At 70.1% G+C, this 57387-nt stretch carries 48 protein-coding genes, 3 pseudogenes and 1 riboswitch (1 of these 52 only partly in view); of the genes and pseudogenes, 18 read left to right on the plus strand and 33 right to left on the minus strand.

Annotation, left to right across the window (positions count from 1 at the left end; genetic code table 11):
* Positions 1–282: 282 nt before the first annotated feature.
* Together AB0F77_RS19780 and AB0F77_RS19785 are read right to left on the minus strand one after the other, a co-directional pair.
* Complete coding sequence (locus AB0F77_RS19780; RefSeq protein WP_361949860.1) at positions 283–1314, minus strand: hypothetical protein; 1032 nt, start codon at positions 1312–1314, stop codon at positions 283–285.
* 123 nt (positions 1315–1437) lie between these two features.
* Positions 1438–2322 (minus strand): LLM class flavin-dependent oxidoreductase, encoded by an 885-nt coding sequence (locus AB0F77_RS19785; protein ID WP_361949863.1) that lies wholly within the window; start codon positions 2320–2322, stop codon positions 1438–1440.
* 179 nt (positions 2323–2501) lie between these two features.
* On the opposite strand from AB0F77_RS19785, the gene AB0F77_RS19790 reads away from it, so the two are divergent.
* A complete protein-coding gene (locus tag AB0F77_RS19790) occupies positions 2502–3689 on the plus strand; it encodes an epoxide hydrolase (protein WP_361950293.1) in 1188 nt (395 codons plus the stop codon).
* 92 nt (positions 3690–3781) lie between these two features.
* Positions 3782–4498: an alpha/beta fold hydrolase gene (locus AB0F77_RS19795; protein WP_361949866.1), complete on the plus strand. Its 717-nt coding sequence runs from the start codon at positions 3782–3784 to the stop codon at positions 4496–4498.
* 13 nt (positions 4499–4511) lie between these two features.
* On the opposite strand, the gene AB0F77_RS19800 is transcribed toward AB0F77_RS19795, so the two are convergent.
* From AB0F77_RS19800 to AB0F77_RS19840, 9 genes and pseudogenes are all read right to left on the minus strand, one after another.
* Entirely contained in the window at positions 4512–5051 is a 540-nt protein-coding gene (locus AB0F77_RS19800) for a CGNR zinc finger domain-containing protein (RefSeq protein ID WP_361949869.1), read from the minus strand.
* Between the two features lie 123 nt (positions 5052–5174).
* Positions 5175–6332 carry an ROK family transcriptional regulator gene (locus tag AB0F77_RS19805; RefSeq protein WP_361950296.1) on the minus strand — a complete coding sequence of 386 codons (1158 nt, stop codon included), beginning with the start codon at positions 6330–6332 and terminating at the stop codon, positions 5175–5177.
* 44 nt (positions 6333–6376) lie between these two features.
* Positions 6377–9493: a glycoside hydrolase family 38 C-terminal domain-containing protein gene (locus AB0F77_RS19810; protein ID WP_361949872.1), complete on the minus strand. Its 3117-nt coding sequence runs from the start codon at positions 9491–9493 to the stop codon at positions 6377–6379.
* Positions 9486–11510, minus strand: a complete 2025-nt coding sequence (locus AB0F77_RS19815) for a DUF2264 domain-containing protein (RefSeq protein ID WP_361949875.1) — start codon at positions 11508–11510, stop codon at positions 9486–9488. The genes AB0F77_RS19810 and AB0F77_RS19815 overlap by 8 nt, the downstream gene beginning before the upstream one ends.
* Entirely contained in the window at positions 11492–13126 is a 1635-nt protein-coding gene (locus AB0F77_RS19820) for a substrate-binding domain-containing protein (RefSeq protein ID WP_361949878.1), read from the minus strand. Before AB0F77_RS19820 ends, AB0F77_RS19815 begins: the two co-directional genes overlap by 19 nt.
* Entirely contained in the window at positions 13123–14064 is a 942-nt protein-coding gene (locus AB0F77_RS19825; protein WP_361949881.1) for a carbohydrate ABC transporter permease, read from the minus strand. The genes AB0F77_RS19820 and AB0F77_RS19825 overlap by 4 nt, the downstream gene beginning before the upstream one ends.
* On the minus strand, positions 14061–14939 hold the full coding sequence (locus tag AB0F77_RS19830) for an ABC transporter permease subunit (protein WP_361950299.1): 879 nt from the start codon (positions 14937–14939) through the stop codon (positions 14061–14063). Before AB0F77_RS19830 ends, AB0F77_RS19825 begins: the two co-directional genes overlap by 4 nt.
* Positions 14940–15055: 116 nt before the next feature.
* Positions 15056–15343, minus strand: a pseudogene (locus AB0F77_RS19835) (glycosyl hydrolase-related protein); the annotation flags it as partial.
* Positions 15294–15812 (minus strand): ThuA domain-containing protein, encoded by a 519-nt coding sequence (locus AB0F77_RS19840; protein ID WP_361949884.1) that lies wholly within the window; start codon positions 15810–15812, stop codon positions 15294–15296. The gene AB0F77_RS19840 and the pseudogene AB0F77_RS19835, both read right to left, overlap by 50 nt.
* A 323-nt stretch (positions 15813–16135) precedes the next feature.
* Here AB0F77_RS19840 and AB0F77_RS19845 point away from each other — a divergent pair, with 323 nt between their 5' ends.
* The 4 genes from AB0F77_RS19845 (at position 16136) to AB0F77_RS19860 (ending at position 21513) form a co-directional block, all read left to right on the plus strand.
* Entirely contained in the window at positions 16136–17968 is a 1833-nt protein-coding gene (locus tag AB0F77_RS19845; RefSeq protein WP_361949887.1) for a glycosyl hydrolase family 28-related protein, read from the plus strand.
* A gap of 65 nt (positions 17969–18033) precedes the next feature.
* Positions 18034–18783, plus strand: coding sequence for an SGNH/GDSL hydrolase family protein (locus AB0F77_RS19850; RefSeq protein WP_361949890.1), 750 nt, complete (start codon positions 18034–18036; stop codon positions 18781–18783).
* Positions 18784–19067: 284 nt separating this feature from the next.
* A complete protein-coding gene (locus AB0F77_RS19855) occupies positions 19068–19691 on the plus strand; it encodes a lasso peptide biosynthesis B2 protein (protein ID WP_361949893.1) in 624 nt (207 codons plus the stop codon).
* 79 nt (positions 19692–19770) lie between these two features.
* Entirely contained in the window at positions 19771–21513 is a 1743-nt protein-coding gene (locus tag AB0F77_RS19860) for an asparagine synthase-related protein (RefSeq protein ID WP_361949896.1), read from the plus strand.
* Here AB0F77_RS19860 and AB0F77_RS19865 read toward each other — a convergent pair.
* From AB0F77_RS19865 to AB0F77_RS19890, 6 genes are all read right to left on the minus strand, one after another.
* The gene (locus tag AB0F77_RS19865; protein ID WP_361949899.1) at positions 21497–22699 is read right to left on the minus strand and encodes a hypothetical protein; all 1203 of its coding nucleotides are present in this window, start codon (positions 22697–22699) and stop codon (positions 21497–21499) included. The genes AB0F77_RS19860 and AB0F77_RS19865 overlap by 17 nt on opposite strands.
* Positions 22700–22837: 138 nt before the next feature.
* On the minus strand, positions 22838–23914 hold the full coding sequence (locus tag AB0F77_RS19870) for a M4 family metallopeptidase (protein ID WP_361949902.1): 1077 nt from the start codon (positions 23912–23914) through the stop codon (positions 22838–22840).
* Positions 23915–24225: 311 nt separating this feature from the next.
* A complete protein-coding gene (locus AB0F77_RS19875) occupies positions 24226–25080 on the minus strand; it encodes a helix-turn-helix domain-containing protein (RefSeq protein WP_361949905.1) in 855 nt (284 codons plus the stop codon).
* Between the two features lie 62 nt (positions 25081–25142).
* Positions 25143–25985, minus strand: coding sequence for an amidohydrolase family protein (locus AB0F77_RS19880; protein ID WP_361949908.1), 843 nt, complete (start codon positions 25983–25985; stop codon positions 25143–25145).
* 19 nt (positions 25986–26004) lie between these two features.
* On the minus strand, positions 26005–26796 hold the full coding sequence (locus tag AB0F77_RS19885) for an enoyl-CoA hydratase-related protein (RefSeq protein ID WP_361949911.1): 792 nt from the start codon (positions 26794–26796) through the stop codon (positions 26005–26007).
* Positions 26797–26884: 88 nt separating this feature from the next.
* Positions 26885–27661: an SDR family oxidoreductase gene (locus AB0F77_RS19890; protein ID WP_361949914.1), complete on the minus strand. Its 777-nt coding sequence runs from the start codon at positions 27659–27661 to the stop codon at positions 26885–26887.
* Between the two features lie 86 nt (positions 27662–27747).
* Between AB0F77_RS19890 and pcaF the strand changes: the two genes are divergently transcribed.
* Positions 27748–28959, plus strand: a complete 1212-nt coding sequence (pcaF, locus tag AB0F77_RS19895; RefSeq protein WP_361949917.1) for a 3-oxoadipyl-CoA thiolase — start codon at positions 27748–27750, stop codon at positions 28957–28959.
* 77 nt (positions 28960–29036) lie between these two features.
* Here pcaF and AB0F77_RS19900 read toward each other — a convergent pair whose 3' ends face one another.
* The 15 genes and pseudogenes from AB0F77_RS19900 to AB0F77_RS19970 all read right to left on the minus strand — a co-directional run bounded on the left by AB0F77_RS19900 (position 29037) and on the right by AB0F77_RS19970 (position 45643).
* Entirely contained in the window at positions 29037–29852 is an 816-nt protein-coding gene (locus AB0F77_RS19900) for an ABC transporter ATP-binding protein (protein WP_361949920.1), read from the minus strand.
* Positions 29849–30664, minus strand: coding sequence for an ABC transporter permease (locus tag AB0F77_RS19905; protein ID WP_361949923.1), 816 nt, complete (start codon positions 30662–30664; stop codon positions 29849–29851). Before AB0F77_RS19905 ends, AB0F77_RS19900 begins: the two co-directional genes overlap by 4 nt.
* Entirely contained in the window at positions 30661–31509 is an 849-nt protein-coding gene (locus AB0F77_RS19910; RefSeq protein WP_361949925.1) for an ABC transporter permease subunit, read from the minus strand. Before AB0F77_RS19910 ends, AB0F77_RS19905 begins: the two co-directional genes overlap by 4 nt.
* Positions 31506–32474 (minus strand): ABC transporter substrate-binding protein, encoded by a 969-nt coding sequence (locus AB0F77_RS19915; RefSeq protein WP_361949928.1) that lies wholly within the window; start codon positions 32472–32474, stop codon positions 31506–31508. The genes AB0F77_RS19910 and AB0F77_RS19915 overlap by 4 nt, the downstream gene beginning before the upstream one ends.
* Before the next feature lie 195 nt (positions 32475–32669).
* Positions 32670–34823 carry a hydantoinase B/oxoprolinase family protein gene (locus AB0F77_RS19920; RefSeq protein ID WP_361949931.1) on the minus strand — a complete coding sequence of 718 codons (2154 nt, stop codon included), beginning with the start codon at positions 34821–34823 and terminating at the stop codon, positions 32670–32672.
* Positions 34820–36925, minus strand: coding sequence for a hydantoinase/oxoprolinase family protein (locus tag AB0F77_RS19925; RefSeq protein ID WP_361949934.1), 2106 nt, complete (start codon positions 36923–36925; stop codon positions 34820–34822). The genes AB0F77_RS19920 and AB0F77_RS19925 overlap by 4 nt, the downstream gene beginning before the upstream one ends.
* Positions 36922–37512 (minus strand): helix-turn-helix transcriptional regulator, encoded by a 591-nt coding sequence (locus AB0F77_RS19930; protein ID WP_361949937.1) that lies wholly within the window; start codon positions 37510–37512, stop codon positions 36922–36924. The genes AB0F77_RS19925 and AB0F77_RS19930 overlap by 4 nt, the downstream gene beginning before the upstream one ends.
* Positions 37513–37516: 4 nt before the next feature.
* Positions 37517–38431 carry a 3-keto-5-aminohexanoate cleavage protein gene (locus tag AB0F77_RS19935; RefSeq protein WP_361949940.1) on the minus strand — a complete coding sequence of 305 codons (915 nt, stop codon included), beginning with the start codon at positions 38429–38431 and terminating at the stop codon, positions 37517–37519.
* Between the two features lie 188 nt (positions 38432–38619).
* Positions 38620–39477, minus strand: coding sequence for a helix-turn-helix domain-containing protein (locus tag AB0F77_RS19940; protein WP_361949943.1), 858 nt, complete (start codon positions 39475–39477; stop codon positions 38620–38622).
* A gap of 69 nt (positions 39478–39546) precedes the next feature.
* Positions 39547–39933, minus strand: coding sequence for a peptidoglycan-binding domain-containing protein (locus AB0F77_RS19945; protein ID WP_361950302.1), 387 nt, complete (start codon positions 39931–39933; stop codon positions 39547–39549).
* Positions 39934–40128: 195 nt separating this feature from the next.
* Positions 40129–40335: pseudogene (locus tag AB0F77_RS19950) on the minus strand (helix-turn-helix transcriptional regulator); the annotation flags it as partial.
* An 895-nt stretch (positions 40336–41230) separates the two neighbouring features.
* Complete coding sequence (locus tag AB0F77_RS19955) at positions 41231–42055, minus strand: DUF1684 domain-containing protein (RefSeq protein ID WP_361949946.1); 825 nt, start codon at positions 42053–42055, stop codon at positions 41231–41233.
* Between the two features lie 54 nt (positions 42056–42109).
* Positions 42110–43032: pseudogene (locus AB0F77_RS19960) on the minus strand (TIGR03564 family F420-dependent LLM class oxidoreductase).
* A 107-nt stretch (positions 43033–43139) separates the two neighbouring features.
* Positions 43140–44540, minus strand: coding sequence for an NtaA/DmoA family FMN-dependent monooxygenase (locus AB0F77_RS19965; protein WP_361949949.1), 1401 nt, complete (start codon positions 44538–44540; stop codon positions 43140–43142).
* Positions 44537–45643 (minus strand): LLM class flavin-dependent oxidoreductase, encoded by a 1107-nt coding sequence (locus AB0F77_RS19970; protein WP_361949952.1) that lies wholly within the window; start codon positions 45641–45643, stop codon positions 44537–44539. Before AB0F77_RS19970 ends, AB0F77_RS19965 begins: the two co-directional genes overlap by 4 nt.
* Before the next feature lie 448 nt (positions 45644–46091).
* Between AB0F77_RS19970 and AB0F77_RS19975 the strand changes: the two genes are divergently transcribed.
* From AB0F77_RS19975 to AB0F77_RS20020, 10 genes are all read left to right on the plus strand, one after another.
* Positions 46092–46202 (plus strand): putative leader peptide, encoded by a 111-nt coding sequence (locus tag AB0F77_RS19975; RefSeq protein WP_361949955.1) that lies wholly within the window; start codon positions 46092–46094, stop codon positions 46200–46202.
* 130 nt (positions 46203–46332) lie between these two features.
* Positions 46333–47196: a glutathione S-transferase C-terminal domain-containing protein gene (locus AB0F77_RS19980; RefSeq protein ID WP_361949957.1), complete on the plus strand. Its 864-nt coding sequence runs from the start codon at positions 46333–46335 to the stop codon at positions 47194–47196.
* Positions 47197–47260: 64 nt separating this feature from the next.
* A riboswitch (SAM riboswitch) is annotated at positions 47261–47370 on the plus strand.
* Positions 47371–47692: 322 nt separating this feature from the next.
* The gene (locus tag AB0F77_RS19985) at positions 47693–48673 is read left to right on the plus strand and encodes an amino acid ABC transporter permease (protein WP_361949960.1); all 981 of its coding nucleotides are present in this window, start codon (positions 47693–47695) and stop codon (positions 48671–48673) included.
* On the plus strand, positions 48670–49467 hold the full coding sequence (locus AB0F77_RS19990) for an amino acid ABC transporter ATP-binding protein (RefSeq protein ID WP_361949963.1): 798 nt from the start codon (positions 48670–48672) through the stop codon (positions 49465–49467). The genes AB0F77_RS19985 and AB0F77_RS19990 overlap by 4 nt, the downstream gene beginning before the upstream one ends.
* A gap of 75 nt (positions 49468–49542) precedes the next feature.
* Positions 49543–50571, plus strand: coding sequence for an ABC transporter substrate-binding protein (locus AB0F77_RS19995; protein WP_361949966.1), 1029 nt, complete (start codon positions 49543–49545; stop codon positions 50569–50571).
* A gap of 86 nt (positions 50572–50657) precedes the next feature.
* On the plus strand, positions 50658–51488 hold the full coding sequence (locus tag AB0F77_RS20000; RefSeq protein ID WP_361949969.1) for a GNAT family N-acetyltransferase: 831 nt from the start codon (positions 50658–50660) through the stop codon (positions 51486–51488).
* Entirely contained in the window at positions 51485–52576 is a 1092-nt protein-coding gene (locus tag AB0F77_RS20005; protein ID WP_361949972.1) for an LLM class flavin-dependent oxidoreductase, read from the plus strand. Before AB0F77_RS20000 ends, AB0F77_RS20005 begins: the two co-directional genes overlap by 4 nt.
* A 356-nt stretch (positions 52577–52932) precedes the next feature.
* Positions 52933–54156 (plus strand): acyl-CoA dehydrogenase family protein, encoded by a 1224-nt coding sequence (locus AB0F77_RS20010; protein WP_361949975.1) that lies wholly within the window; start codon positions 52933–52935, stop codon positions 54154–54156.
* A gap of 48 nt (positions 54157–54204) precedes the next feature.
* Positions 54205–54663 (plus strand): Rrf2 family transcriptional regulator, encoded by a 459-nt coding sequence (locus tag AB0F77_RS20015; protein WP_361949978.1) that lies wholly within the window; start codon positions 54205–54207, stop codon positions 54661–54663.
* A 110-nt stretch (positions 54664–54773) separates the two neighbouring features.
* Complete coding sequence (locus AB0F77_RS20020; RefSeq protein WP_361949981.1) at positions 54774–55580, plus strand: nucleotidyltransferase domain-containing protein; 807 nt, start codon at positions 54774–54776, stop codon at positions 55578–55580.
* Here the strand turns inward: AB0F77_RS20020 and phoU are convergent.
* Positions 55529–56194 carry a phosphate signaling complex protein PhoU gene (gene phoU / locus AB0F77_RS20025; protein WP_361949984.1) on the minus strand — a complete coding sequence of 222 codons (666 nt, stop codon included), beginning with the start codon at positions 56192–56194 and terminating at the stop codon, positions 55529–55531. The two genes, AB0F77_RS20020 and phoU, sit on opposite strands and share 52 nt — an antisense overlap.
* 140 nt (positions 56195–56334) lie before the next feature.
* On the opposite strand from phoU, the gene AB0F77_RS20030 reads away from it, so the two are divergent.
* Positions 56335–57387: the 5' portion of a hypothetical protein gene (locus AB0F77_RS20030; RefSeq protein ID WP_361949987.1), read on the plus strand. 18 nt of this gene lie beyond the right edge of the window; the window shows 1053 of its 1071 coding nt (coding positions 1–1053); it begins with the start codon at positions 56335–56337; its stop codon lies beyond the right edge, outside the window.

A 57387-nucleotide genomic window follows, 5' to 3' on the forward strand; every position in this document is an offset into this window, starting at 1 on the left:
CGTGCGGTGAAGATTCGACACCTCCACCACACACGGAGGCCTTCGCCATGATCAAGCCCGGCGGCGTTAACAACGCTCGTGATCAATACACCTAGCCCCCGACGACAACTCGACGGCCCCCGGCGGCACTTCCCCCGCACGGGGCCGAACGTCCCTGGGACACACGGACGTCGTTCGCGTCACGGCGTGCGCCGGACCCGACGGCAACCGCGCGGTGCTTCCCCGCGCGGGGGCGGACTTCCGCCCCCGCACAGGGTCCGGTAGCGCGGCGAGCGTGTCGGATCAGTGCTCGATCGCCCGGCGGGCCATCGTGAGGAGCGTGTCGTCGTCCACGAGGGTGCCGTCCCAGACGGCGGTCAACCGGGTGATCCGGCCGTGGACATCGAGTTCGAGGGCGTTGAGGCCGCGCGGAACCGGTCCCGCGGCGGCCCACTCGTAGCCGCCGCCGAGGGCGCCGCCCACCACGTGCCGTACCCGGGTGCCCCGGCCGGCGTAGGGCAGGACGTCGGCGGCGGCGGTGAGGAAGGCGCCGATGCTGCGCGGGCCCAGGATCTGGAGGTGCGCGGTCATGTCCTCGAACACGGCGTCCGAGGCGAACAGCGCCGCCGCCCCCTCGCCGTCGCCGGCCTGGAGCGCCGCCGCGAGCCGCGCGGAGACCTGCCGGATCACCGGGGCGGCACCTTCACCGACCGTGGACTCCATCCAGTCCTGCGGGAACTCGTCGGCCGGCAGACGCGACGCGTCGAGGTTGGCGGTCCCGAAGTGACGGCCGTCCCAGTAGTCGACCCAGCGCGCGATCTTGCCCCGCTGGAAGTCGACCACACCGGCGGCGCGCATCTCCGACGGGCCGAACAGGTCCGCCGTGTTGGTGAAGAACACCACAGCGCTGGTCGCGTCCCCCAGGATGCGGACGGGGGAGGACGTGCCGTCCTTCGGCCAGCGGGGCATGTACCGGGCGAACAGGTCGTGGATGGCCTGCCAGCCGTAGAAGGGCCAACCGAGTATCGCGTCGAGGTAGTTGGCGTTCCGCTTCGAGAAGAACGTGCTGATGCCCTCGTAGTCCTTGGCGCTCTTGGTGCGGAAGTACGCGCTGAAGATCCGTGCGACCTCGTCGGTGGCGTGCGAGGTGTCGATGACGGTGTCCACCCCGGGCACCTGCGGTACGAGTCCGCCGCCGGCCGGGTGCCGGTCCTGGGCGGAAGCGACGCCCGTGGGCAGGAGGACGGCGGCCGTGACCGCGCCGCCGCCGAGGGCGGCGCCCCGTAGGACTCCGCGCCGCGAGACGGTGCCCGCAGACTTGCTGTTGCTGTTCATCTTCGGCTCTTTCTGTTGTGTATGCGGAGCCGCTGCGGCTCCATGGGCCCGGACCAGTTCCGGGCCGGGTCGGATGTCCCTGAGCAGAGGGGCGGAGGTGGCCGCCGGGGTGAGGTGCCCCGCTCACCCCTCGTTCTCCACCAGGTACTGGAGGGGATCCAGGTCGTCGGGCTCGTCGGAGGTCGGCAGCAGGATCATCTCGTCGAACCCCGCCGCCACCAGCTCGTCCCGCGCCTTCATGAGACCCGCGTGGTCCGTCAGGACGTGCCCGGCGAGTTCGTCCGCCTCGGCGGTGCCTAGGAAGCTGTAGTAGTGCCGGATGCACTCCCTGGCCCGGGAGCGCGGGTCCGGGCCGCCCGCGGCATAGACGGTGGCGACCATGCGCGGGTGCCCGGGGCGTCCCGCCTTCTCCCAGGTCTCCCGCACCCGCTCGGCGAAGGCGAGTGCGCCGGTCCAGCCGCCCAGCCCCGCGGCCGCGATCCAGCCCTCGCCGTGTTTCTCCAGCCTGCGCAGCGTGGCCTCGGACTGGCCGCCGATCAGCACGCGCGGCCCCCGCGCGCGGTCGTACGGCGCCGGGCCGACGGCGCCCGGAGTGCCGGCGCCGGACTCCCGCCACACCTGCCCGAGGGTGTCCAACTGCGCGTCGAGGACCGCGCCCCGTCGGCGGAAGTCGGCCCCGGACAGCTCGTAGTCGTCCGGCCGGCGGCCGACGCCAAGGCCGAGCGTCAGCCGGCCCTCGCTCAGGACGTCCACGGTGGCCGCCTGCTTCGCCAGCAGCGGCGTATTGGTGCGCAGTGGCGCCACGAGGACACCGGCGAGAAGACCGACCCGTTCGGTCACGGCGGCCGCCGCGGCGAGCGTCGTCATCGTCTCCCAGCTCGGGTAGACCAGCCGGTCGACGCAGGCCACGGTGCTCGCGCCCAACTCCTCGGCCCGGACGGCCCGTTCCAGTAACCGGCCCCGTGTCACTCCCGCGACGGCGTTCGGCAGTCCGACACCAAAACGCATCCCTGCCACCCTCTCTGAAATTGGTAAAGCCACCTTGCCAATGATGGTAACTCAGGCGAGATGTGACGGCGGTTCATCCGGCAGAGCTGCCCGGGTCGCCCGCGCCCTCCTCGCTCGTTGACGACCTCGCGACACCATCTATAGGGTTTACTGGTGTCGATCTCGGAAGGGACTCACTGATGGACATTCATCCTTTTGTCGAGCGGGCCGAGCCCGCGGTGCTTGACGATCTGCGGACGCGGCTGCGGGCGACGCGCTGGCCTGACGTGCCGGAGGAGGCCGGCTGGTCGGCCGGGACCGACGTGGACTGGCTGCGTGAGCTGGTGTCCTACTGGGCGGACGAGTTCGACTGGCCGGCCCAGGAGGCGGCGCTTGCCCGACTGCCGCGGTTCCGGACGCGGTTGGGCGGCCTGGGCATCCATTTCGTGCACGCCCGGGCGGTCCGTCCGACAGGTCCCGTGCTGCCGCTCGTGCTCGGTCACGGCTGGCCCGATTCGTTCTGGCGCTACACGAAGGTCATTCCGCTGCTGACCGATCCGGGCGGACACGGGGCCGACCCGGCGGACGCGTTCGACGTGGTCGTGCCCGACATGCCGGGGTACGGACACTCCGACCGGCCGACCGGTCCGTCACCCGACGTCATGGCGGTGGCCGGCATGTGGGCGGAGCTGATGACGCGTCTGGGGTATGACCAATTCGGTGCCGCGGGCGGGGACATCGGCACTCAGGTGAGCCGCTTTCTCGCGCTCGACCACCCCGACCGGGTCGTGGCCGTGCACCGGATGGACGGGGGCCTGCCGCCGGTCTTCACCGGTGACCCGGCCGCGCTCACACCGGAGGAGCGCTCCTACTTCGCGGACGTCGCCGCCTGGGGCGCGAGCGAGGGCGCCTTTGCCGCGATGCACCGATCGAGGCCACAGACCGCCGCCGTCGGACTCATGGACTCACCGGCCGGGCTCGCCGCGTGGATCGTCGAAAAGCTCAGGGCGTGGAGTGATTGTGGCGGCGATGTCGAACGCAGTTTCTCCCGGGACGAGATCCTCACCAATGTCACGCTGTACTGGCTCACCGGGACGATCGGCTCGTCGATGCGGATGTACCAGGCGAATTCCGCCCTTCCGCGTGCCGAACTGACCCGGCGCGTCGAGGTGCCGTCCGGCTTCTCCCTCTTCCCCGGCGACATCCTGCGCCCGCCGCGCGCCTGGCTGGAGCGCACCGCGAACACCGTGTACGTGAACGAGCCTGTCCGCGGCGGACACTTCGCACCCTTCGAGGAGCCCGAGCTCTACGCGCAGGAACTACGCGACTTCTTCCGCCCCTACCGCAAAGCGGTGGCCGCGGACAGCCGGCCGGTGCGGGCAACCTGACCCCCGGCCGACCGCCGCCGGTGCCGCGCCGCGCTGTGCGGAACCGGCGGTATTCAGTGCGGACACATTTCAGACGAACAGTGGAGATCGATATGAGCGGAATGAATTCGACCTATGTCATGGTGCCGGGTGCGTGGCACGGTGGGTGGGCATGGCGTCCGGTCGCCGAGCGGCTGCGTGCCGCGGGTCACCGGGCGGTCTGTCTCACCCTGCCCGGCCTGGGCGACGGGGACGATCCCACGGGGCTCGGGCTCGACGACGCGGTGCAGTACGTGGTGTCCCAGGTCGAGGCACCGGATCTGACCGCCGTGACCCTGGTGTGTCACAGCTGGGGTGGTTATCCGGTGGCCGGCGCGGTGCACCGGCTGGGGGACAGGGTCTCCAAGGTCGTGCATTACGCCGCGCAGGTCCCCGTGCGGGGGAGGTCGATGCTGGACGACAATCCGCCCGAGGCCGCGGCGATGCTGCGGGGGCTGATCGACGCGTCCCCGGCGCGGGCGATTCCCCCGACGCTGCAGTTCGTTCAGGGCATCTTCATGCAGGGCGCGGAGGAGGGGCTTCAGCGGCTGACGGCGGAGTTGCTGACACCGCAGCCCGGCGGCTACTTCCTGGACGCGCTCGACGTGCCCGGTGTGGCCGAGCTCGGGATCCCCGCGGCCTACATACTCGGTGAGGACGACCGTGCGCTTCCCCGCCCCGGCGCCGAGTTCGCCGCGCGCCTGGGCCTGGAACCCGTCATGGTCCCCGGTACGCACGAGGGCATGCTGACCCACCCGGACGACATCGCCGAGGCGATCCTGAACAGCTGATACCGCGGGACCGTCAACCGGCTTGGCGGCGTCGGTAGGCGCGCGTCTTGTTCCGGTTGCCGCACGCTTCCATCCGGCACCAGCGCCCTGACCCGTTGCGTGAAGTGTCGTAGAAGGCCCGACGGCAGTCCTCCGACGCGCACAGCTTCATACGGTCCCAGGCACCGCCGGCGACGCTGACCGCCACCGTCTCGACGATGGCGTCCAGGCCGGCCACGCCATCGGCGGACGCGATGCGCAGCCTGCCGGACCCATCGGGTTCCAGCCGCAGGGGGAAACGCACGAGTGCCCGCGCGGCACCGGCACTGTCGGCGCCCGGGGTGAGCGCTTCGCGCAGGGCGCCCCGCAGTGCGATGGCGGCGGCCAGGTCGGACGGTCCCAGCTGTTGCCCGGCAGGGACGAGACCGTGCGTCTCCATCCAGGCGGTCAGCGCCTCGACCGAAACCAGCTCATCTCCCGGAACGAAGTGGTTCCCGTGCCAGCTGAAGGTTCTCTCGTCGAGCGTGTTGAGGAACTCCTCGACCACCGTGAGATGTTCGATCGCACCAGTCATGACACCACTGTAATCCAGAGCCGGTGTTGACAGCCGTCGGCACCGCGTGGACTCGGACGCCCGTGCGGGTGCCCGAGTGCGTCACCCGGCTCGGGGCGGCACGTCCCGGCGCTCCCGGACCGTTCAGGCCAGCAGCAGTGACCTCGGCTGAGCGGACAGCGTCTGGTCCAGGACCAGGGCGGCCGCGCCGATCGCCGCCACGTTCTCGCCCAGGGTGGTCGAGGTGACCGTCGTCGGGTGGGTCGGTCTGACGAACGGGCTGCGCGCCACCATCAACTCGATCGTGGGCAGGAGGCGATCGGACAGCAACTGCCACACCGGGCCGCCGAACACGAGCGTGTCCACGTCCAGGAGCGTCGCCGCCGCGCAGACACCGCGGCCGATGCGGATGGCCAGGCGCTCGATGACGCCGTCCGCCAGTACGTCCCCCGCGGCGGCCAGCACCGCCAGGCGTTCCAGCCCGCGCTGGGCGTCCGCCGGGTCGAGGCAGGTGAACTCGGCACCGAGCGCGCCCAGGGCGATGGCCTCCTCGACGAACGTACGGGCCGAGAAGGACGCGCCGAGGCCACCGACCTCACCGGCGTTGCCCGACACGCCGCGCAGCACCGTGTCCTCCACCGCGAGGCCCATGCCGGAGCCGGTGCCGAGATAGAAGAAGAGCAGGTTACGGCTGTCCGTGGCCGCGCCTGCCCAGCGCTCGGCCACCACCGCCGCGGTCACGTCCTTGTCGAGCAGCGCCGGGAAACCCGTGGCCTCGCTCAGGCGATCGCGCAGCGGGTAGCGGCCCCAGGCCGGCAGCTCCGGCGGATCCACCACCCAGCCCGCTTCCGCGTCGATGGGGCCGGGAGCGGCGATGCCCAGGCCCAGCACCCGGGCGTCGTCGATGCCGGACTCGGCCACCAGCGCCGACACCGACGCCGCCATGTCGGCGCTGGTCCGGTCGGTGTCGCCACCACTGGGCGTCTGCCGACTGCGCTGGGCCACGACGGTGCCCGCCAGGTCCACCAGGACCGTCGTGATCACTGCGGGGTCGAGGTGCACACCCACGGCGTAGCGCGAACTCGGCACCACCTCCACCAGGGTGCGGGGCTTGCCGCTGCCGGTGTGCTGCTTGCCCGACTCGCGCGCCACGCCCTTGTCGAGCAGACGGCGCGTGATGTTCGAAACGGTCTGCGCCGACAGACCGGTGGCCTGGGCGAGTTCGACCCGGCTGAGTCCGTCGGCGTGGCGGCGGATGGCGTCCAGGATCACGGACTCGTTGAAGTCCCCCAGGCGCGGCATGTTGGTGCCCCGCCGGATGGCCGGCTTCTCGGGCTTCGCGCTCGTCAACGTGCCTCCCCCTGGTCCGGGGGCATCGTAGGCCGCAGCCGCAGCGTTCGGATCTGGAACGGGCGGAAATCCAGGACCACCGCCCCGTCACCGGATTCGGGCAGCCGCGCGACCGGCTGCTCCAGCAGGTCGCAGTCGAACGCGGCGGCGAGCTCGAAGCCCGCAGTGATCCGCGCCGCCCGGACCGCCCCGCCGCACGCCTCGTACAGCCGCACCACGACATCGCCACCGCGGTCGTCGGCGAGCTTCACCGACTCCACCACGACGTCGGTGGTGTCCACGGACACCAGGGCCGTGGCCGACGCGGGGGACGGGCGCAGCGGCAGGTTCAGGGCGTACCCGCCGGCGATGGCCTCCTCGATGCCGGCTCCGGCCACCAGCGCGTAACCGAAGCCGTGCCGCCCGCGATCGGCCTGCGGGTCGGGGCTGTGCGGGGAGCGGAGCAACGAGAGCCGCACCGTGGTCGTGGTGCCGCCGTCCGCGCGGGTGTCACGGCGGACGTCGTGCCCGTACGTGGAGTCGGTCAGCAGTGCCGTGCCCCAGCGCCGTTCCCCGACGTGCACCCAGCGGTGTGCCCACAGCTCGAAGCGGGCCGCGTCCCAACTGGTGTTCTCGTGCGTGGGCCGCTGCACGTACCCGAACTGGATCTCGGCGCTCTCGCGCTCCGCGTGCACATCAAGGGGCCAGGCCGCCTTCAGAACGGTGTCGCGCTCCTGCCAGTCGATGTCGGTGCGGATCGTCACCTGGCGGGACTCGGCGGTGAGTTCGACGTGCTGGACGATCCGGGAGGCGCCGAAGGCGCGCTCCACCCGCACCGACGCGAGCAGCGGGCCCTCGTCGACGAGCGTCACCGACTCGGCGCCGTCGAGGTCGCGGACGGTGTCGCGGTAGTAGGAGTCGATGTTCCAGGCCGACCACAGATTGGGGTTGTCGGGGTGCAGTTGGAGGAGGTTGCCGACGCCGTTGGGGGCGATCGACTCCCGGTCGGCGGCGTGGTCGTGGACCGAGGTGATCAGGCCACGCCCGTCGACCACGACCCTCACCACGCCGTTGTCGAGGACGAAGCCCCTGCTCTCGGAAGCGGCCGTGACCTCCTGCCGGGGCGCCGTCACCGTGCCGCCGGAGGCAAGCGCGTCCACCTCGGCGAGGACGGCGCAGCGGCCGTCCGACAGCCGTTGCGCACCCGGGAACCGGGCGCCGCCGGACACGACGGTAACCTCACGACGCGCGTACGGCCCGGCGTTGAGCAGCGCCCCGGCAGCACCCGGCAGTCGGCCCGCGGCATCGGCGATCAGCGTCTCCAACTCGTCCCGGATCTCCCCGTACTCCCGTTCCGCCTGCTCGTGGACCCATGCGATGGAGGTGCCCGGCAGTATGTCGTGGAACTGGTGCAGCAGCACCCGCTTCCACAGCGCTTCGAGACGCGCGTACGGGTACGGGGCGCCCGCCCGTACCGCCGCTGTCGCCGCCCACAACTCGGCCTCGCGTAGCAGTGCTTCGCTGCGCCGGTTGCCGCGCTTGGTGCGGGCCTGGCTGGTGTAGGTGCCGCGGTGGTTCTCCAGGTACAGCTCGCCGCGCCACACCGGAAGCTCGGCGCGCTCGGCGCGCGCGGCCGCGAAGAAGGCGTCCGGTGCCTCGACGGTGACCCTGGGGGAGCCTTCCAGATCGCGCAGCCGGCGGGCCTTCTCCAGCATGGAGCGGGACGGACCGCCACCGCCGTCGCCGTAGCCGAACGGGACGAGGGAGCGGGTGGAGACGCCCTTGTCCTCGAAGTTGCCCTCGGCGTGGGCGAGTTCGGCCGCCGTGAGGGACGCGCTGTAGCTGTCGACGGGCGGCAGGTGGGTGAAGACGCGGGAGCCGTCGATGCCCTCCCAGTGGAAGGTGTGGTGCGGCAGCTTGTTCGTCTCGTTCCAGGAGAGCTTCTGGGTCAGGAACCACTCCGCACCGGCGAGCTTGGCCAGTTGGGGGTAGGCCGCGGTGTAGCCGAAGGAATCCGGCAGCCACACACCTTTCTGCTCCACACCGAACTCCTCGGCGAAGAAACGCCGTCCGTGCACCAGTTGACGGGCCAGGGCTTCGCCGCCGGGGAGGTTGCCGTCGGCCTCGACCCACATACCGCCCACCGGTACCCAGTTGCCCTCCTCGGCCGCCTTCTTCACCCGGGCGAAGATCTCGGGGCGCTGCTCGCGCATCCACGCGTACTGCTGCGCCGACGAGCAGGCGAAGACCAGCTCAGGGTACTCCTGGGCGAGGGTCGTCATGTTGGTGAAGGTGCGCGCGCACTTGCGTACGGTCTCCCGCACCGGCCACAGCCAGGCCGAGTCGATGTGGGCGTGCCCGACGGCGCTGAGGGTGTGGGCGGAGGCGTGTGCCGGCCGGGCGAGCACATCGGCGAGGCGGTCGCGTGCCGCGGCGGCGGTGCCCGCCACGTCGGCCGGGTCGACGGTGTCGGCCGTGCGGCGCAGGGCGTACAGGATCTCGTGCCGCCGCGTGGAGCCCGGCGGGAGCACACGCATCAGCTCGTCGAGGACCTCGATGTCGTGGACGAGGTGCCAGACGTCGTCCTCGCGTACGGCGATCTCGGCCTGCTTGAGGCGGTAGAGGTGATCGGGGCCGGCCGTCTCCCGCGAACCGTAATGGGTGTTGATCCCCGCGCTGCCGATGATGGGCGGATTGGCGGCGAGTTCGACGAGGAGGTCGACGCGGTCGCCGCCCTTGGCGGAGTCGGCGAGGAGCACGCTGCGGTGGTACGGGTGCAGGCCCTGGATCGGAGTGCCGTGGACGTCGTGGACGAAGCCCTCGGCCTGGCCGCCCGGCCCCTTGGTGAGGTCGAAGTCCAGGTCGAAGACGGCCTCGACGCGGCGTCCTGCCCAGTCGCCGGGGATCTCGGCGCTCGCGCGCATCCAGGTGGTGCACCAGGGCGCGCCCCATGTGGAGCCGAGCCGGAAGGGCTCGTACGCGGCGGTCAGCGCGTCGGCCACGGGTACGGGCTCTCCGTCCACGAACCAGGCGCTGAGCGAGAGCGGCCGCGCGGCGCCGTACAGGGCGGGGCGGACGACGTGGTCGAGCAGTTTGCGGATCCGGTCCTCGATGATCCGGCGGTCGTCATGCACGGTACTGGTCCTTCCAGGGGTCGTGGGCGTCCGGATCGGGGGCGGGGAGCCGGATCGTGTCCCGGGTGCCGTCCGCCCAGGTCACGTCGGCGAGCAGGGTGGTGCCGTCGGCACGGGTGGTGACCTGGGGCAGGACGGTGGGGTCCGTGCCGCCGAGGTGTATCAGGGCGATGTGGAGGCTGCCGTGGGCCACGGGGCCCTCGGTCTCCACGACGGGCGTGGCGGAGGCGGGGCCGAGGGCGTTGCTGTCGAAGCCCGGGACCACCGCGCTGCCGGGCAGCCCTTGCACGCCCACGACGAGGGAAATGAGGCCGTTGGCGCCTTCGACCCGGGCGGAGGCGACGGCCGGGGACGGGAGGGCGTCGGCGACTTGGACGGTGTCGGTGGCCGCGTGCGTGTCGCCCACGGCCAGGGCCCAGCCGCCGACCCGCAGCACATGACCGGGACCGGGGGCGCCGTCGACGCGTACGGCGCGGACCTCGACGGAGCCGCGCAGCGCGGAGCCGACGGTGATCCAGGGGCCGAGGGTGTAGTCGGTGACGGGACCGCCGAACACGTCCCATGTCGTGTCGTCGAGCCAGTGCGCGCGCGAGCGCGAGACGGCGGTGGCGCCGTCGACGGAGACACGGGTGGCGGGGCGCCGGTGCGAGGCGCGCCCGGCCGCGTCGAGCAGCACGACCGCGTTGTCGAGCGGATCGGCGTCCGCGCTGCCCCCGGGCACGGTCGGGTCGCCGGGGGTCTCCGGCGCGGTGTGCGTGGAGTAGGCGAAGCGCGCGTAGGAAGGGTCGTCGGCGTGCGGGCGGCCCGGGTCGGTGTGGTCGCCGCCGTGGTTGACGACGCGTACGACACCATCCGCGGCGGTGCCGGAGACGAGCCAGCCCGGCGTGGCCAACGTCCGCGTGAAGTCGCCTACTTCGACTGCCAGGGGCGCCTCTTCTTCCGTCCACACGGGGTGGTCCGGTGGCAGGGCGAGACCGATGAAGCCCTTGCTCGCCCAGTAGGGGGAGGCAGGGCCGGAGTAGCTCTGGAGGATGCCGCGGAAGGGCCGGTGCCAGCCGAGCGTGAGCAGCCCCCGTGCGTCCAGCGCCCCGTGCCCGTCGAAGTGGTCGAGCACGCGGGTCGCGAGCGACCGGGTCTCTCCCGGCGCCAGTGGTGTGGCGTCGAAGAGGGCGCCGGTCCACACGGAGGCCAGCGCCGCGTGCCGGTACGTGAGCGAGCGGCCCTGGATCAGCGGTGAGCCGTTGGCCCCGACCAGCAGCCGCTGATCCGTCAGGAACCGACGCAGCCGCTCCCGGTAGCGGTCCAGCAGCCCGGCGGGTGCCTCGTCGCCGAGGACGCGGCAGAACCACAGAGGGTACAAGTGCATTGCCCACCCGTTGTAGTGGTCGAAGTTGCGGTGTCCCGCGCCGGTGAGGCCGTCCGAGTACCAGCCGTCGCCCGCGTACCAGCCGTCGGTCAGCGCGATGGTCCGGTCGAGGTCCTGCTGGAGCCATGCGCCGCCGGCCGTGCGGGCGAAGGCCTCGGTGACGCCCTGGAACCAGATCCAGTTGTTGCCGGGCATCGGGTCGCCGACCATCGGCGCGAGCCAGTCGAGGACCCGCTGCCGGACGACGTGGTCGAGCCGGTCCCAGATCCACGGCCGGGTCTCGTGCAGCGCCAGTGCGATGGACGCCGCCTCGACCTTCGCCTGGTTGCACTCGGTGAAGGCCGGCCAGCGGTCGGGGTTCCCCGGATCGGTGCCGGCGGCGAGACCGGCCGCGTACCATCCGGCGAGGTCGTGCGGGTCCGCGCCCGCCGCCCCCGCCAGCCGGAAAGCGGCCAGCAGGAACGTGCGGGCGAACCCTTCGAGGCCGTCGCTGTGCGCGCCGTTGTGGCTCGCCGTACCGGGCAGGTGGATCAGGTCGTGCCCTGTGGTGGCGTACGGACGGACGGCGAGCAGCATGGCGTCCGCGGTCCGCTCCCAGTGGCCCCGCTCCTCGGTGGGGGTGCGGTGGTGCATCAGTGGCGGCTCTCCCATGCTTTCTCGAACTCGTCCCGGATCCGGTCGCCCGCCTCCTCGCGCCAGTGCTTCATGACGCCGTCCCACTCCTTGAGGGGGACGCGGCCCTGCATGACTCCCTTGCGCGTGTCGTCCAGGGTCTTCTGGAGCAGTGCGGATTTCCTGGCGTTGGTGGGGGAGTAGAGGGCCTCGGTGGGGTTGCGGACCAATCGACCCACGGCGTCCTTCTGGAACGCGTACTGCGTTTCGACGATCTCCGGCCTCGACGGGTAGTAGAGCGTGAAGGGCGCGTCCGTGGCGAACATCGTCGGCAGGGTGACCTCGGCCGTGCCCTTCGGCGTGAGGATCGGGTCGGTGCCCCTGAGCGTGTGGTCGGGGCCCCGGACACCGTACTTGCGCAGCAGATAGCCGTCCGTGCCGAACGGCGCGGCGAGGGCGTTCATCGCCCGCAGGATCTGCCGGATCCGCGCCCTGGGCGCCTTCTTGACGATGAGGATGCCGTAGTAGGACTGGCCCGCCCAGTAGATGCCCCGGCCGCCGTCCCAGCCGGGCGGCATCAGGTAGCCGAGCTCGAAGCCCTCCACGGTCGGGCCGTACGTGGTGTAGTAGTCGTTCCACGCGGCGGCCCCGTCCGGGTTGATGACGGTCCGGCCGGTGCCGAACCACTCCTTGACGCTGCCGGTGACGGTGTAGGCGTCCGGGTGCATGACACCTGCCTTCGTCATCCGGCGAACCGCGTCCATGGCCTGCCTGGCCTCCTCGGTCTCCAGCCAGAACGTGAACTTCCCCCCTTCCTCACGCCACTTGTTGGGTCCCCCCAGCATCTGCATGGTCGTGTCGAACGCGGTGATGGGGTCGCCCATGGCGTACTGGTTGTGCTTGCGATCGGTGACGTCCTTGCACAGCTGGAAGTACTCCTGCCAATTGCCCGGGTTCGGGTCGACGTCCAGCTTCTTGATCAGGTCGAGGCGGGTGAAGACCGGACCGCCGGAGACCGGCCGGGGCATCGGGATCCCGTAGATGCCCCCGTTGAGCACACAGGGACCCCAGGACGCCGAAGGGATGTTCGCGAGGTACGGGTAGTCCCGGATACCGTCACCGGACAGATGCGGGGTGAGGTCCTCGAAGAGGGCGTCCAGCATGCCCGGTGTCGCCGCGGCGTTGTCCTTCGGTGGCAGCATCAGCATCGCGTCCGGCAGATCACCGCCCGCGAGCGTCACGGCGAACTTGCTCGGGTAGTCGGCGACCGGCGTGATCTCGAAGTCGAGGTCGCAGCCGATGTGCTCGTTGAGCGCCTGCCACATGACGTTGCGGTTCACCGGGGGCGGCACCGGGTTGAAGATCAGTGTCATGATGGTGATGGCCGGGCCCTTCGCGGGCGGGCCGTCGGGCAGCGCCTCGACCGGGTCGACGGGGTAGTGCTCGTGGCCGACCGATACGCCGTCCGCCGTCGCGGGCATCGACGTCCGCACACCCTGGTAGGGAAGGTACGCGGGCAGCGCCGCCTTCGCGTTGGCCGCCCCCGCCGAGACCGGCTCGTAGTCACCGCATCCGGCCAGGGCGAGCCCGGTCGTGACACCCGCGGCCGAGGCGAGGAAGCCGCGGCGGTTCATGGATGGCTTCGACACGGTCATCCCTTCACCGCTCCGACCATCACGCCCTTGTTCATGTGCCGTTGCAGGAAGGGGTAGACGATCACGATGGGCACGATCGAGAGGACGAGGATGGCCGCCTGCAGCGACTGCGCCGGCGGCAGCGGGGCGCCGGCCGCGACGTCGACCTGGCCGCCGCTGAGCGCCGCGTTGTTGACGACGTACGTGCGCAGCACCATCTGTATCGGCCACTTGGCGGCGTCGTTGATGTAGAGCAGCGCGTTGAAGAAGGCGTTCCAGTACGTCACCGCGTAGAACAGGCCGATGACCGCGACCGACGCCCTGGACAGCGGGAGCACGATCCTGGTCAGGATCGACAGCTCGGAGGCGCCGTCGATGCGCGCCGAGTCGATGAGCTCCTTGGGGATGCCCATGAAGAAGGAGCGCAGCACGATCACGTTAAACGCGTTGATCATGGTCGGCAGGATCAGCGACCAGTAGCTGTTGATCAGTCCGAGCTGCTTGACCATCAGATAGCTGGGGATGACGCCCGGCGCGAACAGCATCGACATCAGCAGCAGCATCAGGACGGGCTTGTGCCCGAAGGAACCCGGCCGGCTGAGCCCGTAGGCCAGCGAGACGGAACCGAGCAGCGACAGGGCCGTACCGACGACGGTGACGCCGACGCTCACGAGCATGGCCTTGGAGACCAGCCCGCCGGACAGCAGCGCCGCATAGGCGGAGAGGCTCGGGTCGTCGGGCCACAGGACGTATCCGCCTGCCCTGGTGACCTGCGCGGTGCCAGCGAGCGAGGTCGAGACGATCGCCAGGAACGGCAGCAGCACCAGGACCACGCAGATCAGCAGGATCAACGACTTCAGGACGCGCCAGGGCGGAGTGCCGGGGGTCTCGCCGGGGATGGCGCTGTAGGTCCGGCGCGGCCCGCGGCGCACCGAGTGGGTCGATGACAGTGTCGTCATGACTTGTAGACACCTTCCTCGCCGAAGAGATGGGCGATCTTGTTGGCGCCCAGGACGAGTACGACACCGACAAGCCCTTTGACGAGGCCGACGGCGGCGCTGATGCCCCAGTCACCGCCGATGAGGCCGTGGTTGTAGACGTAGGTGTCCATGACTTCGCTGTTCTCCAGGCCGACGCCGCCCTGCTGGAGCAGGATCTGCTCGAAGCCGACCGACAGGGCGTCACCGAGGCGGAGGATGAGCAGCAGGATCACCAGACCGCGCAGCGCGGGCAGGGTGACGTGCCAGGTCTGTCGCAGGCGGCCGGCGCCGTCCATCGCGGCGGCCTCGTAGAGGTCGTTGCCGACGCGGGAGAGCGCGGCCAGGAAGAGGATGGTGCCCCAGCCGGTGTCCTTCCAGATGACCTGGGAGGTGAGCAGGGCCTTGAACAGCTCCGGGCTGCCGATGATGTTCCAGGTGCCCAAGTCGTGTGCTCGCAGGAACAGGTTGAGCATGCCGGTGTTGCCCAGCATCTGCTGGAAGAGGGCGACGACGACCACCCAGGACAGGAAGTGCGGCAGGTACAGGACGTTCTGCACCCACTTCTTGACGCGTTCGCTGACCAGGCTGTTGAGCGCGAGGGCGAGCAGGATGGGCGCGGGGAAGACGAAGACGACCTGGATCAGCGTCAGTTGGAGCGTGTTGACCAGTGCCCGCAGGAACTGCTCGTCGCCGTTGAAGAGGACGTCGAAGTTGTCCAGCCCGCTCCAGGGGCTGTGCAGGATACCGATGTACGGCTGGTAGTCCTGGAACGCGATGACGTTGCCGAGCAGCGGAACGTAGTGGAACAGCAGCAGCACCGTCAGTCCTGGAACCGCGAACCAGAACAGGGCCATGTTGCGGCGGCCGGCCCGGCGCGGACGCCGGGGTCGGCGAACGTCCGTCCCTCTGCCCTCCTCGGCCGCCGCGGCGACCGGTCGGTGAACCGTTGTCATGAGGTGGGGCCCTTTCGTCATCGAAAGAAGGCGTTCCGCGCCACTGCCCGGTCCGCGCGCGGAATCCGCAGGGTCACCATCTGGAACGGCCGGAGGGCGAGCGCCACACGTCCGTCGGCCACCGCCGGCCGCGCGGCGTCGTGGAGTGGGCGTTCCAGCAGGTCCGTGAGGACCGCCCGCTCCGCGGCGAAGCCGTCGACGCGGACGGTGGCGCGGGCGCGGCCGCCGTGCGCCTCGTACAGCCGGACGACCAGGTCACCGCCCCGGTCGTCGGCCAGCTTGACCGCGCTCACCACGACGGCGTTGTTGCTCGGAGGGGAGGGTGAAGTCGTCGAGCCCGGCGACGACGGGGTGGCCGGCGCGCTCGGGCACGATCTCGTAGCCGTGGTCGAGGTGACCGGGCGGGTGCATCACGAACTTGCCGCCGGTCAGCAGGTGGTAGCCGTGGTCGTGGAAACAGTCGACGATGCCGCCGTGCCAGCCCGCGAGTCCGGTGCCGGCGCGTACCGCCGCGGCGAGGTTGTCGCGCTGCCGGGGGGTGATGGTCCCCATGGTCCAGCACTGCACGACGAGATCGGTGGCGGCCAGTCGCTCCGCGTCCTCGTACACCGTGAGGTCCTCGGAGGTCTCGACGACGAAGCCCTGTTCCTTGAGGAACCGGACGAATCCGTCGCTGATCGCCACGGGTTGGTGCCCGTCCCAGCCGCCGCGGACGACGAGCGCCCGCCGGGTGTTGATGGTCAAGGTGGATGCACGCTCCCATCGGTTCCGCATGTGCGAGGTGCGGTGGTAGCGGTGGCTCGGGTCGCGCTCGGCAGGTCTGGCCGAAGTGGGGGAGGCGCCGCCGGTCGGCGGCACCGGGCGCGAGATGGCGAACGTATGAACCGCCTCGACTCTTTGTCAATACGTTGTACTAACTTGCTCGTCCGCGAGGGGCGCGCGACTCCTGCCGGTGGGTCAACTCTCCCGCACACGACGCAAATTGGGCCTGTTCACCGCATTGACATAAGTCAAGCAGATGGACTTTCATGTCCGCCCAGTGACGCCTTGAGAGCCTGCCATCCCCCCACCGCCGCCCAGGCGAACGGAGGTCTCACATGCATCACCGCAGAACCCTGCGAATCTCCCTCTGGGTCACCGCTGCCGCATTGCTCGGCGCCGGCACGCTCACCGCCGTCTCCGAGGCCGAAGCACACGCGGAGACCGCGACCGCAACCGACATCGAAGCCGAAGGCACCGCCGCGGTCGGTGCCCGTACCCCCTTCGTGACCATCGAGGCGGAGTCCGGGACGCTCGGCGGTGGCGCCACGGTCCATGCCATCAAGCCCGGCGATCCCGCACCCACCAGGGCCACTCCGGAGACCGAGGCATCCGGCTACGCCTACGCCAAGCTGGAGCGGACCGGCCAGTCGGTGGCCGTGGTGAACAGGACCGGCAAGCAGGCCAACACGCTCGTCGTGCGCGCCTCCGTACCCGACGCACCACAAGGCGGCGGCATCAGAGCGCCGCTCAACCTCTACGTCGACGGCACGTTCCGCCAGGCGATCACGATCAGCTCCGAGCAGGCGTGGAACTACCGTCACGCCGTAACGAATCCGGACGACCCGAACGCCGGTGGGGCGGCCTACCGCTTCTACAACGAGTTCCCCGTCTGGGTCGGGGGCGCCCCGATCCCCGCCGGCGCCACCGTCACGCTCAAGAAGGACGCCGACAGCACCGCCGCCCACTACGACGTGGACTCCATCGACTTGGAGAACGTCGGAGCCGCGCGCACCCGCCCCCAGGGTTCGCTCTCCGTCGTCGACTTCGGCGCCGACCCGACGTTCAGGAAGGACTCGACGGTCGCCGTCCAGGAGACCGTCGACACCGCCCGCGAACAGGGCAGGACGGTCTGGATCCCGCAGGGCAAGTACCTCACCAACAGCCTTGACGGTGCCGCGCCGTTGGACTTCACCGGCGTGACCGTGCGGGGTGCCGGCATGTGGTACACGACGATCTACCGCAAGCCGCCGCTGCCGGCCAAGCAGCGCTCCCAGATCCTCGTCGGTTCCGGCACCCGGCTGAGCGACATCCAGATCGACGCCAACGCCGTCTACCGGGACGTCCGCGGCCCCGGCGGCTCCGACTACGGCATCAACGCCAGCGGTGCGGAGGGCTGGCTGGTGGAGCGGATCTGGACCCGGCACACGGACGCCAACTGGCTGTCCGGCACCGGCGGTACCATCCGCGACAGCCGCACCGCGGACTCGTACGGTGACGGCTTCAACATCAACAACAGCAACATGCCGAACCCGGACAAGCGCGGCGACCACATCACCGTCCAGAACAACTTCGCCCGCAACACCGGCGACGACTCCTTCGCCGTCTACTCGGACTCCGGAATCAACGGCGACAGCCCCCAGCTGACCGGTGCCCGGGTGCTGGACAACACCGCGATCGCGCCCTGGTGGGCCAACGGCCTCCGGATCGCCGGCGGCAGGGACGTCCAGTTCAGGAACAACCTGGTGGTCAGCGTCTCCTCGAACAGCACGCTGGAGGTGGGTGTCTTCGGGGACTCGGGCCACCCCTTGGAGTCAGCCACGATCAGCGGGAACGTGCTGCTCGGTGGCGGCGGCTGGAACGGTGTCCGGCACGGTGTGCAGATCGGCTCGCCGTCACCGACGTCGAACTTCCCCGACGCCTTCACGCACGTCACCATGACGGACAACGTCATGCGTGGCGCACTGCGCGCGGGTCTGCTCATCACCAGGAAGAACGTCGAGGTGACCCTGCGGAACAACACGATCGACGGCCCGGCGAACCAGGGCGTCTGGGTCACGTCGGGAGTCACCGGGAGCGGGACGTTCTCCGGCAACACGGTACGGAACCTGCTGCCCGGCCAGGTCGAGCTCCAGAACGACTCGACGGACACGTTCAGGATCACGGACTGACGTGCTGTCCGGATCGTGGCCGAGAGGGCCGCGCCGTATCCCCACACCCCTACGCAGGAGTTCCCATGAAAACCACCCACACCACGCACACCGCCATGTCCAGACGAGCAGCCCTTCTCGGCGGCGCCTTCGTGGCCGCGGACGTCGTGCTGGGATCGTCCCCCGCGTCGGCGGACACCACGAAAGCGCCCCAGGCCGGTGTGCGCATCATGCCCCTGGGAGATTCCATCACGGACGGGTTCACCCCGTACCCCGGCGGGTACCGGGTCGGCCTCTGGCAGCGTCTGGTCGCCGACGGCCACACCGTGGACTTCGTCGGCTCCCTGTCCAACGGCCCCGCCGAGCTGGGCGATCACGACCACGAGGGCCACTCCGGCTGGCGCATAGACCAACTGGACGCGAACATCAACTCCTGGCTACAGCAGAGCGATCCCCGCACCGTCCTGCTGCTCATCGGCACCAACGACCTCAACCAGAACCACGACATCACCCGCGCGCCCGCACGCCTGTCCCAACTGCTCGACCACATCAGGGCGGTCGAGCCCCGGTGCGAACTGTTCGTCGCGACGATCCCGCCGCAGTCCAACGCCACCCTGGAGAGCAGGGTCAGGGCGTACAACGCGGCGCTTCCAGAGATCGTGGCCTCCAAGGGATCGCGCACACATCTGGTGAGGATCTACGACGCGCTGACCCCCGCGGACCTCGCCGACGGCATCCACCCGACCCAGGCCGGCCACGCGAAGATGGCCGCTGTCTGGCACGAGGCACTGCGCGCGGTCCCCAGCTCCCTCGTGCCACTGGCGCGCCGACCGTGAACTCGACCGCCCGGGGGTCGAGTCCGGCAGCCCAGTTGCGTGGCATTTCGGGCAGGGTAGCCTGAATTTGACCGGTATCGCATGGCCTGGAGGTGGGCGATGTTTCTCCGACTGCTGCGGCGTCGTTTGCCGCGTGGGCTTGTCCTTCTCGGCAACGGGAGTCTGATCCGAGGTTTCAGTGGCAGCCACTACGACGGTCACGGATACCAGGGCTGATGCCGTCTCCAAGCTGAAGGGGCCCCGCCGCGGTGTCGCTGCGGCGGGCCGATCTCGGAGGATGTGCGATGGCGGAGGACACGGACGCGCTGTTGGCCATGAGGCGGCTCCTGTCACCGCATTGCAGCGTCACCCGGATGTCCGGCGGAGCACTGATCGTGGACTGGAGGCGGACGCGCTTCCTCGGAATGGCGACAGCGGACGTCCAGAAGCTGGCGGACGGAAACGGTGAGGAACGCGCCGAACTCGTCACCGGTCTCATTCGTGCCGGTTGTGCGACGGGCCGCCGAAAGGAGCACTCGGACGTCGAAGTCGGCCTCTGGCTGCGTGGAGTGCGCCTGCTGATCCTGACCATGGGGTTCGGACGCGTCCTCCGGCTCCTGTCCTTGGCGGCCCCGGCCTACGTCCGTGCAGACCCCGTCTCCGCGGAAAGCGCCGCACAGTTGAAGCAGGCAGTGCAATCACATGGCCGCAGAAGCTGGTTCGTCAACGACGACTGCAAGGCCGAGGCCGTGACGGCCTTCGTCCTACTGCGGCGGCGCGGTGCGAATGCCGTGCTCCACGTCGGTGCGCGCGAGCACCCGTTCGCTTTGCACGCCTGGACGGCTTCAGCCGGCCTGTGCATCCCGGATGCCGACCCGCGCGGACACGCGTTCACTACGGTCCTCACGATCAACGGCGGAGAGCAGTGAAGTGGAAGCACTTCGCCTTGAATGGGCCGGCGGCGCTCCGAAGCTCTCGGCAGCCGGACCCATGGCGCGGCAAGGGCTCGTGACGACGGTCTCCTCACGGGCCGGAACCGCGGTGGTCGTCGGCTGGGTCGGTTCGGTCCGCGACCGCGTGGCGGGCGCGCGGGGACTCCTCGACGACTTCGGTCGGCCGGGAGCCGCACCGCGTCTGCCCACCGGCGACTACGCCGCTGTCCTGCTGTGCCGCGACCGCATCCTGCTGATGCGGGACGAGCACGCACGCATCCCCCTGTTCTTCAGGGAGTCCGGTGGCCGGGTGACCGCGGTGAGCACCTCGGCGCGCCACCTGGCCGACGGAGCGGAGCTGGAACGTCGCTACTTCTGCCGATACCTGACCGGGAACATGGCGCAACCTCACTCGGAACTCACCCCCTTTGCCGGGGTGCACCGCGTACTGGGGGGTGAGGTGGTGGAACTCTCGATCACCGGGCAGATGCGCGGTCGTGTGCTGCGATACGCGCGTCAGGCCCACGCCCCGTCGACGCCGTCAGCCGACTGCCCACGTCCCAGCGATGCCGCGAAGGACCTGCGTTTCGCGCTGAAGAACGCCATCGGACGACGCATGGGCAGGATGACGGCGTGTCACGTCTCCGGCGGCACTGACTCCACCAGCATCGCCCTGCTCGCGGCACGACTGCTGGCCGCGCGAGAAGGCCACTCGGGCGGCCTCGTCCTGCTCGCCGGACGCTTCGGCAGGGGAGAACTGGCCGGGGAGCAGCCCTACCTCGACGAGGCGGTGGAGGAGATCCGCCGTCACGCGCCCGCGGCCCACTCGCTGATCGTCGATGTTGATGACGTGGCCGACTTCGACGACTTCCTGCACCACGCGGGAGACGCGGACGAGCCTCACGCGCACGCCTTCCGCGCCCCGTTCTGGAGCAGACTCCACAGTGCGGCGGCAGAGCTGGGTTGCGACACCCTCATGACCGGCTGCGGGGCCGATCCGATCGCGGACGCCAACCCGCTCCACCTGCACAGACTGGCCCGCACAGGGCAGCTCCGGCAGATGACGAAGCAGGCACGCGCCTGGGCCATGGGCAGCGAGAGGGGCTTGCGGGACGTCGTCTCCGCCTACGTGGTGCGGCCGACTCTCCCGCTGGCGGCCGAGCGGATGACGGCGCTCGTCCGCCGCCGCGGAACGGTGCTCGGCGGCCTCGGCAACTTCGCCCGCCCCCGATGGCTGCGATCCGGATTCGCGCGGGCCCACGGCTATCGTGAGGCCGGCATCGAGGAGAGCCGCTTCGTCTTCGGGCGTAAGCCGGAACAGTCCCTCTACGACGCGGCCAACTACATCGCCGCTCCCGACCCGCTGTCCTGGCGCCGCGCACCGCAGGACGGATTCTTCCTTTCGCACCCCTTCCTCGACCCCGAGGTCATCGCCACGATGCGCCGCCTTCCTGCCGAAGCCGTGTTCCGTCCGGGCCGTCCGAAGGCCGTTCTGCGCGAGGCCATGGCAGATCTCCTCCCACCCCTGATCCACGGCCGAACGGTCAAGATCCCCTTCGACGAGCTCTACGCCTGCGGCCTGCGCACACACGGCGACGCCCTCATCGACCTCTGCCGCTCCGCGAAGCATCCGTTGATCGCGGAGATGTTCGACGTCGAGACGCTGTGCCGGGCGGTGCGAGAGGCACAACTCGGCATGGGGGACTCATACTCCTGGGATCGCATGAACAGCTCTCTCGCCCTGGTGGCGTGGCTGGAGCGACTGGACCGGCACTCCCACGCGCCCGGCGCGACCGCGCCGGTCAGCGCCGGCTCTTGACGTCCCACAGCGTCAGTTCGACCGGACCTGTATCGGCGTTGATAATGCCGTACCGACTCACCGACTCCGTTTTGGTGCCTTCCTCGCCGTCCCGCGCGATGACTGCCGACACGTCTGCGCCATGCTGGCCGAATCTCCAATAGACGGTCACATAACGTGCGTCCCTTGTACGCTTGTCGATCGCGTTGTTCTCTTCCACCCTGCCGCGATAGACGATGGCGTCGGACTCCTCGCTCTTCACCCACTGGGGCACCTTGCCGCCACCCCAGGTGTACCCCTTGAACGCGATCGACTCCAGGCCGAGCCGGTCCTTCCGAGCGAAGCTGGCCGAGGCGTAGAACGCCACCTGGTCGTACGGCGTATCCATGGGCATTTGCACGACGACTCGGGTGGCAAAGGCGTCGTGAGCCTCGAGCCATCCTCCGTAGGGCATCATCGGTTGCGCGCCCACCAGCTCGCCCGGCTCGTAGATCTCCCTGCGGGAGAGCGGGTTGTCCTCCTCGAAGTTCTTCCACTGCTCGGCATCAGTTCGCCATTGCTGGCGGAGCCGGTCCTTCGCACTCAGCGACACTCGTTCCCCCATGGCATGGATTTCGGTGCCGAGCACGTAGAAACCCATACCGCTCTGGTTCTCCAGCCTGATGTCGACCGGCACGGCGAATGCCCGGCGGTCCTCACTCAGCACAGGTTCTCCCACGGTCAGTTTGATGAGGGGCTTGGCCCCCATCTGGGACGGCTGGTAGAGGTTCTGGTAGCCGAAATTGGCTATCGCGATGGCCGAGGAGACGATCACTGCTGTGGCCACCCGCTTCGGGGCGGGGATCAGGACGGATGTCCGCCATACGACGACGGCAGCCCAAGCCGAGCCTGCCGTGAGCAGGCCGAATACCGCTAGGTAGGCCGAGTAGTCGCCGTTGCTCCATGTCTTGGCCAAGAGGAGGGCGTTGGCCACGAATGCTGCGATCGCGCTGATCAGAGCGGCCAGTCCGGAGTAGGCGAAGCTGCTCCGGAACCAGTGGTCCATGACTGCGAGAGCACCCAACAACGTGGTGGCCGCGACCGCGATGAGGATGGCACCGGTGATGCGACCCGGGAAGGTCAGGGCACTCTGGAAGTCGGTGAGGCCGAACTGACCCAGCACCAGCGTCGTCAGGAGGAAGACCAGCACGATCGCTACCGCGGCCACCTGTGACCATCTGGTTCTCGTCGGTATCCGTCGCGTACGCGGGTGCGAGCCGGCGCCCCGCCTGGGCGGAGGCTTCACGTGATCACCTCCTGACGTCGGAAGCCGTACGCGAGGTGCTGGGGGTGTCTGTCCGCTTCCTCAGTCCGTGGGTACGCCGACCGCATTCCATCCCTGGAGCACCGCGTCCTGTTCCTGCGACCCGTAGGCGCCGGAGGCGTCCGCTGTCAGCCGTGCGAAGGACGGGAAGTCGGCGTTGTCGGCGAGCATGCCGCTGGTGAGCACGTCGTACCAGATACGGCCGACGTGATCCCAGGCGTGGCCGCCGAGCTGAGTCGCGGCGAGGTAGAAAGCGTGGTTGGGGATGCCCGAGTTGATGTGTACTCCGCCGTTGTCGGCGAAGGTCCGCACGTAGTCGTCCATGTGGGCGGGCTGTGGATCCTTGCCGAGCTCATCGTCGTCGTACGCGGTGCCGGGCGCTTGCATGGAGCGCAGAGCGACACCCTGCACACCGGGGCGCAGCAGTTCCTCCCCGATCAGCCAGTTCGCTTCCTCGGTCGTCTCGTCCCTGGCGTACTGCTCGACCAGGGACCCGAATACGTCGGACAGGTGCTCGTTCAGGGCTCCGGACTGGCCTACGTATGTCAGGTTGGCGGTGTACTGGGTGACGCCGTGGGTGAGCTCGTGGCCGATGACGTCGGGGGACTGGGTGAAGTCGCCGAAGATGCGCCCGTCCCCGTCGCCGAACACCATCTGCTCGCCGTCCCAGAAGGCGTTGTCGTAGTCCCGGCGGAAGTGAACGCTGGCATCCAGCGGCAGCCCGGCCCCGTCGATGGACAAGCGGGACAGCGCCTGGAGATAGAAGTCGAAGGTGGTTCCGAGACCGTCGTAGGCGTGATTGACCGAGGTGTCCGGAACATCGGCTTCGCCCTCTCCGCGGATGCGTCTGCCGGGCAACTCCTGTCGGTGCTCGACGTCGCAGACGGTGCGGTCGGGGTGGTCGGGGGCGTGCGTCGGAGGAACGGCGGTCGCGCCGAACTCGGCCGTCAGCCTCCGCTGGACGCGTTGTGACGCGTCGAGCGCAAGGGTGCGGCGGGCGGGGTTGTGCACGGCCGGGTCCTCGGCTCGGGCCAGCCGGTTGAGCAGATGCGGTGGCACGATCGCACACGGCGTCGTGACCGCGGACCTGAGCGAGGCGCCTCGGATGTCATGGGTCATGAGATGTGCTCCGATCGGTGCGAGTGGCGGCAGCGGACCTCATTTCCTGGCGCTCGCACTATGCGCGGACGGTGATATGCGTGCCGCGATCACGGACGTGACGTGAAGGGGTTGCTGAACAGCGTCACCGTTGTCTGGTCGGGCATCCGTCAGATGCTGCTTCAAGCCGAGCGGACCCCCGAGGCACTGCAAAGTTCAACGAGCGACCCGTGCCTATACGTGCTATACCACCAGTTTCCGACCGCCGTCTGGGGCCTGCAACTCCGTCCCCCGGACGCCGGCGCTCTCCTGCCTCCCCTTGCGCGCGATCGTCAGGCGCTTTTGGCGTCCCGGTCCGCGGCGGTCGGGGAAGGGGTGTTCGGTCGGACCAGGCCCTGCAGGCCGGGTCCGTACCGGGCCCGCAACTCGTCGCCGAAGTCGCCGTAGATCTGCTGGACGTACAGGTCGTGGCGGATGTAACCCTTGACCAACGCGGTCAACAGGGGGTTTGCCGCTGCCGCGGCGCTCCAGTCGTCGCCGTCGGCGGCCAGGGCCCACAGGGTGTCGCGATTGTCGACGACAAGCGCCAGGTGCCGGGCCTGGTGGTGGCGGTACAGGCTGCCCTCGGTGCTGGTGTGCTGCACGGCGCGGCCGTGCCGGATCGCCACCGGAACCGCACCGAAGCACACGATGTCGAAGCGCACCCCGCGGTCCTGTGCCGCGGTGATCTCCGTCTCGAACCGGGCGAGTTGAGCGGCATGGGCGGACAGGTAGACATGCTCACGCGCTTCTGTCAGGGCCTCCGCCGCCCGGGAGGCGATGGACGCCCAGTCGGAAAGCGCGGGCAGGACATGCGCGCTGAGGCTCTCCCGCGGCTGAACGATGTCGGCGAGGCTCTTGCGTGTTTCCATGACGCGTGCGCGGAACCCCGCGTCGACCTCGGACAACAGCTGGTCCGCGGGGACGGCCACGAAGCGCGCCGGACTGTCGCCGACACGGGCCACGGCCTTCTTCTCCTCCAGCCGGCGCAGCGTCTCGTACACCTTCGGCTGGGGGATGCCGGTGTGGTTGGCCAGGGCGTAGCCCGTCATCGGCTCGGACTCGAGCAGGCCGACGTAGGCCCGTGCCTCGTACTGGGAGAAGCCGAGTTCGGCCAGTTGCTCGGCAGCCCTGCTCCGGGTGTCCACAAGGCCTCCATGGCTCATCACTACTGGGGTAGTACTGAGCCTAGCGGGTCGGAGCGACGGGGTCACAGGCCCAGCACCCGTTCCGCATTGCGGTGGAAGACATCGGCGAGGACCTCCTCGGAGTGGCCGAGTTCGTCCCACTCCCGGAAGATCCGCTCGTACGGGATGCTGGGGTGGTCACTGCCGAACATGATCTTGTCGCGCAGGCGGCCGCGGATGTCCTTCTTAAGCTGCTCGGGAAAGTACTTGGGTGCCCAACCGGACAGTTCCCAGTACACGTTGCCCTTGTGGAGGGCCACCGCGGTCATCTCGTCGGCCCAGGGCCAGCCGGGGTGCGCGGCGATGATGGTCATGTCGGGGAAGTCGGCCGCGAGATGGTCCACGGCCATCGGGTGGGCATGGTCGATGCGCGCACCGAGGCCCCCGGGCGTCCCGGCCCCCATGCCGGTGGTGCCGACGTCGATCATCACGGGGACGCCGAGCGCGGAGATCGTCTCGAACAGGGGGCGGAGCTTCTCGTCGTCCACGCGGTAGCGCCCCATGATCGGATGGAAGTGGAAGCCGAGGACGCCGAGTTCGGTGACGGCACGCTCGGCCTCGTTGATGGCCGCCTCGCCCTTGAACGGGTCGACCGCGCCCCATGTGTGCAGGATGCGGTCGGGGTACTCGGCACGCAGCGCGGTCACGTAGTCGTTGCTGCACGGTGGTGCGCCGGTGACGGTCTCGATGTCGAAGGCGACCAGGACCACTTCGGCGCCGGCCGCGGTGAACTTGTGGATGACCTCTTCCTCGGACTCGGGTGTCCACTCGCGCCCCCAGTAGGTGCCGAGGGCTTCGGCGAAGGGACCCTGAGAGGCTATCCAGGGCTGGGTGCCGGGGTAGGCGTGCAGGTCGATGCGGCGCACGGGTTCTCCTTCAGTGATTTCAGCGGTGGGGTTCCGGGCGCCGGCGCTCACGGGCTCGCTCCAGCGCCGTCCGGAATGACGGCTGGTGCAGGGAGTGGACCTGGCGGTCGAACTCGGTGTCGACCATCGCCGAGAAGTCGGTCTCCGCGCCGCTCTCGGACAGGCTCTGCTTGATGGTGCGCAGCAGGGTGGGGTCGACGTCCGTGGCCCGTCTCCCGAGGGCCACGGCCTCGTCCACGAGTTCCGGTCCGGGTACGCAGCGCAACGCCAGCCCGGCATCGGCGGCCTGAGAACCGGTCAGGGGCTGTGACAGCAGGAGCATGGCGGCGGCCCGTTGGTGGCCGACCGCCCGGGTCAGCATCCAGGTGTGACCGCCGCCCGGGTGCAGGCCGAGTCGGGCGAACCGGCAGTCGAACAGGGCCGTGGGCGCGGCGAGCCGGATGTCGCAGGCCAGGGCGAGGTTGAAACCGGCGCCGATCGCGGGACCGTTGACCGCCGCGATGGTCGGAAGGCGGCATGCGGCGACGCGCAGGAATCCTTCGTACACCTCGCGCAGCCGATGTTCCTCTCCGTGCGCCGCGGCCAGCAGGTTGCCGAGTTCCGCACCGGCGCAGAAAGCGGTCCCCTCACCGGTGAGGACGAGCGCGCCGATCGTTTCGTCGCGCTCGCACGTCTCGACGGCCTCGACGAGGCAGCGCACCAAACGCGGTGAGAGGACGTTGCGGCGTCCGGCGTCGGCAAGGCGGAGCACGGCCACGCCGTCCCGGACCTCCCGGGTGACCAGGGCGTGGGGTGATGGTGCGTCGCTCATGCGGCAGTCCTTCCTTGCTGGGCGCGGACGACGGAGCCCGGGAGAGCCGTGTGCGTGATCGCCCGCCCGGCCGGGCGGCCTTTGTCGGTCAGGTCGTCGCCGTGTAGCCGCCGTCGATCACGACGGTCTCGCCATTGACGAACGGGTTGCCCGTGGCGAGGCTCAGGATGGTGGCGGCCACCTCGTCGGAGGTGACGCACCGGCGCAGCGGGGTGTGTCGTGCCCGCCGTGCCATCAGGCCCTCGTAGTTGTCCCCGAGTGCCTGTTCCATCCACTCGCCCTCCATCCAGCCGGGTGCGACGGCGTTGACCCGGATCTCCGGGCCGAGGGCTCCGGCGAGCGTCCGGGTCAGGTTCACCACGGCCGCCTTGCTCGCGGCGTACGGGAACGGCTGCGGTCCCGGACGCAGGCCCACGACACTGGCGAGGTTCACCACGGCGGCCGGGGCGGAGCGTCGTAGCAGAGGCACGCAGGCCCTGGTGGTCTGGAAGGTGCCGCGTACGTTGACCGCGAAGACACGGTCCCAGTCCGCCATGGAGAGGCCGTCGAGATCGGACGGCGGGGTGTCGGTCGTCGTGCCGGCGTTGTTGATCAGTGTGTCGAGGCGTCCGAAGTGCGCCTCCACCGCGTCGGCCATCTCCCGCACGGCGGATTCGTCGGCCACGTCCGCCTTGTGCAGCAGTGTCTTGGCTCCGGCCTTCTCGGCTTCGTCCGCGGCCGTCCGGGCGGCGTCCTCGCTGCGGCTGTAGTTCACGACGACGTCGAAACCGGCCCGGGCGAAAGCGAGCACGGAACTACGGCCGATACCGCGCCCGCCTCCCGTGATCAGTGCGACTCGGCGCACCGGGGTGTCCTCGACTGTCATACACACCTCCTCGGGTGCTACCTACCGTAGTAGGTAGTAATCTCTTCGGGCAAGGGACCACAGCCAGCGGATCCGAGGAGACCGGTATGTGGGAAACGACACGGCAGGCGTTCGTGGTCGACGGAGTACGCACTCCCATCGGCCGGTTCGGGGGCGCTCTGGCCGGGGTTCGCACGGACGATCTCGCCGCGGAGGCCATCGCCGCGCTGATGAAACGCGTACCGGCCGTCGCGGCCGAAGCCCTCGACGACGTGGTGCTCGGGTGCGTGAACCAAGCAGGTGAGGACAACCGGAACGTGGCCCGCATGGCCGCCCTGCTCGCCGGTCTGCCCGACACGGTGCCGGGAACGACGGTCAACCGGTTGTGCGCGTCCGGCCTCGACGCCGTGGCAGTCGCCGCCCGGACGATCCGCAACGGCGAGGCGGACCTGGTGATCGCCGGGGGAGTGGAGAGCATGAGCCGGGCGCCGTACGTCATGGCCAAGCCGGACGTCGCGTTCTCCCGGAGCCCCGAGGTGCACGACTCCACGATCGGCTGGCGGTTCGTCAATCCGCGTATGGCCGAGCTGCACGGCATCGACCCGATGCCGCAGACCGCCGAGAACGTGGCCCGGCAGTACGGCATTTCCCGCGAAGACCAGGACGCCTTCGCGCTGCGCTCCCAGCAGCGGGCGGCCCGGGCGGCAGGCGCAGGCCGGTTCCGGACCGAGATCGTGGCCGTCGGCGTGCGACGTGAGCGCGCACGGTCCGTGGAGGTCGATCGCGACGAGCATCCTCGGGCCACCTCCGCCGAGGCCCTCGCCGCGCTGCGGCCGATCGTGGCCGCGGACGGGACCGTCACGGCCGGCAACTCCTCCGGTATCAACGACGGCTCCGCAGCGCTCCTGCTCGCGTCCGAGAAGGCCGTCGAGCGGTTCGGCCTCACTCCGCTGGCGCGGGTGAGCGGCGCGGCCGTGGCCGGTGTGGCCCCGCGGGTGATGGGACTCGGCCCGGTCCCCGCCACCCGCACCTTGCTCGACCGGTGCGGTCTGGCGGTCACGGACCTGGACCTGGTGGAGCTCAACGAGGCATTCGCCGCCCAGGCCCTGGCCTGCCTGCGGCAACTCGGACTGCCGGACGACGCCGAGCACGTCAACCCCCATGGCGGGGCCATCGCCCTCGGCCATCCGCTGGGCATGACCGGGGCCCGACTGGTCCTGACCGCGGCACGGGAACTGGCCATCCGCCGGGCGCGCCGGGCGTTGTGCACCATGTGCGTCGGCGTGGGCCAGGGCATGAGCCTGCTCCTTGAGGCGTGATCCGACCACGAAAGGGGGACTGTCCCGACCGCGGTCGGGACAGTCCCCCTTTCGCAGACACCGGGCACCGGCGCATGTCACACCCGCGGCGCCCCCCGAGCGCCGATGAGATCGTGGACGCGTCGGCGCAGTGCCGAGAACTCCGGCAGCGCCTTGACCGTCAGTTCCTCGCGTGGCCGGGCGAAGCCGACCGGCACCTCCGCGATCACCCGGCTCGGGCGGGCGGACAGCACCACCACCCGGTCCGCCATGAATATCGCCTCGTCGATGTCATGAGTGATCAGCAGTGTGGTCAGGCCCAGTTCGGCGCTGATGGCCACGGTCATCTCCTCCAGGGCCGAGCGCGTCTGGGCGTCCACCGAGGCGAAGGGCTCGTCCATCAACAGCAGCCGGGGACGCCGGGCGATGGCGCGTGCGATGGCGACCCGCTGCTGCATACCGCCGGACAGCTGCCACGGATGATGCTTGCCGAAGGCTTGCAGACCGACCAGGTCCAGGGCCTGGTCCGCCCGCTCGCGGCGGGCCGCGCGCGGCAGGTCCGTCAGCCCGAACTCCACGTTGCGCTGCACCGTCAGCCAGGGGAAGAGGCTGCGGTTGTACTCCTGGAAGACGACCGCCAGATCCGGGGGAACGCGATCCACCGGCCGTCCCTCGTAGCGCACTTCACCCGTGTCGGGCCGCAACAGCCCCGACAGGCACCGCAGCAGGGTCGTCTTGCCGCAGCCGGAGGGCCCCACCACGGTGAGGAACTCCCCGTCCCGCACGGTGATCGACACGTCCTCGATCGCCTGCGTCACCGCTCCCGTGCGCAGGACGAACCGCTTGCCCACACCGCGAACGTCGAGCAGCACCCGATCCGTACGGCTCGGCATGTCCACCGCCTGTTCCGTCATCGCTCATGTCCCTTCATGCCGTAGAACCAGGCCAGGGCCCGGTGCTCGATCGCCGAGAACAACAGGGTGAGCAACCAGCCCAGCACTCCGAGCAGGAGGACACCGGCGTACATCTGGTCCAGCGCGTACAGGCGCTGGGCCCGCAGGATCAGGTTCCCCAGCCCCGAGGAGGAGGCGACCATCTCGCTGATCACCATCATGACCAGGGAGATCGCCAGCCCCACCCGCAGTCCGGCCATGATCTGAGGTGTGGCGGCGGGCAGGACGACCCGCCTCAGCAACGCGGTACGGCCCGCCGGAACGTAGACACGGGCACTGTCGAGGAAGCCCTCCTCCACCCGGCGGACCCCGTCCACGGTGTTGAGGAGGACCGGCCAGAACGCGCCGAGCGCGATCACCCCGACACGCGTGGCGTCCGTCGCGCCGAACGACAGGATCGCCAGGGGCAGCAGGGCCGGTGCCGGTACGGCGCGCAGGAACTCCAGGGCCGCGCGACACCACGGTTCGAGCCGCCGGTACCAGCCCAGCAGCACTCCCAGCAGCACGCCGCCCGCCGTCCCCAGCAGGAACCCCGTGAGTGTCCGCGCCAGTGAGGGCAGGACGTCGTCCGTCAGCGAGTCGCCGGTCAGCATGTCCCCCAGAGTCACCACGACGGTGCTGAACGGCGGGAGGAGCGCCGTGGTGTCCGCCCGCCCGGCCAGTTCCCACAGCCCGAGCAGGAGGGCGACAAAACCCCAGCCGAGAGCCAGGCGTACGAGCCCGGGGCCCAGCGTGCGTGATGTGCGTGCCTTGGTCGTCCTCGTGGTCGTCATCGCCTGTCCTCCGTGATGTGCCGCTGCCAGCCGGCCAAGCGGTTCTCCGCCGTCCGTGCGACGACGTCGACCGCCAGACCGAGGAGTCCGGCCAGCAGGACGGCCGCGAAAGCCTCCGGCACCTGGCCCGCCTGCTCCGCGGCATTCAGGTAGAAGCCGAGCCCCGGACTCCCCGAGACGATCTCCACGGCGACCGCGACGACGACACCGATGCCCGCCGCGGTCCGCAGCCCGGTCATGAGCGCCGGCAGAGCGGCGGGCAGGACCACCCGGTACAGGACACGAGTACGTGACTGGCCCAAGGCCCGCGCGGAGTCCAGGAACAACGGGTCGACGGCCTGGACGCCGTGCCGGCTGCCGGTGAGCAGCGGCCACACGGTGGCGAAGGCCACGAGGAACACCTGAAGACCGGTCTCAAGGCCGAACATCAGGATGCCCACGGGTACGAGCGCCACCGCCGGTACGGGCCGCAGGAATTCGACGGCCGGTCCGGTCACCGCGTTCGCCCAGCGGGACATGCCCGTCGCGGCGCCCAGCGGGACACCGATCGCCACGGCCGACAGCAGGCCGAGCGCCCATGCCACGACCGTGTCTTCCAACGGGCCTGTCAGCGAACCGTCGGACAGGCCCGAGACCAGCGTCGACACCATGGACCACGTCGCGGGGGTGCTGTCCCGCGGCAGTACCCCCACCTGCCGCAGGAACTCGTATCCACCGGCGAGAACCACGAGCCCGATCGCGCCCCGGCCCGTGCGCAGGGTCCGGGTGACCGCTGAGGATGCTCGCGCCCGGACCTGCGACTTCGGGCCGTCGGACTTCACCTGTGGTACGGGGACACTGGTCATGGGGCGTAGAACCCTTCAGCCGCGTTGATCTTCCCCTTGCCGAGTTTTTCGGCGGCGAGCTCGTCCGCCCACTCCTGCCAGCCCTCGGCGTCGAACTTCGAGGTGAACACCGGCAGCAGCATCTGCCGCGCGGCCTGCGCGGGGACCTGGGTGAACTCGGGCACCAGGGCGCGAACCCGGTCGGGGTTGCTCTGCGCATAGGCGTCGGCCTTGGCCATGGCGCGGGCGAAGCGGTCCACGACGTCCCGGTTGCCTCCCAGGAACCGCTCCGAGGTGAGCAGGACCGTGTGCGGCCAGTTCTGGTCCTGCCCGGACAGAGAGGACAGCAGGGTGCGGGAACCGGCGGCCAGGGCCGGCGTCACGAACGGCTCGGAGGCGTTGACCGCGTCGACCCTCCCCTCCTTGAGAGCAGCCGCCATCTGCGGAAACGGGATCTCCACGAACTTGACCTTCGCCACGTCGACACCCGCCTGGCGCAGGGCGTGCCGCATCGACAGGTCGGGCAGCTGGTACAGGGTGTCCACGGCGACCGTGCGGCCCTCCAGGTCGGCCGGGGCACGCAGCGCGCTGTTCCCGCGGACCAGGAGCTGGATGTACGACTTCTTCGGATCCGGGTCGGCGGCACTGACCCCCGCGACGGCCTTGACCGGGACCCCGTTGCCGCGTGCCGCCAGGACGGCCGGCGCGTTGAGCATCGCGAACTGTGACGTTCCGCTCACCACGGCGGGGACCATGGCGGCAGGCGCCGCCCAGGTGACCTTCGCGTCGATTCCCTCGTCGGCGAAGTAGCCCTCCCGTACGGCTATTTCGATCGGTGCGGCGGCGGCCACGGCGATCGCGGAGACCGACACGTGGACCGTGCCCGACGCGTCCGCCGTCGCCGTGGCGCTGCTTTTCGCGCCCGCTCCGCAGGCACTGAGAGTGAGAACAGCCGCAGTCAGGACGGCTGCCAAGGGTCGCTTCATCGGGACCTCCTGGAAGTGACTCACCGGGAGACCCATCGGCCCCCGGAAGAGGAAGGGAGAGGGAACGCGTGCGCTGCGTCAGCGCTGTCCCGCGGCCCCACCCTTTACGGGCGGACCACGCCCTTGCGCAGCATGGCCCGCGACTGAATCGGGTGCCGTCGGTCCTGCCCTTCCACCAGGGAGGCTGCGGCACGGTCAGCTGGTCAGGAGGAGTTCCTCCACCGGTTCCTCGTCCGAGCGGTGGACGTCGACGGAGAGCAGCTCGCCGGAGAGCGGGCAGTAGTGCGCTGTCATGGCGAGGTCGTCGTGCAGATGGATGTGGTGGGCGGCCGGGTCGACGCGACGGCTGACCGCGCCCGCACGCCAGCGTGTCGACCCGCGGGACAGCACCGCCCCGGCGGTGGTGCGCACTTCCGGCTCACCGTTCACGCCGCGTACCAGTCTGAGGGCCGGTCCGAGGGGCAGGCCCTCGGCGCCGGGGTCGGGCTCGCCCGAGGGTGGCCGGCCGAGCCGCTCGGTGCGCACCGTGAGCCTGCGTTCGCGAGTGCGTTCCGTGTCGACGCCGTCGGCGGCCGAGCCGGACACGACGACGCCGTACACCTGCTCGGCATGCGTGGCAGTGACCACTCCGCAGGCCACGTCGGCGGCCACGTCCCGGGGGTCGCGGGACAGCGGATCGCCCCAGCCGCCACCGCCCTGCCAGGACACGGCGAAGAAATCACCGGGTCGCATGGGAATCTCCCCCGGCTTGGGCCCCAACTCCCGCCATGGGTGTTCGGCACCGGCCATGTGGTTCCGGAGCAGGTCCTCCTCGGAGCGGCCCTCGCCCGGGGCGAACAGCTGACGCACCGTGGATCCGGGCCAACCCCCGAAGAGGCCCACCGAGTTGGGTACTTCGGCACCGTGGGTCATGACCAGCGCGGTCGCCCCGGTCACACCGCGCAGGGTGAGCCCCATCTCCGCGGAGTGTCCACCGCGCCGGGTGCCGGCCCCACCGGTGTCCGGGCGCAGCCGCCGGTAGAGGTACAGCAGGGGAGAGACCTGTTCGTTGGTCTCCACATCGGCGATGGCGGGTACCGGGACGGCGACCGGCCCGCCCGCGTTCATGCCGTCCCCGCTCGCGAACGCGCCCGATCCGCCGGCCAGCGGGTCCAGGGAGTGGAGACCGAAGCGTTCGCCGAACTGGTTGACCCCGCCCAGGTTGAACGTGGCCATGGTCCCCGAACTGACCGCCTGTCCGCGCTCCGCGTATGCGGGCGAGCAGGCCATCAGGAGATTGAGTGCCCGCTGGACGACGTTGGTGACGGTCCAGATCGTCTCCACCGTGGCGCTGCCCACCGGGGCAGGATGACGGGCCGTGCACACCAGCCCGTCCGGGGCGACGATGTCCAGCGGCTTCAGCAGACCCTCGTTCCAGGCCAGACCGAAACCGAGGGTGGGGATGAGCGCCCCGGTGACGCCGCCCCGCAGCCCTGCCCGCGTGGCATTGATGAAGCCCGGCGCCTGAGCGCTGGACCCGCTGAAGTCCAGGGTCAGCGTGTCCCCGGCCTTCGTGGCGACCAGGTCGACGGCGTACAGACGGTTGGTGTGGCCGTCGTGTTCCAGGAAGTCGCGCACATGCACCTGGCCGTCGGGCAGTTCGGCGAGCCGGGCCCGGGTCCCGCGCTCCGTGCCGGCGATCATCCGGCGCATCGCGTCCACGACCGTCGACGGCCCGTACTGCTCGAACAGGCGGTGCAGACGTTCAGCGGCCACGTTCAGGGTGGCGATGAACGCGCGGATGTCGAGGCCCAGCGCGGCCGGCAGCCTGCTCGCCGAGACGATCATCTCCAGGACGTCCTCACGGATCTCGCCGCCGTCCACGAGCTTCACGGCCGGGATGCGCAGGCCCTCCTGGTAGACCTCGGTGGCCGTCGGACACCAGGAGGCGAAGTTCATGCCGCCCACGTCCGTCTCGTGCGCCATCACCCCGGCCCAGGCGACCAGCCGGTCCCCGGCGAAGATCGGTCCGGCCATCTGGACGTCGTTCTGGTGCAGCGCCCCGACGTACGGGTCGTTGCCGATGTACATGTCTCCGGGACGTGGCGCCCTGCGGTGCTCGTTGATGTGCCGGATCAGCGCACCCACCGGCGGAGCCTCGTGAGCGACCTGGAAGCCCATCGTCGCGAACTCCCCGTCGGGCAGGTACAGCCCGGTGAAGAAGTCGGATGCCTCGGTGACCGTCGGTGAGCCGGACACGCTCTGCAGTGCGATGCGCATTTCCTCGGTCACCGCGAGCAGCCGGTTGCGGATGATCTCGTACTGGATGGGGTCCGGTGCGGACCCCCGCGGCTGACCGGACGCGCTCATCGGATCGCTCCTTCCTCGTCGAAGGTCACCACGAAGTTTCCCGAGCGGTCGGTCACGGCCGAGGCCCCGGGCGGCACGACGAGCGTCTGACCGGGAAACGTCACCAGACAGGGGCCGGTGACGTGCTGGCCGGGTGCGGGGATCACGGTCCGGTACACCGGGCACTCCACGGGGGCGGACGGATCGTCGAAGACGACGCGGCGGCTGCCCGCCGCCACCAGTTCGTCGCCGGCTCCGGGAACGATGCCGTCGCCGAGGCGTCGCGAGGCAATGACCCGCAGCCCGGTCAGTTCGAAACCCGCCTCGCGGAAGCCGGCCCCGGCGCCGTAGAGGGCTTCGTACTGCTCTTCGAAGCGTCGCAGCACCTTGCCGAGGGCCGAGGGCGAGGACAGCTCCTCGGTGAGGGGAACATCGAGGTGGTGGGCCTGTCCCCGGTAGCGGACGGCGGCGGTCCGGCGGATGTGCAGGTCCCCGCCCGCGGGGCCGAGCGAGGACGCCGTTTCGGCTTCGGCGGTCATGCCGGCGAGTGCGTCGGCGAGCGCGCGGACATCGTCCTCGCGAGGGCTCCCGTCACCGGCCAGACGCAGGTAGTGAGGTCGGCTCACGGTGCGTTTGAGTTCGCAGGTACCGGTGCCGAACGCGGATTGCCCGGTTGCCATCGGGGAGACGACGAATGTGCGCAGCCCCAGTTCGCGACAGAGCGCCCAGGCGTGTGACGGGCCCTGGCCGCCGCCCGCGAACATCACGAACTCCCGTGGGTCGTGGCCCTTCTCGACGGTGACGCTGCGCAGCAGATCGGCCATCCTGCTGTCGAGGATCCTGCGGACTCCCCACGCGGCCTCGGTGACGCCCAGTCCCAGTGGTTCGGCCACGTGCTCCCTGACCGCCCTCTCGGCCGCGGTCGGGTCCAACTGCACGGTGCCGCCCGCGAATCCGTCCGGATCGAGGACCCCGAGCAGCAAGTCGGCATCGGTGGCGGTCGGTTGGGTGCCGCCCCTTCCGTAGCAGGCGGGCCCCGGCCGGGCACCCGCGCTGAAGGGCCCCACCGTCAGGGCGCCGTCCTGCACGCGAGCGATACTGCCCCCGCCCGCGCCGATGGTCGCCACGTCGATCGCCGGGCGCTGGATGTCGGCACCACCGATGGTGAGCCGATCACGCAACAGGGGCTCGCCCCGGACAACGGTACCCACGTCGAAGCTGGTTCCGCCGATGTCGACGCTGAGGATGCTCTGGTGGCCCAGTCGGGCGCCGATGTCCCGGCAGGCGATGACGCCCGCGGCCGGTCCCGACATGAGCACCGACACCGGTTGGCCGCTGACGACGTCGCCGGAGACGATCCCGCCCTCGCTCGTCATCACCACTACCGGCACGGTGAGTCCGCGCCCGCGCAGGGCCTCGTCCAGGCGGTTCAGATACGCGCTCATCACGGGGCCGAGCGCCGCGTTGACCGCGGTCGTCGACATGCGTGCGTACTCGCCGACCGCGGGGGCCGTCTCATGGGACAGACTCACGAAAAGGTCGGGGAAGCGTGACCGCACGGCGGCGCCGATCCTGCGTTCGTGGTCGGGGTTCGCCACCGACCACAATGTGGCCACGGCGACGGCCTCCACGCCGGCGTCCGCGATCCGTCCCGCGATTCGGTCGAGTTCGGACTCGTCCAGGGGGACGACGATCTCGCCTGCCGAGTCGATGCGTTCGCGGACTTCGAACACCAGCTGCCGGGGCACTACGGCAGGCCACCGGCCGCGGTTGCGGTAGTCACCGATCTCCAGCTCGGACAGGCCCGCGAGTTGACGCTTGAGCCGGCCGATCTCCAAGGTGTCACGGAAACCGGCGGTGGTGATCAGAGCGGTGCGGGCGGCCGAGAAGGTGAGCAGGGCATTGAGCCCGGCGGTCGTCCCGTGGCCGAAACGAGTGATCGACGCGCAGAACCGCTCGACGGGCAACCGGAAGTGTGCGGCGGCCAGTTCGACCGCCCGGAGGATGCCCCCGATGATGTCTGCGGTACTGGGTGTCTTGAGGACGGTCTGGCGGCCGTCGTCCGCGTACACCCACAGGTCGGTGAAGGTCCCTCCGACATCGGTCCCGACATGGAATCTCATGTGTGCTCCCCCTCCATGCCGCCGAGCCAGCTCAACGCGTCCTCGGCCCAGTGGATCTCGGTCCGCACGCGTGCGATGTTTCCCTGCATGGCGATCACCTTGAGCCCGGTGATCATCTCCGGCGAGCCGGCCGGCTGCGAGGCCAGACGTTTGACCAGCCGGGGGAAGGTACCCCTGTGGAGCTCGTCGAGCTGCTGGGTGTAGGCGGCGAGCAGGTCCTCGTAGTGTTTCTTGTGGCCTTCCAGGTGACGGCGGATCACCTCGACGGGGGCCTTGTCCAGGAAGAGGAGCTTGACTCGTTCGACATCGCGGATGGGTGCGTAGTCGGTGGGCTGTTCCAGCCATTCCCGCAGCTGTTCCTCGCCCTGATCGGTGAGGTGGTAGATCCGTTTCTCGCGTCCGGGCCTTCCCGGCTCGGGCGTGCTGGTCACCAGTCCCTGCGCTTCCAGCCTCCGTAGTTCCGGATAGATCTGGCTGTGCGAGGCGTACCAGAACCACCCCATCGACTCGCCGAACTCGCGCGCGAGGTCGAAGCCGGAGGCCGGTTCGGTGCTGAGGAACCCCAGGAGGGCGTACTTCAGTGACATCTGTTCATCCCAGGGGAGCGGCCAGGCCGGTGACGGCCGGCTGGGACAGGCCGAGCATCTCGCGTGCCTCGGCCGGGGTGGCAGGTTCCAGGTTCAGCTCGTGCAGGATGCGCACCATCCGCTCCACCAGTTCGACGTTGGTCGCCAGACGGCCGCGGGAGTAGTAGATGTTGTCCTCCAGGCCGACCCGTGCCTGGCCGCCGAGGATCAGGCTGTGCACGGACGAGGGCAGTTGGGCCGGGCCGATACCGCTCACACAGAAGAGGGAGTCCGCCGGCAGGTCCTCGACGAAGCGCTGTAGGTCCCTGGGGGTGTACGGGGTGGCGCCCGACATCAGTTTGTGCGTGCCGAGGACGATGTTGACGTAGTGCGGCGGCTCGTCGTACCCGAGGGCGATGAGGTCTTTCACCCAGACCAGGTCCGAGAGGGACATCACTTCCCACTCGGGCTTGATGCCTCGGTCCTTCATGGCCTGCGCGAGTTCGAGGCACCGGCTCCAGGACGTGTCCATCAGCAGTTCGAGGTCGCCCCGGTGCATGCACTGCATCTGCGGGTCGAACGTGCACATCTCGGCGCCGGCGAGCGTGCCCTTGATGCGCTGCTCGAAGGAGATCTCCCGGCGGCCGTCGGGGAGCGTGGAGATCATGTCGCCGCTGATCCCACCGCCCGTGCTGTTGTTGATGACGATGTCGCACCGCGACCGAACCAGGTCGTTGATCCGCCGGTAGATCTCCGGGTCGCAGGTGGCGCCGTCGTCGGGGCGACGAGCGTGCAGTGCCACGATGCTCGCCCCGGCCTCCCAGCACCGTGCCACGTCGTCGGCGATTTCTTCCGGCTGGGTCGGCAGATGCGGACTGATCGACTTGTCCGCCATCCCTCCGGTCGGAGCGATCGTGAGAATCACTTTTCGGTCAGCCATTGGCACACCCTCCCCTGAAGGGGGTTCATGTCCGTTTTGACGCAGCGCACGCTACGATCGCCTCGCCATAAATGTCAATACTTTCATTTCAAGTGATAGCGGCTAGCCCTGTATGGACAAGGGCCATGGGTCGGCATGGGTCGGCACGCTGCGTGACGGGTATGTCAGGTCATGCATTTGGGTGTTGATCAGGAACCCGCGCTGAAGCACTCCCGCCCAGGTCGGCTCGCTGAGGGGTAGTAGCAGCACCGCAACCCCGTGGCGTGCGCGGCGGCGATCATGGTGGTCGTGACCATTTCTCCGGCCGTCGGCAGGGCAGTTGGAGCGGTGGCGGCCCGCGCCTGCCCGTCAGGGCTGGTGACGTCGATACGGAAACCGCGGTGTGTGGGCCAGCCGCGTACCCACCCGGCCTGGCAGCTCGGGCTGAGGCGGATTTCCAGCCGGGTGCCATCGGCCGCCGTGCGCGAACCCACCGTGACGGGATCTTCGCATGCCGTGGTCAGCGGATCACGGCCCTGGCACGAGCGCAGCCGGCAGATGGGCGGGCGCGCGGCTGCCGTCGGGCCGGTTCCATAGGAGGCGTGGATGATCGCGGCGGGTGCGAGCATCGCCGTACACAGGAGAAGGACCCCCGCCGTGGTGACCCGAGGCCGTGCGGTGATCAGAGCGGATGCGGCGAGCAGCGCTCGATGAACGGCGCTGCGGGGGGTTCTGGACTCCCTGCCGTCGACGGCACCGTCGCTGAGAGTGGTGGTCCGGTCCGGCTCGTTCCCGGCCGGGGACGAGGTGTGCTCGCGCCGGTTCCACGCCGCGTCCGCACGTTCCCACCGGGACAGTACGGTTTCCTCGTTCACCTGAGCCGCCCGGCACAGGGCCTGTACGGCATGCCGCGGAGGGAACTGTTTGGCGTTGAGATAGCGCTCCCAGGACGACTTGCTGATGGCGGTCGTTCGCCCCAGCTCCGCCAGGCTCAGACGGCTGCGGTCCTTGAGCTGACGCAGGTCGCCGACGAGATCCCGGTACGCGGCGGGCAAGGTCTGTGGCAAGGTCCTCCAACGGAGTCTCGCGGGCAGGTTCCTCATCGCTCGGCCTTCCCTTCTCGCCTCTGTGGACGCTCACTTCACGTGGCGCAGCAAGGACCACGTTCGCTCGCCGACGATTCCGTCGGGGGACACCCGGTCCTGTTGTTGCAGCGTCTTCACCTGTGCTTCCGTCCTCTTGCCGAAGTAGCCGTCCACGTCGCCCGGTGACAGGTGATGGCGGCGCAGGAGGCATTGGACTTCCGCCACGTCGGGACCCGTGCTGTTCAGCGCGACGAGGGCGGAGTCGGTGGTGCTGTTGCCGGCGAGCAACAGATCTCCGTGCCGGACGTAGGCGCAGCCGTACCTGCCAACTCCAGTGGCACCGCCCGGAGGACGGCCGGCGTTCGGGCGGTCGGCGATCAGCCATCCGGAGGCGACGGCGGAGAGCAGCAGGGCGCATCCGATGAGGGACAGGGCCACCCGGTGCACCCTCTCCTGCTCCTGGTCGTGCTCTCGGCCTTTACCCGGACCCACGGAAGAGGCAGGGGGAGAACCGGAGGGGGCGAGAATCTGTCGGGGGTCCGTCTCCGGGACACGATCACGATGAGGGCGTTCCGTCGCGGCGCCAGATCTCCGTACTGCTTCCCGAAGGGCCAGCAACGGTGAGGAGTCGGCGTCGCTCAGGTCGGCCAGGGCCTCGACCGCCGCCGCAGGCGGCAGCGCTTTGCCGTTGAGGTACCGTTCCCACGACGAACCGCTGAAAGGCGTCTTGGCCTGGAGCATCTGCAGCGTGAGACCGCTGTGGTCCTTCAAACGCCGCAGCTCCTGCACGAGTTGCCGACCATTGGGATCCAAGGTCCCGGGCAGTTCCCGCCATCTCATGACATCCCCCTGAGTATGAGCCTCCTGGACACCGGGTCCGCTCCGCGACCCGCCTGGACGACGCAGCGGGATTTCCCGAGAAGCCGTCTCCGTACGTACATCGCCGCACGTCACGGGCTGGGGTGTCCCGGGACATCACGAGACGCCCGTTACGTATGGCGATCGGCACAGTTGCTCCGAGAAGCTGGCTGGGGCCGTACCACGTCGAGGCCCCCGGTTCCCGGCGCACCACGCCCAGCCGGCCACGCTGCCTCAACACAACCGGGCGACCTCAACACATGGGGAGCAATTGACCAGATGCTTACGCGGCACCCTGGTCGAAGAGAGGGGAATCATGCGTCTCAGGAGGAAGCTCGCCACCCTTGCGGTGGTGACCGCGGCGTTCAGCGGTCTCGCGATCTCGACAACGCCCGCGTCGGCGGACACGAGCAGCGGGTACGTCTCGGGAAGCGGAGACTGGACGAACGATTGGGCTGACGAGGGCCCGATCTCCACGTCCTCGCACGCCCACAGCAACGCCGCCGCGACCACCGGGTATCCAGCGATGGCGCGGTCGGCCCACAGACCTTCACCGCGGCGGCGCGCTACCTCACCGGTCCAAGCCCCAGCACCACCGGCTACCTCACACTCACCTACATCGGCCACGCCCTGGGAGGGAGCAGCAGCAGCGACAGGACGGGCAGGTACGTGACGTTCACTCGGAACACGAGTGGGCAGTGGGGCATGTACGTCGGCAACGACCACCATCTGCTGTCGTACACGTACGCGAACTTCAATCAGTGCTGAGCCATTTGCCGAGCCATTGGCGCCCCGCTGACTGCCGGGCAGCGGAGGCAGCCGGGTGCCAATGGCGATCCGGAGATCCGATCGAGCCGCGTCGGCGTGTGCGTCCGGTTCAGGAGCCGCCGCGCTCCCGGGGGATCTTCTGACCGGCCGTGATCGCCACCGGCAGCCGGTTCTCGGCCGGAGGCAGGGGGCAGGTGGCCAGGTCCGTGTAGGCGCACGGCAGGTTCGTGGCGCGGTTGAAGTCGAGGGCGATCGTGCCGTCGGCGGCGGGCGGCTCCAGGGCCAGGGACCGGTTGGCGGCGTAGGTGGTGACCCCCGAGGTCGCGTCGGTGAACAGCACCATCAGCCGGCCCTCACCGTGGCCGGGGAACGCGGTCAGCGACAGCGGGCGCCCGTCCAGCTCGAACTCGACCCGGCCCGGAGCCTCGTAGACATGTTCGAGGCCCTCGACCGCGGCGCCCACGGTGGTCGGCCGTGGAGTGTCGAAGGGGACGTAGCGGCCCGTCACCGCCCAGCGCGGATCGGGGGCGTAGGCGGGTGTTCCGGTGAAGGCCGTGCGGAGCGGCGCGTCCGGGTGCCGCGGGCGCACGATGTCCTGGCCGCCGCGCTTGGCGACCTCGATGACGGCGTCCTTCCAGACGGCGTCGACGCCGCCGCGCTCGGGAAGCACGCCGAAGCGGTGCTCGCCGCGCACAGGCGTCCCGTCGACGACCAGTTCCTCGCCCTCGTCCAGGTCTACGACGACGCCTTCGGGGCCGGTGCGCCACGCACCGGGGGCGTCCGGGAAGCGCTGCGGCCGGTCGTCGAGCCAGTGCAGGCCGGTGATCGCCAGGAATCCGTGCGGGGCGGCGAGCCGGGCCTCCTGGGCGCGGTACCAGTCCAGCCAGGTCTCGGTGAAGGCATGGAGGTCCGTTGCGGTGGCCTCGGTGGTCATGGGGAGTCTCCTTCGTGCCGGGGGAGGGGGCTGTCGGGCCGACGACGGGTGTGCTCAGTCGGCCAGTTCTCCGAGGAGTCGCCAGGTGCGTCGGCGGTCGGCTTCTCCCGCGATCTCGGTGCCGGTGAACACGACCTCGGTGGTGCCGGCGTCGCGGTAGCGCCTGACCTCGGCCTCGATGGTTCCCTCGTCGCCGATCAGGGCCAGGTCGGCGGCCCGCCGGCCGCCGGAGAGGTTGATGACCCGTGCGTAGGACGGGATCTGTTCGTAGAACGCGAGGTTCTCGGTGGCCCTGGCCCGCACCGCGTCGACGTCGTCCGTGACCACGCCGGCACCAGGGCCACGATCCTGGGCGCGGGGCGGCCGGCGGCCTCGGCCGCGGCGGTGAGGGCGGGCACGATGTGGTCCGCCAGGGCGCGCGGTCCCGCCAGATAGGGCAGGATCCCGTCGGCCAGTTCACCGCTGACCCGCAGCGACTGCGGCCCCATCGCGGCGACCAGCAGGGGGACTCCGCCCTCCGCCCCCGGAACCCGCGCCGGGACCGGGGTGGTGGCCGTGAGCAGTTCGCCGTGGAAGTCGGCCGTTCCGGTCTCGGTCAACTGCCGCAGCGCGGTGAGGAATTCGCGCAGCCGGGCGATGGGGCGTTCGAAGGGCAGGCCGAAGCCGGTCTCCGTCAGCAATTTCGTGCCCAGAGCCAGACCGAGGTGATAGCGACCGTGGGTGGCGGTCTGGGCGGTCTGGGCCTGGCTGGAGACCAGCAGCGGGTGGCGGCCGAAGACGGGGATCGCCGAGGTGCCGACCTGAAGTCCGGGCACCGCGCGCCCGACGATCGCCGCGAGCTGGGGCGAATCCGCGCCGAAGGTCTGCCCGAACCAGGCCGACCTGATGCCGTACTCCGCGGCTTCCTGGGCCAGTTGCACGGTGGTGTCGACCTGGTTCGGAGCCTCGGACGCGTTGAGTGCTACTCCCATAGTCATGTCGGTTCAGAACGGGCGTCGGTCGCACCCGCATTCCGGTCCGCGTGTGACAGCTTCTTGTCAGTCATGTGTACGAGGGCCATGTGTACGAGGGCCGGCCCGGGGGCTCAGCCCGCCTGCCGTCGGGGCGGTGCGGACCGGTGGGTGAGGGGTGCGCGCAGGCCGAGGTGGTCGCGGAGCGTCGTACCGGTGTAGTCGGTGCGGTAGATCCCGCGTTCCTGCAGTTCCGGGACGAGCAGGTCGACGATGTCGTCGAGACCGTCGGGGACGAGGTACGGCGTGACGTTGAAGCCGTCGACCGCGCCGTGCCGTACGAAGTGGGCGAACCTGTCGGCCAGGCCGGACGGGGTGCCGACGTGCCCGCGTTGCGGACCGAGTGCGATGACGGTCTCGCGCAGCGACCACCCGTGCGCCTCCGCCTTCGCCCGCCATTCGGCCACGACGGCGCGTGGATCGGCGGTGCGCCGGGCGCCGAAGGAGCCGTCGTTCTCGCTGACGACCGGATCCTCCTTCGGCAGCGGCCCGTCGGCGTCGCGGTCGGACAGATCGAGGCCCCACAGCAGTCCGGCGATCCCCAGGGCCGTGGCCGGGGTGACCTGTTGGAGCCGGACCCAGCGCTTCTTCTCCTGGGCCTCCTCCTCGGTGGCGCCGAGGATGATCTCGGTGCCGGGCAGGATCCGCAGATCGTCGTCGGGCCGCCCGACCGCGCGCAGTCGGCGCCGGATGTCGTCGGCGAAGGCCAGCGCGTCGTCGAAGTCGTTGCCGTGCGCGGAGAAGATGACGTCGGCGTTGCGGGCGGCGAAGTCGCGTCCCTCTCCGGAGTCACCGGCCTGGAAGATCACGGGGTGGCCTTGGGCGCTGCGCGGCAGCGTCGGAGCGAGGTCGACGTCGAACTGCGGTCCCTTGTGGCGCACTTGGCGCACGGCCCCGGGCGACGACCAGGCGGGCGCGCCGGCGGAGTCGGAGACGGCTCCGTCCTCCCAGCCGTCCCAGAGGGCGCGGGCCACGGTGAGGAACTCCTCGGCACGCCGGTAGCGGTCGGTGTGGTCGAGGTAGCCGCCGCGACGGAAGTTGGCCCCGGTCCAGGCGTTGTCCGTGGTCACCACGTTCCAGCCGGCGCGGCCCTCGGAGAGCAGGTCCAGGCCGGAGAGACGGCGGGCCCGGTCGGCCGGCTCGTTGAAGGTGGAGTTGGAGGTGGAGACCAGGCCGATGCGGCGGGTGACCGCGGCGAGCGCCGCGAGCTGGGTGATGGCGTCCGGCCGTCCGGCCACGTCGAGATCGTGGATCCTGCCGTCGACCTCGCGCAGCCGCAGTCCCTCGCCGAGGAAGAACGCGTCGAACAGGCCGCGTTCGGCAGTCCGGGCGACCCGGCGGAAGGAGGCGGGGTCGATCTGGGAGCCGCTCTCCGGGGCGGACCAGACGGTCCAGTGGTTGACGCCCTGGAAGAACACCCCGAAGTGGAGTCGGGCGTGCGGCCGGGGGACGTCGAGGGGATCGGTACGGGTCATCGGACGTCCTCCTGGCCGGCCGGGGCGGCGGTGGCGAAGCGATTGGCGGGGCGCTCCAGACCCAGGGTCGAGCGCAGGGACGTACCGGGCAGCGGACGGGCGACGAGGCGCCGTTCGGACAGTGCCGGCAGGATGAGACCGGAGAGGACGGGCAGGTCCTCGTCCAGCACCAGCGGATGCAGCCGTACGCCGTCGACGTGACGGCTCAACTCGGCGAGGAGGACGATCAGTTGGTCCGCGGAACCGATGTGCCGGAGCCTTCCCTGGTCCCTCCACGGCGCGTGGCGTTCCAGGTCGGCGACGCGTTCGGCGGCCCTGGCCCGCGGGGTGTCGAGCGCCACCTCGACCTCGGCGAAGACACGTGGGGTACCGGCGCCGATGGCGGCCGTGGCGACCGATGCGAGGTCGTGGCCCTCGACGAGGGCGACGTCGAGCTGTGCGGCGGGAACCCGGTCGGGCCGGCCCAGGACGACGAGCTGCCCCTGCGGCGGGCGCGGCACGATCGCCGGTCCCTTGACGGCGTACGTGTCGCCGGTGAAGTCGATGTAGTGCAGCCGTTCGCGGTCGAGGTAGCGGCTGGTGGCCACGGACCGGATGACCGCGTCGTCCTCCCACGAGTCCCACAGGGCGCGGGCCACCTCCACCCCGTCCCGGGACTCCCGGGCCCGCGCGTCGGCGTCGGGGACCAGGGGCCGCCCCCAGGCACGGGCCGCCTCGGGCCGCTCCTCCTCCGTCACCACCCACCCGGCGCGACCGGCGGAGATGTGGTCAAGGGACGCCAACTGGCTGGAGACGTGGAAGGGTTCGGCGTACGTCACCGGAACGACGGGAGCGATCCCGATGGTGCTCGTGGAGGCCGCGACGAAGGCGGCCCGCTCGACCGCGCCGATACGGCCCACGTGATCCGGTGCGGCGCCGGGCGGCAGCACACCGTCGTCCAGGGTGATCAGGGTGAACCCGGCGTGCTCGGCGATGGCGGCGACCCGGGCCACACGGCGAGGGGTGAGCAGTTGACCGGGGGAGTGGGCGGCGCGGCGCCAGGCCGCGGGATGGGCGCCGTCGCCGTCGATCTCGACGGCGACGTGCAGGGCGGGGCCGGACATGGGGTTCCTTCCGGGAAACACGGTGACTCGCGGCCACGGGGCCACGACGGGACGGCCGGTGGACGGCCGGCGTGGGTCAGGCGTGTACGGAAGGACAGACGGCGGAGGAGGTGCGGCAGTAGTCGACGTGCCGCCGGGTGATCAGCCGCGCACCAGTGCACGCACCCCGCGGCGACGTGCCCAGTACGTGCATCAAAGCCTCCACCCGTCAGTGACTTTCGCGTTCAACGTACGTCGACCGCCCCTGCGAATGTCAAGGTCGGCAATGCGCGCGGGCGCGTCCCACCCACTGGCGCGGGCACACCACGCGGTGCCGCAGCGCACCGGGCGACCGTGCCGAGCGGCGCGCCGTCCATCGGAGTGTCCGCGATCCGGGACGGCCCCCTTGACGCCGGTGCCGGTCGGATCGACACTCGCTGAAGGAATCCTAGTGAATAGGTAGGGAAACATGAGGCGCCTGGAGCCGGTCACTGTCCGCGTGCTCCGTTCGCCTCTTCTGACCTCCCGCCGTCACATCGATCTGCTGCGTGTCTGCAGCGCGATCAGGTCCCAGGGCTGAGCCTCGCCCGTCCCGTGCCGGCAGGACCCTTCGCCGGGGGCCCGTGTGTCCGGCGCGCGGACGGGCCCCGATCCCTCGCCCGACGTCGCTTCCGCCGCGCGTACGTCCGCGCCCGCTCCCGGGGAGAGTCATGACCGTCACACCGCTGGCCACCCACGCCTCCGACCGGCCCGCACCCGCCTTCCGGGGCAGGATCGGCAGGGACGCGCGCAGCGGCCACTACGCCGTTCCGGGCCGTTACCGCCTCCACCTCACGACCGCCTGTCCCGACGGCCTGCGCATCGCCGTCACCCACGGCCTGCTCGGCCTGGACGCCATCTGTCCGGCCACCTTCCTGCCGGCCGTCCCCGACTGTCCCGAGGGCGGCCACTCGGCCCTGCGGCCGCTGTACGAGGCCAGTGCCCACCGCTACTCCGGTCCCGCCGTCGCTCCGGTGCTCAGCGACGACTGGTCCGGACGGATCGTCAGCACCCACGCCCCGGACATCATGCGTGACCTCGACCGCCGGTTCGGCGGTGACCGTCTCTCGCTCTACCCGTGCGGCGCCGAGTCGGAGATCGAGGCGGTCGAGCGCATGTGCGCACAGGGCATCGAACAGGCCGCGCAGCGCGCCGGATCGGCCGGTGGCGACCCGGCGGAACGCGACACGGCACTGACCACGCTGTTGGAGACGCTCGGCGCCCTGGAACGCTGGCTCGAAGGACGCACGTATGTGATCCGCGACGAAATCACCGCCGCCGACGTCGAGTTGTGGGTCGCCCTGGTCCAGCTGGACACCGTGCACCGCAACCACCTCGACGCCTCCGCCGTCCAGCGCATCGCCGACCACCCGACCCTGTGGGCCTACGCCCGTCGCCTCGCCGCCCACCCCTGCTTCGGCACCCACCTCGACCTCGACGGCATCGAACGCCGTCACCACGCCCGCTGCCACGGCCTGGAGGCCGCCGGAGCAGCCGTCCAGATCCTCGACTGGGCGGCACACTCGACCCATTAGCCGTTCCACCAAGTGGACCGGCGTTGACATCCGTTCTGCCGATTGTCTTGACTACCGCCAGAACGGTCATGAGCGTCAGCGACAAGCCCTGGCTGGCTGACCGGCAACCCTCGCACCGCGGTGGGGTGCCCCAGGTGACGACCGGACCGGATGACGTTTCGGTAAGCGCGAGGCCCCCAGGGCCGGAACAGTGACGGTGACGCCATGTACGCAGCTCCCAGGACGGCCGCAGGCCGTTCCCAGGGCTGCGTACAGCCGTACCCGAACCTCCTCGTCGCCGATCGCGCCGTCGATCTGCTCCGCGTGAACAGCGCACTGTGTACCGCACCGGGCCGCGCCCGCTGTCGGGGCTGACACCTCACCGCAGCCCCCGCAGTCCCTGACGAACACCGCCCGTGCGGTGTGCCGTTGTCCTCACCGCCCCCGGTACCTCGCCGTCGTGTGCGCCCCCGCATGCCACCGCGCTTCCGGGGTTCCCACCCAGCCGGAGCCCACCATGAGCGAACCCCCTGGCGCCACCGTCACCCTCCCCGACGCGCCTGCCACCGACGAGACGTCAAAGACCCTCACCGCTCAGCGAGTTCTGCCGCTGAGACGGCCAGGACGCTGGATCGCCACCGCGGTCGTCCTGGTCCTGGTCGCCCAGTTCGTGCACGGACTGGTCTCCAACCCCTTCTACCAGTGGGGCCGCTGGAGCTACTGGTTCCTGCGCCCCACCATCCTCGACGGCCTGCTGATCACCGTCGAAGTCGCCGCCTGCAGCGCGGTGTTGGGTCTCCTCGGCGGTATCGTGCTCGCCCTGGCCCGGCTCTCGAGGAGCCCGGTGCTGCGCGCGGTCAGCTGGACCTACGTCTGGGCGCTGCGCTCCATTCCGCTCATCGTGGTGCTGATCTTCCTCTACAACTTCAGCGCCCTGTACCAGACGCTCAGCGTCGGTGTGCCCTTCGGCCCCGCCTTCTTCTCCTTCGACGAGTCCAAGCTCGCCACCGACATGGTCATCGCCGTGATCGGCCTCAGCCTCAACGAGGCGGCCTACGCGGCAGAGGTCGTCCGCGGCGGCATCCTCTCCGTCGACCAGGGCCAGCACGAGGCCGCCGCCGCACTCGGCCTTCCCAAGGGCTACCAGTTCCGGAAGATCGTCTTCCCGCAGGCACTGCGCTCGATCGTCCCGAACTACGTCAACCAGCTCATCGGCCTGGTCAAGGGCACCTCGCTGGTCTTCTACGTCTCGCTGCTCGACCTGTTCGGCTCCGTGCAGACCATGGGCTCCACCTACCCGGGCGACATCGTGCCGCTGCTGCTCGTCGCCACCGTCTGGTACCTGATCCTGACCAGCGTCGTCTCCGTCGTCCAGTTCTACGTCGAACGGCACTACGCCCGCGGTGCCACCCGCAGCCTGCCGCCGACACCGCTGCGGAGGCTCCGCACCGGTCTCACCGACCTGCGGGCCCGCATTCGCCGGGAGGCCGCCGTATGACCGCCGACACGCTCGAAGCGCTGACGGGCGTCGAAGCCGCCACCATCGAGGTCCACAACGTGCACAAATGGTACGGCACCCACCGGGTACTGGACGGCGTCGACCTGACCGTCCGGCCCGGCGAGGTCACCGTGATCCTCGGCCCCTCAGGCTCCGGCAAGTCCACGCTGCTGCGGGTGATCAACCACCTGGAGAAGCCCGACATCGGCCACGTCAGCGTCAACGGCGAACTGATCGGCGTGAGGAGACAGGGCGAGCGGCTCAAGGAGCTGAGTGAGCGGGCCATCCTCGCCCAGCGCGGGCGGATCGGCTTCGTCTTCCAGAACTTCAACCTCTTCCCGCACCTGACCGTCCTGGACAACGTGGCCGCCGCCCCGGTCGCCACCGGCAGGCTGGGCAAACCCGAAGCCCAGGGTCTCGCCCGCGACCTGCTCGGCCGGGTCGGCCTCGCCGAAAAGGCCGGCTCCTACCCCCGGCAGCTGTCCGGCGGCCAGCAGCAGCGGGTCGCCATAGCCCGCGCTCTCGCCCTGCGCCCCGGCGTCATCCTCTTCGACGAGCCCACCTCCGCCCTGGACCCGGAACTGGTCGGCGAAGTCCTCGCCGTCATCAAGGATCTGGCGACCGGCGGCACCACCCTCGTCATCGTCACCCACGAGATCGGCTTCGCCCGCGAGATCGTCGACCGGGTCGTCTTCATCGACGGCGGCAAGATCATCGAGCAGGGTCCCCCCTCCGAGGTCCTCGACAAGCCCCAGCGCGAGCGCACCAGGGACTTCCTCGGCAAGGTCCTCTGACCCGCCGCGCCCCTCGACTCCCCCCGCCCACCCTCATCACCTCCAGCGACAAGGAATGGTCGACAAGGAATGGTCATGTCCACCCACTTCACCCGACGCAGCCTGATACGCGGCATCACCGCGGCGACCGCCGTCGCCTCCCTGGCCACCGGGCTCGCCGCCTGCGGTGGCGACAGCGACGCGGCCACCTCCACCGACACCGCCGCCAAGTCCGGCGAGGTCGTCATCGGCCAGGTCTCCAACGGCGCCGCCAGACAGACCACCATCAAGGTCTCCGAGGCCAAGTCCATCAGCGCCCAACTGCCGGCCGCCCTCAGGAAGAGCGGCAAGCTGGAGATCGGCATCGGCGCCCTGCCGGCCGGATTCCCGCCGCTGGCCTACGTGGGCAGCGACCAGAAGACCCTCACCGGAGCCGAACCCGACCTCGGCCGCCTGGTCGCCACGGTCCTCGGCCTCAAGCCCGAGGTGAAGAACTCCACGTGGGAGAACCTCTTCGTCGGCATCGACAGCGGCAAGGTCGACGTGGCCTTCTCCAACGTCACCGACACCGAGGAACGCAAGAAGAAGTACGAGTTCGCCTCCTACCGACAGGACAACCTCGCCTTCACCGTGCCGAAGAAGAGCACCTGGAACTTCGACGGCGACTACGAGAACCTCGCCGGCAAGACGGTCTCCGTGAGCTCCGGCACCAACCAGGAGAAGATCCTCCTGGAGTGGAAGGCGAAGCTGGCCAAGGAGGGCAAGAAGCTCACCGTCAAGTACTTCCAGGACAACAACAGCGTCTACCTGGCCCTCTCCAGCGGCAAGATCGACGCCTACTTCGGCCCCAACCCGGGCATCGCCTACCACAACCGCCAGGTCGCGAACACACCCAACGCCACCCGCACCGCCGGCACCTACTCGGGCGCCGGCGCGAGCCTGCAGGGACTGATCGCGGCCACCGCGAAGAAGGACAGCGGCCTGGCCAAGCCGCTTGCCGACGCCATCAACCACCTGATCGAGAACGGCCAGTACGCCGAGTGGCTCAAGACCTACGACCTCTCCAACGAGGCCGTCACCAAGTCCGAGATCAACCCGCCCGGCCTGCCGCTCGACAACTCCTGACCCATCGGCGCCGGGACTCCACCACCGCACCACAGTGGGGTCCCCGCGCCGGACACCCCGAGCCGCACCCCGGAGACCGCCACACCATGTCCGTCACCGACCTCGACGCCAGCTCCTCGTACATCCTGGACAACCCCGCCTGGGCCGCGCTCACCGGCCCCCATGCCCACTTCGCCGAACGCGTCGGCCACGCAGCCCGCTACCACCAGGACGTGGCCCCCTTCCACGCCGTCTCCGACGGGAACGACCCGCGCGCCTGGGCCGACCTGGCCACGCTCGTCGGCCAGGGCGGCACCGCCTCGGTGCGGGGCGTGACCGAGGCACCGGAGGGATGGGAGGTCGTGCGCACCGGCCAGGGCGTCCAACTCGTGGACACCGGACTGCGCGCGGAGCCCGACCCCGAAGCCGTACGGCTCGGCCCCGACGACGTGCCCGAGATCCTCGGCCTGATCGCCCGCACCGAGCCGGGCCCCTATCTGCCGCGCACCGTGGAGATGGGCACCTACCTCGGCATCCGCCACCGCGGCCGGCTGATCGCCCTGGCCGGTGAACGGCTGCACCCGCCCGGCTGGACGGAGATCAGCGCCGTGTGCACCGACCCCGGCCACCGCGGCCGGGGCCTGGCCACCCGTCTGGTCCGCGCGGTCGCCGCCGGCATCAAGGAGCGCGGCGAACACCCCTTCCTGCACGCCGCGGCCACGAACACGAACGCGATCCGGCTGTACGAGTCGATCGGCTTCACCCTGCGCAGCCGTACGGCCTTCTCCCTCGTCCGGTCCACCTGGAACCCAGGAAGGCGCTCGTCCATGGCCTCATCTTCGCCCGCTTCCCCCGCACCCCTGCCCAAGGCGCTCGCCCCCCACACGCCGGGCGCCCACCCCGACGACCCGCGGGGCGACGAGCGGGCCGCGTCATGAAATTCCTCGCCATCACACTCGTCGTGCACCGCCCGGACCCCTTCACCGGGATACAGAAATCGACCCACGACCGCTTCCGCGAGGTACTCGACAACGCCCTGTTGGCCGAGGAACTGGGCTTCGACGGCTTCGGCGTGGGGGAGCGGCACGAGCGGCCGTTCATCTCCTCCTCACCGACCGTCGTCCTCAGCCACGTGGCCGCCCTCACGAAGCGGATCCGTCTGTTCACGGCCGTCACGACACTCAGCCTCCTGGACCCGGTCCGGGCGTACGAGGACTACGCCACCCTCGACCATCTGTCCGACGGGCGCCTCGACCTGATCATCGGCAAGGGCAACGGCGCCGCCCAGCGCGACCTGTTCCACGTCACCCCCGAGGACCAGTGGGACCGCAACGCCGAGAGCTACGACGTCTTCCGGAAGATCTGGCGCCAGGACAAGGTCACCGCCGACACCCGTTTCCGTCCCCCACTGACCGATGCCGAGGTGTGGCCGCGGCCGTACCAGAGGCCGATCCGGGTCTGGCACGGCAGCGCCACCAGCAAGGAGTCGGTCGACCTGGCCGCCCGCCACGGCGATCCACTGTTCTCGGCGAACGTCACCAATCCTATCGAGCCGTATGCCGAGTTGATCCGCCACTACCGCGAACGCTGGGAACACCACGGCCATGACCCGGCGCGGATCACCGTCGGGGCCGGCACCGCGGGCATCTGCGTCGCCCCCACCTCGCAGGAGGCACTGGCCGAGTACCGGCCCGTCTTCGAGTCCAACCTGGCCCTCTTCAAGAAGGCCGACCTGCCGGTCGTCTTCGAGACCCTGGAGGACTTCGCCGAACGCAGCTCCGCTCTGATCGGCAGCCCGCAGCAGGTCATCGACAAGGTGCACCGCTACCACGAACAGTTCGGGCACACCGTGCTCCACCTGCACGCCGACGCGAGCGGGCTGACGGAGTCCCGGCACCGTGCCTCCCTCGAACTGTTCCAGTCCGAGGTCGCCCCCGTGCTGCGCCGAGAGATCCCGGACCCGCCGTTCGTGTGGGGACCCGTCCTTCCGGCGTCACCGCTCACCCAGGACTCGGCCCATGCCTGACATCCCCCTCGGCGTCCTCGACCCGGTCCCGATCCCACCCCGCAGTTCATCGGCTCGCCAGGCCGGGTGACCGACCATGGCGTCGACGAGGCAACTCCTTCCAGCCGAGCCGACGTTCAGGAGCGCCCCGCCGACCGTGCACCAACAACCCTAGTTTTCCTATCGAATTACTAGGAAAGCGTTGACGGCGGGCGAAGAGGAGAGTCAGGATGATGAATCCGACGCGTCACCGTGCACCGCCGACTCCCACGCCGCCGCACCCTGTACCGCGTCACCCTCGGGCCCCTGAAGGAAGACGCCATGACCACAGCGCCGCGCTGCGGCGACTGCCGCGGTCGCACGAAGCGGGTGCGGACATGACGGTGACGGCGGACGAGACGACCGACGCGGGAACCGGACAGGTCGACTGGCTGCGCGTATCCCGTGAGATCGCGGACGACCTGGCCACGGACGCGGCCGAGCGCGAGCAGGCCGGGAAGACACCGCTGGACGAGGTCGATCGGCTGCGCGAGTCGGGGCTGCTGGCACTGCTGGCGCCGGCCGAGCACGGTGGGGGGAACGCCGACTGGCGCACCGCCTACGCCGTCGTCCGGACCGTCGCCGCGGCCGACGGCGCCGTCGGCCATCTGCTGGGCAGTCACTACTTCCTCTCTTCCAGCCCCCGGTTCTTCGCCGGTCCCGTCCGCGCCGCCGGCATCGAGCGGGAATCGACGGCCGGAAAGTGGTGCTGGGGAGGCGGTCTCGGCTCACACGAACCGCCGCTCGTCCTGGCCCCCACGCCGGGCGGCCATCTGCTGAACGGCTACCAGAGGTACGCCACCGGGGTCGGGGTCGCCGACCGGCTGGTGGTCCGAGCCGCCGAGTACGGCACCGGTGAGCCGCTGGCCGTCCTGGTCGACCCCGCATGCTCGGGCGTCGTGAGCGGCAGCGGCGGGGACACCTTCGGCCAGCGGCTGGCGGCCGGCGGCGGCGTGGAGTTCGACTCCGTCCCGGTCGCGGCCGACGACGTGCTGGGCTCCCTCTCGCCGGACGAAGGCGTCCTGTCACCCTTCGCCACCCTGGCCGCGCCGACCGCGCGCCTGGTCTCCGTCCAGTTCTGTCTCGGCGTGGCAGAGGGACTGCTGGCCGAGGTCCGTGAACACGTGAGGGGCACGAGGGCTCCCTGGCAGCCCTTCTCGCCCCAGCCTTGGCCGGACACCCCGCCACATGATCCGTACGCGCTCACCGTCTACGGCGAACTCACCGTCGTCGCACGTGCCGCGTCCGCCCTCGCCGACCAGGCGGTGGACGCCCTGATGCACGGCCTTGCACAGGGAGAGGACCTGGACGACGAGGAGTGCGCGGAGATCGCCGTCCTCGCGAGCGCGGCCGAGACCGCCGCCTCGCGCGCCGCGCAGGAGATCACCACCCGTGCCCTGGACGTCATCGGCGCCGACGCCGCCTCTGCGCGGCACGCCTTCGACCGCTTCTGGCGCAACGCCCGCACACACACCCTGCGGGAACCGGTCGCCCACCGGCTGCGTGACGTCGGGGACTACTTCCTCAACGGTGCGCACCCGCCGTTCAGCCTCCCCGCATGACGGGGCAGCCGGTGACAGGTGGACACGGCAGTGGTGGATAATCGCGGCATGCGGATCTCGGCGCGGGCGGACTATGCGGTGCGGGCGGCACTGGAGCTGGCCGCCGCGGGTGACGACGCCTCGCTCAAGGCGGAGGCGATCGCCTCCGCACAGGGCATCCCGCACAAGTTCCTGGAGGGCATCCTCGGCGACCTGCGCCGGGGCGGTCTCGTGGTCAGTCAGCGGGGCGGCAACGGCGGCTACCGGCTCGCCCGCCCGGCGGACTCGATCGCCATCGCGGACGTGATCCGCGTGGCGGACGGCCCCCTGGTCTCGGTCCGGGGAGTGCGCCCACCCGAGCTCTCCTACTGCGGTCCCGCGGAGTCCCTCCTGCCGCTGTGGATCGCCGTACGCGCCAACGTCCGCAAGGTCCTCGGCGAGGTCACCCTGGCCCACGTCGCCGCGGCCAGCCTGCCCGACGAGGTCCTCAGCCTGGCGGAGGACCCCGGGGCCTGGACAAATCCCTGACCGGAACCCGCGACCGGCGTCGACCGAGGAAACGACGTCGTGTTCGGCGGCCCGGTGTTGGTCCGGCTCGCGCCAAGGATCGTTCGTGTGCTCCGATCGGAGGAAAGCGGATGGACGTCCCCTCCTTGCACAGTCGGTTCCTCGGCGACGTGCTCCCTCGGATCCGGCAGGACGCGCGTGTGGCCGGCGTGGCGATCACCGGGTCCATCGTGGGAGGCCGCCCCGACGTCTACTCGGACGTGGACCTGATCCTGGTCATCGACGACGAGGCGTACGACGCGGTCATGCGGGAACGGCTCGTGCTGGTCGGCTCCTGGACCTCCCTGGTGGCCGGATTCACCGGGGAGCATGTCGGTGAGCCGCGCGTGATCATCACGCTCGTCGGGCCGCCTCTCCTGCACGTCGACTTCAAGTTCGTCCGGGCATCCGACTTCGCCGAGCGGACCGAGGACCCGGAGATCCTGTGGGACCGGGACGGCCTCCTGGCCGGCGCCCTCGCCCAGCAGCCGCCGGTCACTCCGGCGTTCGACCTCCAGTGGATCGAGGACCGGTTCTGGATCTGGGTGCACTACGGCGCGACGAAGCTCGGCCGCGGGGAGCTGTTCGAGACCATCAGCTCTCTCACCTACCTGCGCGAGACGGTACTCGGCCCCCTGGCTGCCCGCCGGGTGGGCGCGAACCCCCGCGGTGTACGCCACCTGGAGTCCATCGCGCCCGAAGAGGCGCGCGACCTTCGGGCGACGCTGTGCGGCCACGACCGCCACGAAGCCGCACGGGCGCTCCTCGCCACCGCCGATCTCTACCGCCGATGGTCCGATGCCGCACCTGGAACACCCTCGCCGTGCCCTGTCCGGCGGGGCGCAGCTCATTCGGTGTTTGTGGGTGGCTGGTCGGCGTGTTCGCCGGTGACGAGGTAGACGACGTGCTGGGCGATGGATACGGCGTGGTCGGCGAAGCGTTCGTAGTAGCGGCCGGCCAGTGTGACGTCCACGGCGGTCTCCACACCGTGCTCCCACCGCTCGTCCATGAGGTGCTGGAAGAGCGTTCGGTGCAGGTCGTCCATCCGGTCGTCGTCCGCCTCCATCTGGAGAGCGGCATCGACGTCCTGCGTGACGACGACTTCGGCGGCCTGTGCCATCAGGCGTTGGGCGAGCTGGCCCATCTCCAGGATCGTGCGGCGCAGGTCGCGCGGTACCGCCCGCTGGGGGTGGCGCATGCGGGCCAGCTTGGCCACGTGCTGGGCCAGGGCGCCGCACCGCTCCAGGTCAGCGGTCATGCGCAGCGAGGTGACCAGGACCCGCAGGTCCGTGGCCACCGGCTGCTGCCGAGCCAGCACCGCCACTGCCCGGCCCTCCAGGTCGCGCTGCAACTGGTCGGTCTTCCCCTGCCCGGCGATCACGCTCTCGGCGAGCGGGAGGTCGGCGTCCAGGAGCGCGGTCGTGGCCAGGCCCATGGCCGAACCCACCAGATTGGCCATCTCCACGAGACCGTCCCTGAGGGATGCGAGTTCCTCGTGATACGCCTCGCGCATCGCACCGCCCTCCACACGCGTGTCCCACTGCTGCCAGAGTTGCACACTCGGCGGGTCGTTCTGTACGCAGCGCTCCGCGGCTGGACGTCGCCGATCGAGGCGGCAGGGGATTGTCGGTGGCTGGTGGCAGGATCGCCGGCATGGTTTTCGTGCGTACGACTCCGCCGCGGCCCGTGGACGTGACCGCGGTCTTTCCTGAGCTGGTTTCGCTGGCGCGTCCCGCGATTCGGCTGCATCCTCGTCCAGGGTCGCCTTCGACGGGGGAGAGTTCGGTCGGGGGACCGTTGCTGTGGCCGGCCGCGGAGCCGTGGCCGCACTGCGAAGGCGCGCACCCGGACAGTCGGTTGCGCCGGTCGCCGGCACAAGTGCGGCTCGACAGGCGCAGGCTGGCCCGGCTGCACCATGATCCCCATGGCCCCGCGTTCACACCCGAGGAGGAGGCGATCAAGGACCGCAACGCCGCGATGCTCAGGGAGCGACTCGACGCCGGCCCTCCGTGGCCCGCGGAGTGCCCGGTGCCGATGTTGCCCGTGGCCCAGCTGTATCTGCGCGACATACCCCTGTTGCGGCCGCCCGGCCAGGCCGATCTGCTCCAGGTCCTCTGGTGCCCCTACGACCACGAGCCGGAGTACAAGCCCGCGACCGCACTGTTCTGGCGGTCCGCCGCCACGGTCGTCGACATCCTCGCCACACCACCGGAACCGTATGAGGCGAACTACCCGGGCTATGTGCCGGAGCCGTGTCTGCTGGCCCCGGAAGAAATCACCGAATACCCCAACAGCCTCGATCTGAGTCCGCAGATGCGGCTGGCGGTGGGGGACTGGAGCAGGTGGCAGGCAGCCGACGTGGGAGTGGACAGCTCGTACGCGGACTATCCGGCGGAGTTCTACGACGGCCTTCTCGCTGACGCTCCGGGTTGGAAGGTCGGGGGCTGGCCGCCATGGGGCCGCACCGACCCGTACCGCCGATACTGCGCTGTCTGCGACGCTCGGATGATCCCGCTGCTGACCATCGCCTCCTTCGAATGGGACGGTGGTTTGCAACGCGGTTGGGCGCCGTACGAAGACCAGGACGCCGCCTACGCCGCCGGTCATTGGGCCGGCGAGGACCCCGTGCAGCCGACGAAGGTGGAAGTGGGCCGCACCGACAATATGCAGCTCTACGTCTGCCCGACCTCTCCCGAGCATCCGCAC

It is taken from the genome of Streptomyces sp. NPDC026672 (assembly GCF_040638185.1).
Classification (GTDB): Bacteria; Actinomycetota; Actinomycetes; order Streptomycetales; family Streptomycetaceae; genus Streptomyces.

Coding starts and splice junctions, on each gene's coding strand:
- AB0F77_RS19780 (WP_361949860.1), bottom strand. CDS start 1,314: ATGAACAGCAACAGCAAGTCTGCGGGCACCGTCTCGCGGCGCGGAGTC.
- AB0F77_RS19785 (WP_361949863.1), bottom strand. CDS start 2,322: ATGCGTTTTGGTGTCGGACTGCCGAACGCCGTCGCGGGAGTGACACGG.
- AB0F77_RS19790 (WP_361950293.1), top strand. CDS start 2,502: ATGGACATTCATCCTTTTGTCGAGCGGGCCGAGCCCGCGGTGCTTGAC.
- AB0F77_RS19795 (WP_361949866.1), top strand. CDS start 3,782: ATGAGCGGAATGAATTCGACCTATGTCATGGTGCCGGGTGCGTGGCAC.
- AB0F77_RS19800 (WP_361949869.1), bottom strand. CDS start 5,051: ATGACTGGTGCGATCGAACATCTCACGGTGGTCGAGGAGTTCCTCAAC.
- AB0F77_RS19805 (WP_361950296.1), bottom strand. CDS start 6,332: ATGCCGCGCCTGGGGGACTTCAACGAGTCCGTGATCCTGGACGCCATC.
- AB0F77_RS19815 (WP_361949875.1), bottom strand. CDS start 11,510: ATGGGAGAGCCGCCACTGATGCACCACCGCACCCCCACCGAGGAGCGG.
- AB0F77_RS19820 (WP_361949878.1), bottom strand. CDS start 13,126: ATGACCGTGTCGAAGCCATCCATGAACCGCCGCGGCTTCCTCGCCTCG.
- AB0F77_RS19825 (WP_361949881.1), bottom strand. CDS start 14,064: ATGACGACACTGTCATCGACCCACTCGGTGCGCCGCGGGCCGCGCCGG.
- AB0F77_RS19830 (WP_361950299.1), bottom strand. CDS start 14,939: ATGGCCCTGTTCTGGTTCGCGGTTCCAGGACTGACGGTGCTGCTGCTG.
- AB0F77_RS19840 (WP_361949884.1), bottom strand. CDS start 15,812: ATGCGGAACCGATGGGAGCGTGCATCCACCTTGACCATCAACACCCGG.
- AB0F77_RS19845 (WP_361949887.1), top strand. CDS start 16,136: ATGCATCACCGCAGAACCCTGCGAATCTCCCTCTGGGTCACCGCTGCC.
- AB0F77_RS19850 (WP_361949890.1), top strand. CDS start 18,034: ATGAAAACCACCCACACCACGCACACCGCCATGTCCAGACGAGCAGCC.
- AB0F77_RS19855 (WP_361949893.1), top strand. CDS start 19,068: ATGGCGGAGGACACGGACGCGCTGTTGGCCATGAGGCGGCTCCTGTCA.
- AB0F77_RS19870 (WP_361949902.1), bottom strand. CDS start 23,914: ATGACCCATGACATCCGAGGCGCCTCGCTCAGGTCCGCGGTCACGACG.
- AB0F77_RS19885 (WP_361949911.1), bottom strand. CDS start 26,796: ATGAGCGACGCACCATCACCCCACGCCCTGGTCACCCGGGAGGTCCGG.
- AB0F77_RS19890 (WP_361949914.1), bottom strand. CDS start 27,661: ATGACAGTCGAGGACACCCCGGTGCGCCGAGTCGCACTGATCACGGGA.
- pcaF (WP_361949917.1), top strand. CDS start 27,748: ATGTGGGAAACGACACGGCAGGCGTTCGTGGTCGACGGAGTACGCACT.
- AB0F77_RS19900 (WP_361949920.1), bottom strand. CDS start 29,852: ATGACGGAACAGGCGGTGGACATGCCGAGCCGTACGGATCGGGTGCTG.
- AB0F77_RS19905 (WP_361949923.1), bottom strand. CDS start 30,664: ATGACGACCACGAGGACGACCAAGGCACGCACATCACGCACGCTGGGC.
- AB0F77_RS19910 (WP_361949925.1), bottom strand. CDS start 31,509: ATGACCAGTGTCCCCGTACCACAGGTGAAGTCCGACGGCCCGAAGTCG.
- AB0F77_RS19915 (WP_361949928.1), bottom strand. CDS start 32,474: ATGAAGCGACCCTTGGCAGCCGTCCTGACTGCGGCTGTTCTCACTCTC.
- AB0F77_RS19920 (WP_361949931.1), bottom strand. CDS start 34,823: ATGAGCGCGTCCGGTCAGCCGCGGGGGTCCGCACCGGACCCCATCCAG.
- AB0F77_RS19925 (WP_361949934.1), bottom strand. CDS start 36,925: ATGAGATTCCATGTCGGGACCGATGTCGGAGGGACCTTCACCGACCTG.
- AB0F77_RS19930 (WP_361949937.1), bottom strand. CDS start 37,512: ATGTCACTGAAGTACGCCCTCCTGGGGTTCCTCAGCACCGAACCGGCC.
- AB0F77_RS19935 (WP_361949940.1), bottom strand. CDS start 38,431: ATGGCTGACCGAAAAGTGATTCTCACGATCGCTCCGACCGGAGGGATG.
- AB0F77_RS19955 (WP_361949946.1), bottom strand. CDS start 42,055: ATGACCACCGAGGCCACCGCAACGGACCTCCATGCCTTCACCGAGACC.
- AB0F77_RS19965 (WP_361949949.1), bottom strand. CDS start 44,540: ATGACCCGTACCGATCCCCTCGACGTCCCCCGGCCGCACGCCCGACTC.
- AB0F77_RS19970 (WP_361949952.1), bottom strand. CDS start 45,643: ATGTCCGGCCCCGCCCTGCACGTCGCCGTCGAGATCGACGGCGACGGC.
- AB0F77_RS19975 (WP_361949955.1), top strand. CDS start 46,092: ATGAGGCGCCTGGAGCCGGTCACTGTCCGCGTGCTCCGTTCGCCTCTT.
- AB0F77_RS19980 (WP_361949957.1), top strand. CDS start 46,333: ATGACCGTCACACCGCTGGCCACCCACGCCTCCGACCGGCCCGCACCC.
- AB0F77_RS19985 (WP_361949960.1), top strand. CDS start 47,693: ATGAGCGAACCCCCTGGCGCCACCGTCACCCTCCCCGACGCGCCTGCC.
- AB0F77_RS19990 (WP_361949963.1), top strand. CDS start 48,670: ATGACCGCCGACACGCTCGAAGCGCTGACGGGCGTCGAAGCCGCCACC.
- AB0F77_RS19995 (WP_361949966.1), top strand. CDS start 49,543: ATGTCCACCCACTTCACCCGACGCAGCCTGATACGCGGCATCACCGCG.
- AB0F77_RS20000 (WP_361949969.1), top strand. CDS start 50,658: ATGTCCGTCACCGACCTCGACGCCAGCTCCTCGTACATCCTGGACAAC.
- AB0F77_RS20005 (WP_361949972.1), top strand. CDS start 51,485: ATGAAATTCCTCGCCATCACACTCGTCGTGCACCGCCCGGACCCCTTC.
- AB0F77_RS20010 (WP_361949975.1), top strand. CDS start 52,933: ATGACGGTGACGGCGGACGAGACGACCGACGCGGGAACCGGACAGGTC.
- AB0F77_RS20015 (WP_361949978.1), top strand. CDS start 54,205: ATGCGGATCTCGGCGCGGGCGGACTATGCGGTGCGGGCGGCACTGGAG.
- AB0F77_RS20020 (WP_361949981.1), top strand. CDS start 54,774: ATGGACGTCCCCTCCTTGCACAGTCGGTTCCTCGGCGACGTGCTCCCT.
- phoU (WP_361949984.1), bottom strand. CDS start 56,194: ATGCGCGAGGCGTATCACGAGGAACTCGCATCCCTCAGGGACGGTCTC.